The 54,916-nt window shown below is 66.0% G+C and carries 58 protein-coding genes (2 of these 58 cut by a window edge); 24 read left to right on the top strand and 34 right to left on the bottom strand.

The features are described 5' to 3' along the window. Nucleotides 1-520, bottom strand: the start of a protein-coding gene (locus tag ACQP1T_RS23975) for a flavin monoamine oxidase family protein (RefSeq protein WP_433755284.1). 887 nt of this gene lie to the left of the window's left edge; 520 of the gene's 1,407 nt are visible here — the first part of the coding sequence; the start codon lies at nt 518-520; its stop codon lies beyond the left edge, outside the window. 118 nt (nt 521-638) lie between these two features. On the opposite strand from ACQP1T_RS23975, the gene ACQP1T_RS23970 reads away from it, so the two are divergent. Continuing rightward, nucleotides 639-848, top strand: a complete 210-nt coding sequence (locus tag ACQP1T_RS23970; protein WP_433755283.1) for a hypothetical protein — start codon at nt 639-641, stop codon at nt 846-848. After that, nucleotides 845-1,585: a hypothetical protein gene (locus ACQP1T_RS23965; protein ID WP_433755282.1), complete on the top strand. Its 741-nt coding sequence runs from the start codon at nt 845-847 to the stop codon at nt 1,583-1,585. Before ACQP1T_RS23970 ends, ACQP1T_RS23965 begins: the two co-directional genes overlap by 4 nt. Before the next feature lie 13 nt (nt 1,586-1,598). Here ACQP1T_RS23965 and ACQP1T_RS23960 read toward each other — a convergent pair whose 3' ends face one another. Continuing rightward, entirely contained in the window at nt 1,599-3,011 is a 1,413-nt protein-coding gene (locus ACQP1T_RS23960) for an MDR family MFS transporter (RefSeq protein ID WP_433755281.1), read from the bottom strand. 317 nt (nt 3,012-3,328) lie between these two features. Here ACQP1T_RS23960 and ACQP1T_RS23955 point away from each other — a divergent pair, with 317 nt between their 5' ends. After that, the gene (locus ACQP1T_RS23955) at nt 3,329-3,727 is read left to right on the top strand and encodes a hypothetical protein (RefSeq protein ID WP_433755280.1); all 399 of its coding nucleotides are present in this window, start codon (nt 3,329-3,331) and stop codon (nt 3,725-3,727) included. Between the two features lie 138 nt (nt 3,728-3,865). Here ACQP1T_RS23955 and ACQP1T_RS23950 read toward each other — a convergent pair whose 3' ends face one another. Then, entirely contained in the window at nt 3,866-4,621 is a 756-nt protein-coding gene (locus tag ACQP1T_RS23950; protein ID WP_433755279.1) for an LGFP repeat-containing protein, read from the bottom strand. Between the two features lie 107 nt (nt 4,622-4,728). Then, nucleotides 4,729-5,343 carry a TetR/AcrR family transcriptional regulator gene (locus tag ACQP1T_RS23945; protein WP_433755278.1) on the bottom strand — a complete coding sequence of 205 codons (615 nt, stop codon included), beginning with the start codon at nt 5,341-5,343 and terminating at the stop codon, nt 4,729-4,731. 66 nt (nt 5,344-5,409) lie between these two features. Here ACQP1T_RS23945 and ACQP1T_RS23940 point away from each other — a divergent pair, with 66 nt between their 5' ends. Together ACQP1T_RS23940 and ACQP1T_RS23935 are read left to right on the top strand one after the other, a co-directional pair. Next, the gene (locus ACQP1T_RS23940) at nt 5,410-6,183 is read left to right on the top strand and encodes an SDR family oxidoreductase (RefSeq protein WP_433755277.1); all 774 of its coding nucleotides are present in this window, start codon (nt 5,410-5,412) and stop codon (nt 6,181-6,183) included. 32 nt (nt 6,184-6,215) lie between these two features. Next, complete coding sequence (locus tag ACQP1T_RS23935) at nt 6,216-7,232, top strand: NADP-dependent oxidoreductase (protein ID WP_433755276.1); 1,017 nt, start codon at nt 6,216-6,218, stop codon at nt 7,230-7,232. Nucleotides 7,233-7,247: 15 nt separating this feature from the next. Here ACQP1T_RS23935 and ACQP1T_RS23930 read toward each other — a convergent pair whose 3' ends face one another. The 5 genes from ACQP1T_RS23930 to ACQP1T_RS23910 all read right to left on the bottom strand — a co-directional run bounded on the left by ACQP1T_RS23930 (nt 7,248) and on the right by ACQP1T_RS23910 (nt 10,468). Then, nucleotides 7,248-8,234, bottom strand: a complete 987-nt coding sequence (locus ACQP1T_RS23930; RefSeq protein ID WP_433755274.1) for a zinc-binding dehydrogenase — start codon at nt 8,232-8,234, stop codon at nt 7,248-7,250. A gap of 15 nt (nt 8,235-8,249) precedes the next feature. Next, complete coding sequence (locus ACQP1T_RS23925; protein WP_062985395.1) at nt 8,250-8,672, bottom strand: organic hydroperoxide resistance protein; 423 nt, start codon at nt 8,670-8,672, stop codon at nt 8,250-8,252. Further along, nucleotides 8,669-9,124, bottom strand: coding sequence for a MarR family winged helix-turn-helix transcriptional regulator (locus tag ACQP1T_RS23920; protein ID WP_433755273.1), 456 nt, complete (start codon nt 9,122-9,124; stop codon nt 8,669-8,671). The genes ACQP1T_RS23925 and ACQP1T_RS23920 overlap by 4 nt, the downstream gene beginning before the upstream one ends. A gap of 81 nt (nt 9,125-9,205) precedes the next feature. After that, nucleotides 9,206-9,565: a hypothetical protein gene (locus ACQP1T_RS23915; RefSeq protein WP_433755272.1), complete on the bottom strand. Its 360-nt coding sequence runs from the start codon at nt 9,563-9,565 to the stop codon at nt 9,206-9,208. 54 nt (nt 9,566-9,619) lie between these two features. Continuing rightward, a complete protein-coding gene (locus ACQP1T_RS23910) occupies nt 9,620-10,468 on the bottom strand; it encodes an SAM-dependent methyltransferase (protein ID WP_433755271.1) in 849 nt (282 codons plus the stop codon). Between the two features lie 301 nt (nt 10,469-10,769). Here ACQP1T_RS23910 and ACQP1T_RS23905 point away from each other — a divergent pair, with 301 nt between their 5' ends. Together ACQP1T_RS23905 and ACQP1T_RS23900 are read left to right on the top strand one after the other, a co-directional pair. After that, nucleotides 10,770-11,045, top strand: coding sequence for a hypothetical protein (locus tag ACQP1T_RS23905; RefSeq protein WP_433762336.1), 276 nt, complete (start codon nt 10,770-10,772; stop codon nt 11,043-11,045). Between the two features lie 82 nt (nt 11,046-11,127). Further along, nucleotides 11,128-12,123, top strand: a complete 996-nt coding sequence (locus ACQP1T_RS23900) for a pyridoxal phosphate-dependent aminotransferase (RefSeq protein ID WP_433755270.1) — start codon at nt 11,128-11,130, stop codon at nt 12,121-12,123. Between the two features lie 21 nt (nt 12,124-12,144). On the opposite strand, the gene ACQP1T_RS23895 is transcribed toward ACQP1T_RS23900, so the two are convergent. After that, nucleotides 12,145-12,735, bottom strand: coding sequence for a dihydrofolate reductase family protein (locus tag ACQP1T_RS23895; protein WP_433755269.1), 591 nt, complete (start codon nt 12,733-12,735; stop codon nt 12,145-12,147). Nucleotides 12,736-12,920: 185 nt separating this feature from the next. On the opposite strand from ACQP1T_RS23895, the gene ACQP1T_RS23890 reads away from it, so the two are divergent. After that, complete coding sequence (locus ACQP1T_RS23890) at nt 12,921-13,868, top strand: prephenate dehydrogenase (protein ID WP_433755268.1); 948 nt, start codon at nt 12,921-12,923, stop codon at nt 13,866-13,868. A gap of 148 nt (nt 13,869-14,016) precedes the next feature. On the opposite strand, the gene fadD11 is transcribed toward ACQP1T_RS23890, so the two are convergent. From fadD11 to ACQP1T_RS23870, 4 genes are read right to left on the bottom strand one after another with little or no spacing between them, the layout of a single operon-like run. Then, nucleotides 14,017-15,837 (bottom strand): fatty acid--CoA ligase FadD11, encoded by a 1,821-nt coding sequence (fadD11, locus tag ACQP1T_RS23885; RefSeq protein ID WP_433755267.1) that lies wholly within the window; start codon nt 15,835-15,837, stop codon nt 14,017-14,019. After that, entirely contained in the window at nt 15,834-17,291 is a 1,458-nt protein-coding gene (locus ACQP1T_RS23880) for a flavin-containing monooxygenase (protein ID WP_433755266.1), read from the bottom strand. Before ACQP1T_RS23880 ends, fadD11 begins: the two co-directional genes overlap by 4 nt. A gap of 13 nt (nt 17,292-17,304) precedes the next feature. Next, nucleotides 17,305-18,345, bottom strand: a complete 1,041-nt coding sequence (locus tag ACQP1T_RS23875; RefSeq protein ID WP_433755265.1) for a PDR/VanB family oxidoreductase — start codon at nt 18,343-18,345, stop codon at nt 17,305-17,307. Next, the gene (locus ACQP1T_RS23870; protein WP_433755264.1) at nt 18,345-19,238 is read right to left on the bottom strand and encodes a metal-dependent hydrolase; all 894 of its coding nucleotides are present in this window, start codon (nt 19,236-19,238) and stop codon (nt 18,345-18,347) included. The genes ACQP1T_RS23875 and ACQP1T_RS23870 overlap by 1 nt, the downstream gene beginning before the upstream one ends. Here ACQP1T_RS23870 and ACQP1T_RS23865 point away from each other — a divergent pair. The 4 genes from ACQP1T_RS23865 to ACQP1T_RS23850 all read left to right on the top strand — a co-directional run bounded on the left by ACQP1T_RS23865 (nt 19,188) and on the right by ACQP1T_RS23850 (nt 21,895). Continuing rightward, the gene (locus ACQP1T_RS23865; RefSeq protein WP_433755263.1) at nt 19,188-19,958 is read left to right on the top strand and encodes a TetR/AcrR family transcriptional regulator; all 771 of its coding nucleotides are present in this window, start codon (nt 19,188-19,190) and stop codon (nt 19,956-19,958) included. The genes ACQP1T_RS23870 and ACQP1T_RS23865 overlap by 51 nt on opposite strands. Before the next feature lie 400 nt (nt 19,959-20,358). Then, a complete protein-coding gene (locus ACQP1T_RS23860) occupies nt 20,359-20,691 on the top strand; it encodes a hypothetical protein (protein WP_433755262.1) in 333 nt (110 codons plus the stop codon). A 120-nt stretch (nt 20,692-20,811) separates the two neighbouring features. Beyond that, on the top strand, nt 20,812-21,291 hold the full coding sequence (locus ACQP1T_RS23855; RefSeq protein WP_433755261.1) for a hypothetical protein: 480 nt from the start codon (nt 20,812-20,814) through the stop codon (nt 21,289-21,291). Between the two features lie 64 nt (nt 21,292-21,355). Next, a complete protein-coding gene (locus ACQP1T_RS23850) occupies nt 21,356-21,895 on the top strand; it encodes a MarR family winged helix-turn-helix transcriptional regulator (RefSeq protein WP_433755260.1) in 540 nt (179 codons plus the stop codon). Between the two features lie 52 nt (nt 21,896-21,947). On the opposite strand, the gene ACQP1T_RS23845 is transcribed toward ACQP1T_RS23850, so the two are convergent. Then, on the bottom strand, nt 21,948-23,399 hold the full coding sequence (locus ACQP1T_RS23845; RefSeq protein ID WP_433755258.1) for an amidase: 1,452 nt from the start codon (nt 23,397-23,399) through the stop codon (nt 21,948-21,950). Between the two features lie 294 nt (nt 23,400-23,693). On the opposite strand from ACQP1T_RS23845, the gene ACQP1T_RS23840 reads away from it, so the two are divergent. Both ACQP1T_RS23840 and ACQP1T_RS23835 read left to right on the top strand, forming a co-directional pair. Beyond that, entirely contained in the window at nt 23,694-24,716 is a 1,023-nt protein-coding gene (locus ACQP1T_RS23840; protein WP_433755257.1) for a DUF5995 family protein, read from the top strand. A 174-nt stretch (nt 24,717-24,890) separates the two neighbouring features. Continuing rightward, complete coding sequence (locus tag ACQP1T_RS23835) at nt 24,891-25,565, top strand: hypothetical protein (RefSeq protein WP_433755256.1); 675 nt, start codon at nt 24,891-24,893, stop codon at nt 25,563-25,565. A 296-nt stretch (nt 25,566-25,861) separates the two neighbouring features. Here ACQP1T_RS23835 and ACQP1T_RS23830 read toward each other — a convergent pair whose 3' ends face one another. The 9 genes from ACQP1T_RS23830 to ACQP1T_RS23790 are packed head-to-tail and all read right to left on the bottom strand — an operon-like array spanning nt 25,862 to nt 33,305. Continuing rightward, nucleotides 25,862-26,689, bottom strand: coding sequence for an IclR family transcriptional regulator (locus ACQP1T_RS23830; RefSeq protein WP_433755255.1), 828 nt, complete (start codon nt 26,687-26,689; stop codon nt 25,862-25,864). A 25-nt stretch (nt 26,690-26,714) separates the two neighbouring features. Further along, nucleotides 26,715-27,101: a 4-carboxymuconolactone decarboxylase gene (gene pcaC, locus ACQP1T_RS23825; RefSeq protein ID WP_433755254.1), complete on the bottom strand. Its 387-nt coding sequence runs from the start codon at nt 27,099-27,101 to the stop codon at nt 26,715-26,717. Continuing rightward, a complete protein-coding gene (gene pcaD, locus ACQP1T_RS23820; RefSeq protein ID WP_433755253.1) occupies nt 27,098-27,871 on the bottom strand; it encodes a 3-oxoadipate enol-lactonase in 774 nt (257 codons plus the stop codon). Before pcaD ends, pcaC begins: the two co-directional genes overlap by 4 nt. Next, a complete protein-coding gene (gene pcaB, locus ACQP1T_RS23815; protein ID WP_433755252.1) occupies nt 27,868-29,220 on the bottom strand; it encodes a 3-carboxy-cis,cis-muconate cycloisomerase in 1,353 nt (450 codons plus the stop codon). The genes pcaD and pcaB overlap by 4 nt, the downstream gene beginning before the upstream one ends. Continuing rightward, nucleotides 29,213-29,767: a protocatechuate 3,4-dioxygenase subunit alpha gene (pcaG, locus tag ACQP1T_RS23810; RefSeq protein ID WP_433755251.1), complete on the bottom strand. Its 555-nt coding sequence runs from the start codon at nt 29,765-29,767 to the stop codon at nt 29,213-29,215. The genes pcaB and pcaG overlap by 8 nt, the downstream gene beginning before the upstream one ends. Further along, nucleotides 29,760-30,500 (bottom strand): protocatechuate 3,4-dioxygenase subunit beta, encoded by a 741-nt coding sequence (gene pcaH, locus ACQP1T_RS23805; RefSeq protein ID WP_433755250.1) that lies wholly within the window; start codon nt 30,498-30,500, stop codon nt 29,760-29,762. Before pcaH ends, pcaG begins: the two co-directional genes overlap by 8 nt. Further along, nucleotides 30,497-31,678 carry a thiolase family protein gene (locus ACQP1T_RS23800; RefSeq protein ID WP_433755249.1) on the bottom strand — a complete coding sequence of 394 codons (1,182 nt, stop codon included), beginning with the start codon at nt 31,676-31,678 and terminating at the stop codon, nt 30,497-30,499. Before ACQP1T_RS23800 ends, pcaH begins: the two co-directional genes overlap by 4 nt. Further along, nucleotides 31,675-32,457: a CoA-transferase subunit beta gene (locus ACQP1T_RS23795; protein ID WP_433755248.1), complete on the bottom strand. Its 783-nt coding sequence runs from the start codon at nt 32,455-32,457 to the stop codon at nt 31,675-31,677. The genes ACQP1T_RS23800 and ACQP1T_RS23795 overlap by 4 nt, the downstream gene beginning before the upstream one ends. Next, entirely contained in the window at nt 32,454-33,305 is an 852-nt protein-coding gene (locus tag ACQP1T_RS23790; RefSeq protein ID WP_433755247.1) for a CoA transferase subunit A, read from the bottom strand. The genes ACQP1T_RS23795 and ACQP1T_RS23790 overlap by 4 nt, the downstream gene beginning before the upstream one ends. A 302-nt stretch (nt 33,306-33,607) precedes the next feature. Here ACQP1T_RS23790 and shiA point away from each other — a divergent pair, with 302 nt between their 5' ends. The 3 genes from shiA to ACQP1T_RS23775 are packed head-to-tail and all read left to right on the top strand — an operon-like array spanning nt 33,608 to nt 36,020. Then, nucleotides 33,608-34,969 (top strand): shikimate transporter, encoded by a 1,362-nt coding sequence (gene shiA, locus ACQP1T_RS23785; RefSeq protein WP_433762334.1) that lies wholly within the window; start codon nt 33,608-33,610, stop codon nt 34,967-34,969. Between the two features lie 24 nt (nt 34,970-34,993). After that, nucleotides 34,994-35,875, top strand: coding sequence for a shikimate dehydrogenase (locus ACQP1T_RS23780; RefSeq protein ID WP_433755246.1), 882 nt, complete (start codon nt 34,994-34,996; stop codon nt 35,873-35,875). Nucleotides 35,876-35,882: 7 nt separating this feature from the next. After that, nucleotides 35,883-36,020: a hypothetical protein gene (locus tag ACQP1T_RS23775; protein WP_433755245.1), complete on the top strand. Its 138-nt coding sequence runs from the start codon at nt 35,883-35,885 to the stop codon at nt 36,018-36,020. A 115-nt stretch (nt 36,021-36,135) separates the two neighbouring features. On the opposite strand, the gene ACQP1T_RS23770 is transcribed toward ACQP1T_RS23775, so the two are convergent. Together ACQP1T_RS23770 and ACQP1T_RS23765 are read right to left on the bottom strand one after the other, a co-directional pair. Further along, nucleotides 36,136-38,085, bottom strand: a complete 1,950-nt coding sequence (locus ACQP1T_RS23770; RefSeq protein ID WP_433755244.1) for a bifunctional sugar phosphate isomerase/epimerase/4-hydroxyphenylpyruvate dioxygenase family protein — start codon at nt 38,083-38,085, stop codon at nt 36,136-36,138. After that, nucleotides 38,082-38,960 (bottom strand): shikimate dehydrogenase, encoded by an 879-nt coding sequence (locus ACQP1T_RS23765; RefSeq protein ID WP_433755243.1) that lies wholly within the window; start codon nt 38,958-38,960, stop codon nt 38,082-38,084. The genes ACQP1T_RS23770 and ACQP1T_RS23765 overlap by 4 nt, the downstream gene beginning before the upstream one ends. A gap of 124 nt (nt 38,961-39,084) precedes the next feature. Between ACQP1T_RS23765 and ACQP1T_RS23760 the strand changes: the two genes are divergently transcribed. Then, nucleotides 39,085-39,747, top strand: a complete 663-nt coding sequence (locus tag ACQP1T_RS23760) for a TetR/AcrR family transcriptional regulator (RefSeq protein ID WP_433755242.1) — start codon at nt 39,085-39,087, stop codon at nt 39,745-39,747. Between the two features lie 190 nt (nt 39,748-39,937). Beyond that, complete coding sequence (locus ACQP1T_RS23755) at nt 39,938-41,266, top strand: MFS transporter (RefSeq protein ID WP_433755241.1); 1,329 nt, start codon at nt 39,938-39,940, stop codon at nt 41,264-41,266. A gap of 57 nt (nt 41,267-41,323) precedes the next feature. Here ACQP1T_RS23755 and ACQP1T_RS23750 read toward each other — a convergent pair whose 3' ends face one another. Next, complete coding sequence (locus tag ACQP1T_RS23750) at nt 41,324-41,818, bottom strand: phosphoribosyltransferase (RefSeq protein ID WP_433520919.1); 495 nt, start codon at nt 41,816-41,818, stop codon at nt 41,324-41,326. A gap of 84 nt (nt 41,819-41,902) precedes the next feature. Here ACQP1T_RS23750 and ACQP1T_RS23745 point away from each other — a divergent pair, with 84 nt between their 5' ends. Beyond that, the gene (locus ACQP1T_RS23745; protein WP_433755240.1) at nt 41,903-42,487 is read left to right on the top strand and encodes an NAD-dependent epimerase/dehydratase family protein; all 585 of its coding nucleotides are present in this window, start codon (nt 41,903-41,905) and stop codon (nt 42,485-42,487) included. Here ACQP1T_RS23745 and ACQP1T_RS23740 read toward each other — a convergent pair. From ACQP1T_RS23740 to ACQP1T_RS23715, 6 genes are read right to left on the bottom strand one after another with little or no spacing between them, the layout of a single operon-like run. Further along, nucleotides 42,394-45,198, bottom strand: a complete 2,805-nt coding sequence (locus ACQP1T_RS23740; protein WP_433755239.1) for a fumarate reductase/succinate dehydrogenase flavoprotein subunit — start codon at nt 45,196-45,198, stop codon at nt 42,394-42,396. The genes ACQP1T_RS23745 and ACQP1T_RS23740 overlap by 94 nt on opposite strands. Next, nucleotides 45,195-45,941 (bottom strand): ABC transporter ATP-binding protein, encoded by a 747-nt coding sequence (locus ACQP1T_RS23735; protein ID WP_433755238.1) that lies wholly within the window; start codon nt 45,939-45,941, stop codon nt 45,195-45,197. Before ACQP1T_RS23735 ends, ACQP1T_RS23740 begins: the two co-directional genes overlap by 4 nt. Further along, nucleotides 45,938-46,810, bottom strand: coding sequence for an ABC transporter permease (locus tag ACQP1T_RS23730; RefSeq protein ID WP_433755236.1), 873 nt, complete (start codon nt 46,808-46,810; stop codon nt 45,938-45,940). The genes ACQP1T_RS23735 and ACQP1T_RS23730 overlap by 4 nt, the downstream gene beginning before the upstream one ends. Beyond that, entirely contained in the window at nt 46,807-48,234 is a 1,428-nt protein-coding gene (locus ACQP1T_RS23725) for an ABC transporter substrate-binding protein (RefSeq protein WP_433755234.1), read from the bottom strand. Before ACQP1T_RS23725 ends, ACQP1T_RS23730 begins: the two co-directional genes overlap by 4 nt. A 16-nt stretch (nt 48,235-48,250) precedes the next feature. Next, nucleotides 48,251-48,478 (bottom strand): 4Fe-4S dicluster domain-containing protein, encoded by a 228-nt coding sequence (locus tag ACQP1T_RS23720; RefSeq protein WP_040689749.1) that lies wholly within the window; start codon nt 48,476-48,478, stop codon nt 48,251-48,253. Continuing rightward, entirely contained in the window at nt 48,478-49,263 is a 786-nt protein-coding gene (locus ACQP1T_RS23715; protein WP_433755233.1) for a GntR family transcriptional regulator, read from the bottom strand. The genes ACQP1T_RS23720 and ACQP1T_RS23715 overlap by 1 nt, the downstream gene beginning before the upstream one ends. A 473-nt stretch (nt 49,264-49,736) precedes the next feature. Between ACQP1T_RS23715 and ACQP1T_RS23710 the strand changes: the two genes are divergently transcribed. Genes ACQP1T_RS23710 through ACQP1T_RS23695 form a run of 4 tightly spaced genes read left to right on the top strand, consistent with a single transcriptional unit; the run spans nt 49,737 to nt 53,458 of the window. Continuing rightward, nucleotides 49,737-51,329 carry a hypothetical protein gene (locus tag ACQP1T_RS23710; protein ID WP_433755232.1) on the top strand — a complete coding sequence of 531 codons (1,593 nt, stop codon included), beginning with the start codon at nt 49,737-49,739 and terminating at the stop codon, nt 51,327-51,329. Then, complete coding sequence (locus tag ACQP1T_RS23705; protein ID WP_433755231.1) at nt 51,326-51,763, top strand: FixH family protein; 438 nt, start codon at nt 51,326-51,328, stop codon at nt 51,761-51,763. Before ACQP1T_RS23710 ends, ACQP1T_RS23705 begins: the two co-directional genes overlap by 4 nt. Nucleotides 51,764-51,794: 31 nt before the next feature. After that, nucleotides 51,795-52,913 (top strand): hypothetical protein, encoded by a 1,119-nt coding sequence (locus tag ACQP1T_RS23700; RefSeq protein WP_433755230.1) that lies wholly within the window; start codon nt 51,795-51,797, stop codon nt 52,911-52,913. Beyond that, nucleotides 52,913-53,458 (top strand): hypothetical protein, encoded by a 546-nt coding sequence (locus tag ACQP1T_RS23695; RefSeq protein ID WP_433755229.1) that lies wholly within the window; start codon nt 52,913-52,915, stop codon nt 53,456-53,458. The genes ACQP1T_RS23700 and ACQP1T_RS23695 overlap by 1 nt, the downstream gene beginning before the upstream one ends. A 4-nt stretch (nt 53,459-53,462) precedes the next feature. Here ACQP1T_RS23695 and ACQP1T_RS23690 read toward each other — a convergent pair whose 3' ends face one another. Continuing rightward, on the bottom strand, nt 53,463-54,916 hold the 3' portion of the coding sequence (locus tag ACQP1T_RS23690; RefSeq protein WP_433755228.1) for an acyl-CoA dehydrogenase. It continues 343 nt past the right edge of the window; 1,454 of the gene's 1,797 nt are visible here — the last part of the coding sequence; its start codon lies beyond the right edge, outside the window; its stop codon occupies nt 53,463-53,465.

Raw genomic sequence — 54,916 nt, 5'->3', positions numbered from 1 at the left:
TGATGGACCGGCGCGCGATCTCCGAATGCAGATTGCGCCGCATCCACGATTCGACAGTCTCGGCATCCCATTGCCTCGACCGTTCGGCCGACCACGGTGCCGCTGCCGGGACCGTGCGCGACATCCGGTCCAACCGCTGCAGACCGACATAGGCATCCAGCAGGGCGGCGGAGGCGATCAACGGAATCCGACCACGATAGCGCCGCAGCTTCCCGCGATGTTCGAACAGATGCCGCCCCGCGGTGTAGGTGGGAAACGTCTCCAGAGCCAATTCCTCGATCAACGCCAGCACCCGATCCTGGCCGGGACCGACCCACTGCCCGCCGACCTCGACGATCTTGCCGCCCCCGATCGGGTGGTTCAGCGTGCGCCCACCGACCCGATCCCGCGCCTCGACGACCACCGCATCGAATCCGTCGCGGCGTAACCGGCGAGCCGCCGCCAATCCGGCCAGCCCGCCGCCGATCACCGCGATATCCACCGTGTGCTCGACACCCATGGCGACCACCGATCCACCCATTGACCGCTCGGTTGACGACTCGGTCGTATGCTCCGACGTTAGGACCGGTACACGACCGGCGTCAATGACCCCGAACCGCACTGTGATCATGAACCCGATGTGCCCGACGGAGGCAACCATGACAGAGCACACGCTGGCGGAACTGATATCCGATGACCTACCCCCGGGCATTGCCGCGTTGAGTCCGGAGCACCAAGCCGAGCTCGCCCAGGCGGTCGTCGATGCCCGATGGCGGGAGGCCGACGAGCTCAAGGCCGCCGCCTTCGGCATGCTGGACTTCCTGCCGCGTTTCCTGCGCGGCCCGGTCAAGAAGGCGGCCGGACTGTGACGGCACAATTGCTGAAACTCGCACGGACACTGGGAGTTCCGGTCGAGCAGCTCGAATATCTCGGCGACGTGTCCGATGCGGATCTGCGCGAATTCCGCCGTCAGGTCACCGATCTGTTCGTGGCCGGACAGGAGGCCGGATTGCGTCGGGTTGCCCAGGCGTCCAAGGTGATCCCGACGCCGATCACCGCGAAAATGGTGGCGCGCAGCCGCGGTGCGCTACTCGCGGCTCGGATGTCGGGGGTGCTCGACCCGTCGCACGCGGTGGAGGTCGCCAAGCGCCTGCCGGTCGACTTCCTCGCCGATATCGCCGCGCAACTCGATCCGCGCCATTGCGCGGCAATTATCGGTGGCCTACCCGAGCCGACGATTGTCGCGGTCGGCAAAGAGCTTGCGGCGCGCGAAGATTGGATCACCCTCGGTGATCTGGTCGTCTCGATCTCCGACACCGCGGCCCGCGCCACCGAAACCGCACTCGATGGCATCGCACTCGTCCGCTCGGCCTACCTCGTCGACGACGCCGCGCAGTTGGAGCGCTTCGTCAACCTGGCTTCGCCGGACAAGCTCACCGAAATGCTGCGTGCCACAGCCGAAAACGATCTCTGGTCGGAATACCGCGGCACACTGAACGCGCTCTCCGAATCCGCGGTCGAAGCCGTCCGCGCCGCCGCCGAACACCTACCCGCCGAGCAGCGTGACCGTGCCCTGGCCGAAATCGCCGAGCGGAGTGCCTCATAACTTTCGGGGTGCGCTAGGCGACGTTCGCACCACGGCGCGGCATCATCGCGGAGGCGGTCACCATGACCAAGGCCATCGCGGCGACCGCGAGGAAGACCAGATGTACCGCCGAGGACAGCAGCGCCGGAGCCGGATGGTCGGTGTCGCCGACGCGCGAGTTCACGATGGCGCCGAATATCGCGACACCGACCGCACTGCCCAATGACCGGGCGAACATATTCGCCGAGGTAACCACGCCGCGCTCCGACCATTCCGCCGTTGTCTGCGCCGCGATCAGGGTGGGTGTGGCGACCAGGCCCATGCCGGTACCGATCACGAAACACGATGCGGCGACCTGGATCAGCGTGGAATTCTCATCGATCAGCAGAGTGGTCGCGGCACCCATCGTGGCCAGCGTGCTGCCGATCAGTGCGGTGGCGCGAAAACCGATGCGCAGGTAGACTTTTCCGGCCTGGGAGGCGGCCAGCGGCCAGCCAAGGGTGAGCGCGCCGACGGTGAGACCGGCGATCAGTGCCCCGGTGCCGAGCACGCCCTGGGTGAAAGTCGGCACATACGAGGTCATCCCGAGCAGAATCGCGCCGACCAGTACCGAGACCAGACTGCTCGCGATAATGACCCGTCGCGTGAAAACCCAGAGCGGCAGAATCGGGTTCGCGGCCCGCCGCTCCACGAGAATGAACAGCACCAGCACGAGTGCGCTGCCGACGAAGATGCCGATGCCGGTCGGCGACGACCAAGCCCAGGCCTGACCACCTTCGAGCAATCCGAGAATCAGTGCCCCCGCGCCGAGGGTGAGCAATACCGCACCGAGATAGTCGACGCGCTGTGTGCGCCGTAGTGTGCTCTCCTCGAAGCTGCGCACCAGCATCCACCCGGCGAGTGCGGACAGCGGGATATTGATCAGGAAGATCCAACGCCAGCTGACGTATTCGGCGAACAGTCCGCCCAGCAGCGGCCCGACCACCGCCGAGATCGCCCAGACGCTGGCCAGATAGCCCTGAACCTTGGCGCGCTCGGTCAGTGTGTAGAGATCGCCCGCGATGGTCATCGTCATCGGCATGATGGCGCCCGCGCCGATACCCTGCACCGCGCGGAAGATGATCAGGCCCAACATGCTCGTCGCCACACCGCACAGCAGTGATCCGAGCGCGAAAACCGCAATGCCGAACAGGATTACCGGTTTGCGTCCGAATGTATCGGCAACCTTGCCGTACACCGGGACCGTAACCGCTTGTGTCAGCAGGTAAATCGAGAAGAGCCACGGGAATTGCGAGAATCCGCCGAGGCTGTCGGTGATGGTCAGCACCGCGGTCGCGATAATGGTGGAATCCAGCGCGACCAGGCCCGTGGCGAGCATCAGCGAAGCAAGGATCGCACCTCGATCGGATCGCAGACCGACGGACGACTCCACTGCCTCGGTTGCCACCGACCGGCCCCTCTCCTTCGCTTCACTAACCACCCCGAAGCAACGTATCGCGGCCGCAGCTATTCCCGCACGGAATTATTCGGCACCGGATCGGCCGGCATCTCCTGTGCCGTCACTGCACAGCGACTCCTGGCCGGGTAGCCGCACCCAGGGTGCCGCTCGGGTGCCGGTTCCTCGGGCGTCAGCGAATCTACTGAATGGTTACGTGCGTGTCATCACAGTTGCGCTGAAAGTCCCTGTTAGACATGGTGTCGAATTTTCTCAGATTCTTCATCTACTACTGCTCTCAGTAGTTAGAGCACCGAGGCAAAGGGGCCATGATGCGTCGAACAACAACCACGACCAAGCGCGGTGGCGCACAAGGCAGAGCCCTCGTCCTGCTCGTCGGCGCGATCACCCTGGGTACGGCGATCGGCGCGGGCGAGGCTTCCGCGATTTCGGACGCGCGCTCTGACCACTCGAACAATCGCGGCAGTACCAGCGGTCGCGATACCGCTGGCTGGCATCACATCGATCCGTTCGGTTACCACCACACCCCGCAGAATTCGTTGCGGCGCAACGAACAGCAGAACAATCTGCGTGAATACCGCAGCCAGAACGAGTCCGGCACGGATACTTCCGGCAACCGCACCAGCGGCACGACGACATGGACCCGGGTGCCGCGCCCCGACGGCGACGGCTGGACCGTATGCCGCGCTGCGGCGAGGACGTGCTGATGTAGCGCGTTTTCATTGTGAGCCATAAACTTTCGTGACCCAGATCGCTGGATGCCGTCGCCGGTATCCCCGGAAATCCGCGCACCTCCGGTGCCCTTGGGTGAAGCCGACCTGGCTGAACAGGACGACATCGGTTTCCTAGGGCTGCCAGGTGATTCGACCGCCCTGGAAGTCCTGCGCTTTGCCGCCCTCGTAGTCGTATTCCTCGCCCGTCGGGAATCCGTACCGTCCGGATTCCTGGCCGTTGGACACCCACAGATCGCGGATCGCACCCCAGACGACATGCGCACCCGAACGCGGGGACCAATAGATCGCGCCACCCGGGAACAGGTTGTAGCGCCCGTTGTCCGTGCGCGCGGCCGCCTCGTCGTTGAGCGGGAACCCGAGTGCGCCGCTTTCCCAGCCGTAGGCCCCCCATTTATCGCGAATCGCCCCGCCGATCTGGTGCGCGGCGGTGCCGAGGGACCAATAGATGGACCCGCCCTGGAAAACGTTGTAGGCGCCGGATCCCGACGGCGTGGACAGCTGACGGGTGACGGGGTAGCGCAGCACACCGGTCTCCCAGCCGAGGTCGCGCCACTTGTCGCGGATCGCGCCGCTGATCTCATTCGCGCCGGTATCCGGATGCCAGTAGATCGAGGCATTGCGCTCGAACGTCTGATACCGGCCGCCGTTGGCGGCATCGAGTTCGGGTCCGGTCGGGTCGCCGAGCACGCCGGGGCCGCCCACCTGGTCGTATTCGACCTCGATGGCTCCGCCGACGTCGAACGGACCGACCGGGCGTGCCGTTGCGGTGCCGAGGCCGACGCTCAGCAGCAACGCCAGTGCGGCGGTAGTCGATGTGAGTGCCGTCCGCGCTTGCGATCGGGACGGGGTGCGAATCAGCCGTGCCAATTGGACTCCTGAACAGGTCGTAGTCGAACACGAACAGGTGTGAATTCTCGGACTGTCAGCTGGCCGTCGACAGCCCCATGGATGGCATACCGGTGACGTTAGCGTGCCTAGCTTTTTCGGGACGTGCGATCGGTCACGACCGGCTGGGGCACAAGCAGTTCCACCAGGTCCCTGGCCCGTGCGGCGGGGCCGTTCGCGCCGAACGCCTGGACAGTAGCGTAGACCCCTTCCATCACGAGCATCAGCTGGTCGGCGAGTATCGCCGGATCGGCGAGCGGGACCGTTTTGCCCAACTCGTCCACCAGATCGGCGAACCGGCCCCGCACCCACCCCTTCATGGCCACCGCACGCTTATGACTGGCGAGATCTCGATCGGGCAGTTCGCCGAGTGCGATGAGGAACGGGCAACCGCGACACACATCGGGGCGGACCTGCTCCGCGAGCGCATCGAAGACCGCGAGAATGCGATCTCGCGGCTCGAGGCCGGGGTCGGCGGCGGCGCTGAACCACTCCCGATAGTGCTGGTCCTCGCGGTCCAGGTACGCCGCGACGAGATCGTCCTTGGACGCGAACAGTCGATACAGAGTGGTCGGTGCCACGCCCGCCTCGGCCGCCACTTTGTCGACGCCGGTTGCGCGAATGCCGTTCTCATAGAAGAGATCACGCGCGACCTGCAGCACATGGGCGCGAGTTTCGGCGGCGGCGCGACGTTTTCCTTCCACTGGAATAGCCTAACGCCGACGCTGGTTGTTAGGGATCGTTCCCTAACAAGTTCGAAGGAGCTGGACATGGCCGATCTGACAGATAAGACCGCACTGGTCACGGGTGCTTCGCGCGGCATCGGACGTGCCATCGCCGAGCGGCTGGCCGCCGACGGTGCGCTGGTCGCGGTGCATTACGCGAATAACGATGCGGCGGCGAAGGATACGGTGGCGGCGATCGAACGGGCGGGCGGATCCGCGTTCGCGGTGCGCGCGGAGCTGGCCGCCGCGACGGGTGTCGACGACCTGTTCGCCGGTCTCGCGGACGGTCTGGGTGGACGGCCGCTGGACATCCTGGTGAACAATGCCGCGATCATCACCTACGAGTCCACCATCGACCAGACCACGCCCGAGCAGTTCGAACGCCAGTTCGCGATCAATGTGCGCGCGCCGTTCTTCATCATTCAGCGGGCGCTGTCGCTGATCCCCGACGGCGGCCGGATCATCAACATCTCCTCCGGTGTCACCTGGTTCGCGACGCCGCAGATCGTCTACTCGATGACCAAGGGCGCGCTCAATGTGCTCGGCCGGTCCCTGGCCAACACGCTCGGCTCCCGCGGCATCACGGTCAATACCGTGTCGCCGGGCGTCACCGACACCGATATGAATTCCTGGCTGCACGAGACCGATGACGCCATCCCGAGCATTACGGCGATGACCGCGCTGGATCGGGTCGGTCAGGGCGCTGATATCGCCGACGCGGTGGCGTTCTTCGCCGCCGATGACGGACGCTGGGTCACCGGGCAGACCCTGGAAGTGAACGGCGGACTCTATCTCGGGCCCAAGGCGCAAGCCTGGTGAATCGACGCCCCGGCCGGGCTAGGGTAAGGCACATGGTGGAGTCGACGAGGATTGTGCTGGCATCCCGGCCGGAGGGCGCACCGACCCCGGCGAATTTCCGGATCGAAACCGCGGCGCTACCCGAGCCCGGCGAGGGCGAGGTGCTGCTGCGCACCCTGTATTTATCCCTCGATCCGTATATGCGTGGGCGGATGAGTGCCGCCAAGTCGTATGCGGCGCCGGTGGCGATCGGCGATGTGATGGTCGGCGGGACCGTCGCCGAGGTGCTCGAATCCCGGGCTCCGTCGATCGCGAAAGGTGATGTGGTGCAGGCCTATTCGGGCTGGCAGACACATCAGGTCGCAGCCGCGTCGGGCCTGCGCAAGCTGGATCCGGACAAAGCGCCGATATCGACCGCGCTGGGTGTGCTCGGCATGCCGGGGTTCACGGCGTATTCCGGGCTGTTGCAGATCGGGCAGCCGAAGGCGGGAGAGACCCTGGTGGTCGCGGCTGCCAGTGGCCCGGTCGGTTCCGCCGTCGGCCAGATCGCCCGCATCAAGGGTGTGCGGGCGGTCGGTATCGCGGGTGGTCCTGAGAAATGCGCCTATGTGCGTGAGGAATTGGGCTTCGATGCCGCAATCGACCATCGCGCACCGGATTTCGCCGATCAACTGCGCGCCGCCGTACCCGATGGCATCGATATCTATTTCGAAAATGTCGGCGGAGCGGTGGCGGACGCGGTGTATCCGTTGCTGAATACCTATGCGCGCGTACCCGTTTGCGGGCTCATCGCTAATTACAACGCGACCGGCTCACCCGAAGGGCCGGATCGCCTGCCCGGCTTCTACGGTCGCATTCTGACCAAGAGTCTCACGGTGCGCGGATTCATCCAGTCCGAATTCGTCCGGGAGATGTACAAAGATTTCCTGCGTGAGATGTCCGGCTGGATCGCCGAGGACCGGGTCCGCTACCGCGAGGACGTTGTCGAAGGCCTCGAGCATGCACCGGAGGCGTTCATCGGCATGCTCGAGGGCCGTAACTTCGGCAAACTCGTGGTGCGGGTCGGGTAGCGGACCCGGATCGGATTACACCGGCTGCGGCGACAGCGCGATCTTGGCCGACCGTCCCGGTGTTTCGCTCGCTGCGGCGGCATCGGCGGCGGACTCCAGCGGATAGACGGCCTCGACGTCGAGGCGCAGTGCACCTGTCGCCGCCATCCCCACGAGTTCGCCGATGAGGCGGCGCATATCCTCGCCGCTGGTCTGCTCGGCCCGCTTGGAACCCCAAAAACCCTTGACCACAGCCTGTTTGAAGATCAGCGGACCCGGATTCACGGACAGCGGCTGACCGGACAGCGCACCGAACGAGATCAGCTCACCGTCCTGGCCGAGCAGCGAAAGCAGCGCATCGGCCGCCCGCCCACCGACCTGGTCGACGGCTCGCACGATCGGCGCACCCGCCGTCGCGGCGACGGCCCGGTCGAGCCAGCCATCGGATTCGGTATCGAAGACCGGTTCGAAACCCAACTCCTGCAACGCTTTGACCGAAGCCGGGCCGCGAACCAGATTGAGCACGTTGACACCGCGTTGCCGCGCAAGCACATTCACGAGGCGACCGACCGCGCCATTGGCGGCATTGATCGCGATCCAGTCGCCCGGTGCGACCCGCAGATCCTCCAGCAGCATCAGGGAGCTGAGCGGCATGGCCAGCAACTGTGCCGCCGTCTCATCGGAAATGCTCTCGGGCAGCGGAACCACCTGCGTCGCCTTGGCCAGGAAATATTCTGCCCACACATTGTGGATGCCGGAAACGCTCACGCGCTGACCGACTTGCAGTCCGGTCACATCCGATCCCAGTGCATCGATGCGGCCGACGGCCTCGGTGCCCGGGACGGCGGGCAGCGATGGCTTGTAGCCGTAGACCCCGCGAATGGTCGCCAGATCGTGATTGTGAATGGGCGCGAGGATCAGCTCGATCCGCACCTGTCCCGGCCCGGGTTCGGGCGTCGGCTGTTGTGCGGTGGTGAGCACATCCTTCGGCTCGCCGAAACTTTCTATGACAACGGCACGCATGGTGGATTCCTTTCGTCAGTCGTCGGCGAGGATGACCTGGACGTCGATATTGCCGCGGGTGGCGTTCGAGTACGGGCACACCTGGTGGGCCTTGTCGGCGATGGTCTGCGCCTCGGCGGGGGACAGATGCGGCAGCGAGATCTCGAGGGTGACGTTCAGTTCGAAGCCGCCCGCGTCGTTCGGGCCGATGCCGACCTTCGCGCCGACCGCGGAATCGTCGACATTCGCGCCTTCGCGCTTACCGACCAGGCGCAGCGCACTGTGGAAGCAGGCCGCGTAGCCCGCCGCGAAGAGCTGCTCCGGGTTGGTGCCCACGCCGCTGCCACCCATTTCCTTGGGGGTGTTCAACGCGACGTCGATCTTGCCGTCGGAGGTGCGGGCGTGGCCGTTGCGTCCGTCGCCGGTCGCGAGGGCTTCGGCGGTGTACAGGGCGGTCATGGCTGACTCTCTTTCGATCGAGGGTGGGACATCAGCGCATCGGCAAGTCGCCGAAGGGTTTCGCGCAGGGTGACGAATTCATCGGGGGACAGGCCGCTGGCCTCGCCCATTTCCGTTGGCAGACAACGGGCTTCGGACCGCAGTTCGCGGCCACGTTCGGTGAGTTGGATATCGACGCGACGTTCGTCGGCCGCTGCCCGGCGCCGTTCGACCAGGCCCGCCGCCTCCAGCCGCTTCAGCAGCGGTGACAGCGTTCCGGAGTCGAGCAGCAGTGCCTCGCAGAGGTCGCCGACGCTGCGTCCGTCGCGTTCCCACAGTGCCAGCATCACCAGGTACTGCGGGTAGGTGAGCCCCAGGCGTTCGAGCCTCGGGCGATAGACCGCCGTCATCGCCCGCGACGCGGCATAGAGCCGGAAGCACAGCTGCTCGTCGAGGGTGAGGTGATCGGTCATGTGCACTACGGTAGTGGGCAATTAAATTGTGCACAACTAAATTGGCTATGCACCACGTCACACCGGATCGGCACCCTGTGCTCAGCCTGCGACGCTGCCGCCGCCGATGCCGAGGTAGACGATCATCATGGTGAACAGGAACCAGCCAGCGCCCTGCCAGATCGGCCAACTCCGGCCGCGCCGCCACACGCGATAAGTCTGCACGAATGCGCAGATGCCGCCGAACATCAGCACCACGGTCGGTCCGGTCAGGATCGCGGTTTTCGCGGCGGTGTCACACAGCATCGTCTCCGCGGCCGCGCACGCGCTGCGCTGGGCCGCCCATATCGCGGTGACCACGAAGACGAGCGCGGCCACCACCAGCACCGCCGCCACATAGATCGCCACCCGGCGAAAGGTCCGCTCGTCCGCCGTCCACCGCTTCTCCAGATCGTTGACCATGATCGATCACCTCATGCGTGGAGTTGCCGTCCGACGCCGACCCAAACGTCGGGGTCAGGGCTTGCGGCCGACGCCCGCCCAATACCACGCGGATTCCGGATCGGCCTGGATGGCTTGCGCTCGACCCGATAGTTCGCCGATCAACTCCGGATGCCAGGTGACGACGGGAACGACGCCCGGTTCGACGATTTCGGTTCCCGCGAACAGGGTTTCGGTTTCGGCCCTGCTGCGCGGATTGAAGTTGATCCCGGCGGATTCGGCCGAGGCCACCACCCTGGCCATCGCTCGGGCGTCGAAATCGGCGGTGGGATGGGTGATCACGAGAAAGCTGCCGGAGGGGACCGATTCGAGCAGGTTCTCGATAATGGCCTGCGGATCGTCGCTGTCGCGGAAATACATCATGATCGCGACCAGCATGATGGCGACCGGACGGTTGAGGTCCAGGGTCGCGGTCAGGGATGGATCGCGCAGTATCGAGGCCGGATCGTGCAGATCCGCATGGATGAAGGCCGTTTTGCCCTCACGGGTGCTGGACATGAGCGCCCGCGCGTGCGCGAGCACGATGGGATCGTTGTCCACATAGACCACGCGCGCGTCCGAGGCGACGGTCTGGGCGATTTCGTGGGTATTGCCCGCGGTGGGGATGCCGGTGCCGATATCGAGGAACTGGGTGACGCCCGCATCGACGACGTAACGCACGGCGCGGCCGAGGAAGGCCCGATTGGCGCGGGCCATACTGCGGATTGCCGGAATATGGGTGGCTATCGCATCGCCGAGTGCCCGGTCGGCCGGGTAATTATCCTTTCCACCGAGCCAATAATCGTAAACACGAGCTTCATGAGCCACACTCGTGTCGATTTTGGTCGGCAACCCAGTGGCGGTTTCGGCCCAGTTATCCGGCATGACGTTTCCCTCCTGCGGCGGGCGGGCCGTCGGGTGCCCGCAACCGCCCGGGCCGCCCACGGTCGGCGGCCCTCTTCGGCGAATTTTCCTCGCTCAGGATAGGTGCGGCATCGGTCCGGCAAGCCGGGATTCGGACGGCATTAGGGGATCGATTCCGGTGTGTCGGCCCGGCCACTTGATCTTGATGCGGTTGAATCTATGAGGTCAAGGCGCTGTAGCGGTCCATTGCGAAGTCTCTTCTTTTCTGCGAGGTCTCTTCTTCTCCCAGCACCGGCATGCGACAAGGAGCATGAAAGTGAGCATGATTCTCGCCGCGTTACACGACACCGTGCTAGCCGAGGTCGGTAATCCGACACCGGAGGCGCCGCCGCTGGCGGACAAACTGATGCAAATGGGCCGGTATTTCACCTGGCTGATTCAGTTGTCCGGGGTCACCGCCATTACCTACGGCGGTGGTCGGTTCGCCTGGGAGAAATGGTCAGGGGGCGGGTTGCAGTCGCCGAAGATGATCGCCAGCGCGATGGCCGGTGGTGCGGTCGCCACCAGTGCGGGCACGATCATGAATGCCGTGATCTAGCGACCGCATACCGTCCGTTCGAATCGAGCGCCCGCACGAAAAGTCGTGCGGGCGTTCATCGACGCTGAGCGAGGGATTCGATATGTCGCCGACCCCGGAATTGGAGCATAGGCTCGCGCTGGACGAAAATCCTTATGGCCCTTTGCCATCCGTGCATGCCGCATTACGTGGCGCACGGATAGTGCCGAACCGGTATCCGGAATACCTGCCGCGCAGGCTGCCCGGGATGATCGCCGAACGGCTGGGCGTACCTTCCGCGCAGGTGGTGGTCGGCGCGGGTGCCACCGGAGTCATCACGTATATCCTGCGAGAGTTCGTCGCGCCCGGCGACGGCGTGGTGATGGCGACGCCGACCTTCGACGGATATCCGCTGCTGACCGAGACCGTCGGCGGTCGGGCGGTGCAAATTCCGCTCACCGCGGACGGCCATCAGGATCTCGACGCCATGCGCGATGCCATCGATGCGCGCACGCGGGTGGTTGTGCTGTGCAGTCCGCACAATCCGACCGGCACCTGCATCGGACAGGTCGAACTGGCCGGTTTCCTCGATCGGATCGATCCGTCGGTGACGGTCCTGCTCGACGAGGCGTATATCGACTTCGTCGCGGTGGCGGATCGGGTGGCCACCACCGATTTGGTGGTGCGGTATCCGAATCTGGTTGTGACGCGGACCTTCTCGAAGGCGTACGGGTTGGCAGCGCTGCGAGTCGGGTTCGGGCTCGGCGCGGTTCCGGTGATCGCGCGAATTCGACGGTGGCAGTTGCCGTTCCGGGTGACCGCGCTGGCCGAGACCGGTGTGCGGGCATGCTACGACGCCGAGGCGGAATTGGCGGTGCGCACCGCGGCGATCACCCACGAATGCGGTCGGCTCACCGAAGGGTTGCGCGAGCTGGGGTTCGCGGTGCCGAGGAGCGCGGCGAATTTCGTGTACCTGGATTCCGGCCGTCCCGCCGAAATCGACCGGCTCCGTGCGGCTTTCGTGCGCGACGGAATCCAGGTCAAGCATTGCGGCACGGGCATCAGGATTACCGTCGGCAATGCCGCGGCGACGAATCGGGTGCTTGCCGCGGCACGCTGAACTCCGGTCGGGGCGCGGCCGTCAGTTGGTGCGGTCGTAGACCAGCGCGATCTCGCCGAGTTCCCCGGTTTCCTGGTGTGCGAGAGTCCATTTCGAAGTGGGCAGGCCGTCGTCGAACAGTCGTTGTCCACCTCCGGCGATCTCGGGGCAGATGATGAGATAGAGCCGGTCGAGCAGGTCTGCCGCCAGGAGCTGTTTGATGATGCTCGCGCTGCTGTTCACGAGGATGTCGCCTGCGCCGGTGGTCTTCAGTTCGGTGACGATATCGGCGGCGGGGGCGTTCACGATCCGGGTGTGTTCCCAAGGCGCCTCGGTCAAGGTGGTCGAGAAGACCACCTTTTCGGCGTCGACCAGCCATTTCGCGTATCCGCGGTCGCGTGGATCGGCATTCTCGTCCTGGGCGACCGTCGGCCAGAACCCGAGGAAGCCTTCGGCGTTGAGTCGGCCGAGCAAGGCCGTCGTGGCATTCTCCCAGATGCGGTTCATGTGGTTTCGTGCGACTTCGGTGGTCGCGTAGGGGATGATCGCGCCCATGTCGGCAGGCCCGCCGGGGCCGTGGTAGCGCCCGTCGAGGGTGAGGCTGATGTTCGCGGTCACCTTGCGTCTGGTCATGCTGTGCTTTCCTGCTCGATTCGAGGGATCGGTCTGGAGATCATCTCGTCATAGGTAGCCGCGGCGCATCGGTATTGCCGGCGCGAAATCCTCGACGACAGCTGTCTACCCGAGCTACCGATGTCATCGGTACACCTATACGGCGATGCTTGTGCTGATGTCCGAGCGGTGGGTGAGGAGTAGTCGTGCGTGATCACGGGGTGAATACGCCGGCGGACGAGTCGGTGCATGAGGTTGCCGTAATCGGCACCGGAATGATCGGGACATCCATCGCGCTGGCGTTGCGCGCCAAGGGAATTCTGACGTATCTGTGCGATCGGGATCCGAATGCGGCGGCCATGGCGGCGGCGCGGCGAGCGGGAGTCGTCGGCCTCCCTGCGGCGCCGGTCGATATCGCGGTGCTGGCGGTGCCGCCGAGCGATATCGCGGCGGTGCTCGCCGAATGTCAGGCCAAATCGCTCGCACATTTCTATACCGATGTGGGGAGTGTCAAAGTGGCGCCTACGGCCGAGGCCGAGGTGATCGGCTGCGACCTGACGAACTATGTCGGTGGACATCCCATGGTCGGTAGTGAGCGCTCGGGTCCGCTGGCCGCGTCGGCCGATCTGTTCCGAGCTCGGGCGTGGGCTCTCACCCCGCTGCCGAACGCGAGTCCGGCGGCGATCGACGCGGTTGTCGAGTTGGTCGGCCTGACCGGCGCACACGCGGTAATGATGACGCCATCCGAGCATGATCGGGCCATCGCCCGGATTTCGCATGTGCCGTATCTGGTCGCATGCGCATTGGCGGCGAGCGTCCAAGGCGCCGATGATGCGGTGTCGCGGTTGCGCGGAGCCGGGATCCGGGAAGCCGCCCGTGTCGCCGCCGGTGACACTGCGCTGTGGAGGGATATCTTGCGAGCCAATGCGACCGAGGTATCGAAAGTGCTGTCCGAAATTGCTACCGAATTGACCACGGTGGCCGCATCTATGTGCTCGGATTCGGCGGAATTGATCGAGCTGCTGAACCGCGGAAACGCGGGCCGGGCATTCTTGACCGCGGAACCATCGGACGCGATAGCGCGTCGACAGCTGGGCCGCTCCGCCGGGAAGTCCTCGGCCGCCCGGGGGATGCCCGCGGATTCCCGGCAGTGATCGCGACTCGAATCTCATCCCCCGCAATTCTGTTGCGATCGTCTACCTGCTCGAGAAACAGGCTCGCTGTGCCCGCCTCGCCCTCGAACACAGCGGCCGTACCGGCGCCTGGCTCGATGTCCGCGGCGGCGAGTGCGGTTCCAGCGGGTTATCGGGAGACTGTTGCCTTGGTGGCGGGGCTGTGCACGCCTGCGGGCTGCGGGTCGGCATAGAGCAGGTCGATGTCGGCGGCGTACGTGTCGGTGATGGGTTTGCGCCGAAGTTTCATGGTGAGGGTGAGTTCGATGCCGCCGGGTTCCCAGAAGGTCGGTAGCAGGCGGAAGCGTTTGATCTGTTCGACGCGCGACAGGGCCTGGTTCGCGGAATCGATAGCGGCAGAGACTCGTTCGATGATGTCCGGATGTTCGACGAGAGCGGCGGCGGTGAAGGGGATCTCATGCTCGGCGGCGAAACTCGCGGCGATGTCCGGATCCAGTGTCACCAGGGCGGTGACATAGGGGCGGCCGTCGCCGATGGCGACGACGGTGCCGATCAGACCAGCGGCCGCGCGTACCGCGTTCTCGATATTGGCGGGAGACATGTTCTTTCCCGACGCATTGATGATGAGTTCTTTCTTGCGGTCGACGACGCGCAGACAGCCGTTGTCGTCGCGGGTCATCACATCGCCGGTGGCGAGCCAGCCGTCGGTGTCGATGGCCTCGGCCGTCTTTTCCGGTTCGCCGCGGTAGCCCTTCATGACCAGCGGGCCGCGTACGAACAGCTCACCGTCGTGTGCGAGCCGCATATCCATTCCCGGCACCGGTCGGCCGACCGTCCCGAGTTCGGTTGGTGCGTAAGGGGATACGGTTGCGATGCAGGTGAGTTCGGACATGCCCCAGATCTCGGAGATAGGGAGTCCGAGTGCGGCGAAGAAGGCGAGGGTGTCGGCCGGGATCGGGGCTGCGCCGGAGATGGCCCACTTCAGTTCGGCGAAGCCGAGTTTCGTGCGTAGCGCCGATAGTACGGCGGCATCGGCTTTCTCGAATTCGGCAGCCAGGTCGGCCGGAACGGGCTCTCCGGCACGCAGCAGGTCCATGCGTTTGCGTGCGGTGTCGAGGGCCCAGCGCAGGCCAGCGGCGCGCGCGGCATCGGGCTCGTCGGCGACGCCGAGTTCTATTGCGGCCTTCAGCTTCTCCCACACCCGCGGTACCGCACCCCAGATGGTTGGACGGCAATCCGGCAGCGCCGCCGCGATCAGCGCCGGTTCGGACACCACCGTCACCTGGATGCCGAACACTATCTGCAGGTAGAGCGCGGTCAACCGGTCGGCGATATGGGCCGAGGGCATGAACGAAGTGATCCGATCGCCGAATTCGATCGGCAGCACCTGGGCCAGCGCATGGGCCTCGAACAGCAGATTGGCGTGCGTGGTTTCGACGCCCTTGGGGTTGCCGGTGGTGCCTGAGGTATAGATGAGGGTGGCGACGTCGTCGGGCTTCGTAGCTTTCCAGGACTTCGCGAAATCGAAGTGGCTGGCGCCGAGCGTCTGCAGCTGATGCAGGGTCAGCGTGCCTTCGATCGAGTCGCCGTCCAATACGACGATGTGTGCGGGGGCCGCGCCGGAGCGTCGGATGCGGTCGAGGTATTGCGCCTCACATACCACCACTGATGCCCCCGCATTGCTCAGCACATGCGCGATCCCCTCGGGCGGCAGTGTGTTGTAGATGGAGAAGGACGTGGCTCCGGCGTGCAGTGCGCCGACGTCGATCGGATAGAACTCCACCCGGTTGCCCATCATCAGTGCCACGGTGTCACCGCGGCCGATGCCGAGCGCGGCGAAACCGGCGGCGATACGGCGTACCTGCGCGGCGTATTCACGCCAAGTGAGCTCCTCGGCACCGCCCACCGTGCGCACCGCGACGGCGTCGGGATCGATGGTCGCGTTGTGCTGGAAGGCGGCGCAGAGAGTGTCGAAACGGGGAGCGCTCATGTGGTCACCTCGTAAGCGTCGGCGTCGAAAGCGCGTGTGCGACGGCGGTATTCGAAACTCCAGTTCGGATACAGTCCGGCATTGAGCCCGTCGGGTGTGGTGTAGTAGCTCGTGCAGCCGCCGGTGAGCCAGACGCTGGTAGAACTACGTCGCGCCATTTCCGCGAGGAATTCATCCTGTGCTTCCGGCCGCACCTCTAGGCGGCGAACTCCATTGCGGCGCACCGATTTCAGCGCATCGACGATGTAGGTGATCTGCGATTCGATCATATAGATGGCCGACTGGTTTCCGGCCGCGCCGAAGGGGCCCAGCGTGCAGAAGAAGTTGGGAAATCCAGCGACCGCCGCACCGAGGTAGCTCTGCGGCTGCTTGTGGTAGAGCTCGGCGAGTGAGGTCCCGTCGCGGCCGACGAGTCGTTCGTAGGCGGTGGGAATCGGGGTGAACCCGGTGCCGTGGATTATGGTGTCGACTTCGTGTTCGGTGCCGTCGCGCAGCACGATCGAATGCGGCCGCACCTCGGCGATGCCCTGCGTGACGACCTCGACATTGGGCTGGTCCAGCGCAGGCAGATACGCGTCGGAGAAGATGGCGCGCTTGCAGCCGATCACGTAGTCGGGCGTCAAGGTCTTGCGCAACAACGGATTTCGCACCTGACGCAGCAGCTGCCACCGGGCCAGGCCTTCGTAGGGATGTCGGAAGCGCTGGTCCACCAGCGAGATCAGCCCGAACGCCTCGATAGCCGAATACCACAGGCCGCGAACAGCCTTCTGCGCCAACGGGATATTGCGCAGGAGATACCGTTCGGCGGGCAGTGTCCTGCGGTCCATGCGCGGCACGATCCACGGCGCGGACCGTTGAAACAGCAGCAATTTGCCGACCCGGGCCTGGATTTCGGGCACGAACTGCACGGCGGAGGCGCCGGTGCCGATGACCGCGACGCGCTCGCCGGTGAGATCGTGGTCGTGATCCCAGTGCAGTGAATGGAAGCTCTTGCCCGCGAATGTGTCCAGACCTGGCAGGTCGGGATACTTCGCCTCCGCGAAGATGCCCGTCGCCGACACGAGAAAGTCCGCCGTGTGCGAACCCTGTGTGGTCTCGATGCGCCACCGCGATGCGGCCTCGTCCCAGCGGGCGGCCAGCACCTCCGCGCCGAAGCGAATGGAGCGGACCACATCGTGGTCCACGGCCACCGAGCGGAGGTATTCGAGGATCTCGGTCTGCTTGCCGTAGGTGCGTGACCAGTCGGGATTGGGCGCGAAGGAGTAGCTGTACAACTGGGAGGGGACATCGCACGCACAACCGGGATAAGTGTTGGCGCGCCAGGTTCCGCCCAGATCATTCGCGCGTTCCAAGACGACGAAGTCCTCGAATCCGGCCTCCCGCAGTTTCACCGCGAGCCCGATGCCGCCGAATCCCGCGCCGACGACGGCGATATGGGTGTGTTCTACGTTCATGGTGTCCGGCCGTTCAGAGGTCGAGTACGAGTTCGTCGCCAGCGGCGCGCGATACGCACGCCAGCATGTGATCGGCTCGTTCGGAATCGGTGAGCAGACGGTCGCGGTGATCGACGGATCCGGCGGCGACACCGACCTTGCAGGTGCCGCAGAAACCTTGCTGGCAGGAGTAGGCGATATCCGGGAGCCGACGGCGCAGGGCGGCCAGTGCGGTCTCGTCCGCGGCTACCCGAACGGTGCCGCCGGTGCGGGCGAGAGTGATATCGAAGGCGCGGCCATCGGCGACCGGTAGCGCCGAGAAGCGCTCGGTGTGCAACGATCCGGTCGGATTCAGTTCGAACATGCAGCGTTGCGCGGCCGCCAGCATCGGCGGCGGTCCGCAGACATACACGGCCGCACCGGGTTTCGCGCGAGCGATGAGTTCGGCGATATCGGGTACACCGAATTCGTCGTCGGGACGGATATCCGCGCCGGGCAGCTCGTGCAGGAACGGCATGGTCTCGCGCGATCGACCGACATACACCAGCCGACCACGCGAGCCCGCCGCCCGCACCATCGGCAGGATCGGTGTGATGCCGATGCCACCGGCCAGGAACAGATACGACGGGGCGTCGATGAAGGTGAATGCGTTGCGGGGACCGCGAATTCGCAGAACATCGCCGGTGCGCAGCGCTTCGTGCACCTCCCGGGAGCCTCCGCCACCGTCCGGGATGAGTCGCACCGCGATTCGGTAACGGAACCGATCCGACGGATCCCCGCACAGCGAGTACTGCCGCTGCCGTCCGGAGGGCAGAAATACATCCACATGGGAGCCCGGTCGCCATTTCGGCAGCGGGCCACCCCGCGCCGCGCGCAGCGTCAAGCTCACCACATCAGCGGTCTGGCGTTCGACACTCTCGACGCGGACATCCAGCCCGAATCCCGTGCGCCGCACCGGCTTCGGCCGCGAGAGCAGTGGTGCGGCAGCGCCTTTCACGAAGACACTCTTGTAGGCGTCCATGATCCCGCCGAGCACCCGCAGACTCACCGGGGTTTTATCGGTCGGCTCGCCCATCAGTGACCCGCCGCCCGTGCGGCGGGCGAGTGCCCGAGATAACGCAGCGCTGTGTCCATCGGACCCAGCTGTGAGGGGTGGAAGCCCGGCCGCAGGTAGCGGGGGATCTCGGTGAGAAATACCGTCCAACTGGGGATCACGCCGCGCCGGGTGGCGCTGGCGAACTGCCGCAACCAGAATTTGCCGTTATCGGCCTCCGGGTCCTTGCGGTACATGTACGCCGTCGACACGATGAACAGTGGCAGCAGGGTCAGGCTGGCCAGGATCGCGGTCCGTGCCCGGCGTGCGTAACTGCCGTCGACGTACATATAAGCGTCGTAGACCACGCTGCGGTGCTCGACTTCCTCGGCGCCGTGCCAGCGGACCAGGTCCAGCATGGCCGGATGCATGCCCTTTTCCTCCAGAACGTCCGCGTTGAGCAGCCATTCGCCGAGGACAGCGGTGTAGTGCTCCATACCGGCGAACAGGCCGAGGCGTTCCTTGAGCCACTGCTCTTTCGCCCGTCCGGTCAGACCGTGATCGCCGAGAATACGGTCGACCAGCCATGCCACCTTGCGGACGTACGAGTCTACGTCCAGGCCGATCGACTGTAGATGCCTGCGTGCGGCCTCATGGCTGTTGGCGTGCATGGTCTCCTGCCCGACGAACCCGATCACCTCCTCCCGCAGCCGCTCGTCCTGGATATGCGGCAGGGCTTCGGACAAGGCCTGCGCCATGGCCCGCTCGCCCTCGGGCAGGACCAAATGCATGACATTGACGATGTGCGTGGCCAGCACCTCGCCGGGGATGTAGTGCATGGGCACGGAATCGAACTCGAAATGGACGTCGCGCGCGGTGATCGCATGCACGTCGTCGCCGTAGGTGCGCTTCGTCACGCCATCCGGGTCAGCCATACGGCGACCGTACAGTGCTACAAATTACATTGCAATGTTGCAGGCAACATTTTCGCTGGAATTGTTGCACAACGTGGGCTTTCTGCTAGCGTCGAACCGGTGAAGACGGCGTCGAAAGCACCCCTGAGCCGCGATGATGCGGACGATCTCGAGACGCGGATCCTCGACGCCGCCCTCGTGCAGTTCGCCAAGGTCGGGGTCAAGAAGACGACGATCGAGGACGTCGCCCGGCAAGCCGGGGTGGATCGTGTCACCGTCTACCGGCGGGTTGGCTCACGCGACGATCTCGTGCAGGCTGTCATCAGCCGCGAGGTCGCGACGCTGCTCGGCGAACTCGCCGCAATGCCTGAACGGCACAGCAGCATCGACGATCTCGTCGCCGATATATTCGTCACGGTCGTCACGCGCTGGCGCACCCATCCCATGGTCGAACGAATGCTGGCGATCGAACCCGAGCGAGTGATCATGAAACTCACGGTCGACGGCGCCACCACCTTCGCCATGTGCGTCAGCGCAACCGCCACCACACTCGACCGCGCGGTGGAGTGCGGACTCCTCGCCGACTCCGACGATTTGATGATCCGTGCCGAAATCGTCTGCCGCGTAGTCCATTCGCTCATCCTCGCCCCCCATGGTGCGGCCCAGCTGCGGTCCGACGACGAGCTCGGCGAGTTCGCGCGCAGGTATCTGGTGCCGATCGTCACCCCTGCCCACGGCTAACGCAGTCGCAACGGGTCCCGATCCTGTGAGCCGGTCGCTCGTCCAATTCTCGGCTGGATATCGGTTCGGTAACTTCGAAGGTTGCGCGCCTGCTCATCCGCGCTGGAATTTCCCCATCGGGACGGGCTATTTACCGAGTTCAGGCCCCATATCTGTGCTAGGTCACGATTCGGTCTCGGACGAACGCGCGGAATCGTCTGAGCAATTGGTCCTTTTTTCGAGGTTCGATTACCGCCACGCTATAGCTAGCTAATAGTTAGCCTTCATAAACGTCGGGGAGCGGCAGTTGCGCCGCATGACAGGACGGATCGGTCGTCGATCAGGGCGATCGCCCGTGTTACGCCATCTTCCATATCGAATCGCTACCTTGGTCGATCGGAGTGTCGGCCCGGAGAACGCTATGGCTAATCCAGCGTCCATACCCAACCCCTTCGACACAAGCGGTGTCGGTATCCCCGCCGCCTCCCAGCCGAACTCGCGGTCCGCGCCAGATTCGAGCCGGCCCGCCCGTGTTCTCCTCGATGAGCAGCTCGCGCCACTGCGGATCCCGGCACTGGTGCTGGGTGCATTGCTGATCAGCCTCGGTGTGGCGGCGCTGCTGCCATTACGGGGATGGCTGCACGACTACGGCGCCGAACTTGTGATCGCCGCCTACCTGCAATACATGGCGATCGCGACAACCCTTGAAGTATGGGGTCTGCGCCTGACCAGGAGAGGCCCGCGCCGCAGGTGAGACGCGCCACCAGCGCCACATCGGCGGCGAGGTGGTCGCGCTGGCGTCTCCGATGCGAGGCATGGTTGCTGCCGCGCCGGGTATCCGCCGCACAGCCAAGCCGACAGAGGAGGTCTCGTGATGACAACTTCGGTTATGCGTTTCGCCGCATCCGTGGCTATGGCCGGGGCGGCGGTGGTCGCGACGGCCGGGCAGGCAGCGGCCGAGCCCGCCAGCGTATCGATCAACGGCAATATGCAGGTGATGGGCATGAGCGTCCTGCACGTGGAGGCGCAGGGACAGGGCGACGGTCCGGCGACCGGCACCTATGTCGCCACCGGGCGATTGGGGAATATGCAGCTGCCGATCAAGGTCACGGGTCCTGTGACCTGCCTGCGGGTCGACGGCAACACCGTGTCGCTGGTCTATCCCATCACTACCGCCGAACCGGTAATGGTTTTCACGCCTGATGCGATGGCGATCCAGATCACCGTCACCAAGGGGCAGGACGGTGCGCCCAACATGATCGGCTACGGCGTTCCCATGCCGACGAGCTCGTTCCAAGACTGCAAACCGGGCCCGACCCCCATGGTTTTCGACGGGACGATCGAGATCAGCTAGCCGGAGTTGTTCGGTGAGCGAGGGATGGTGCTATTAGGCGCACAAATATGCGTACAGTCAGATCATGTCCGAACAAGCGGCTCCCGCACCAGTGGCGCCTGTCGGAGCGGCTGCGGGGTCCGATGGTGCCACCGCAGCCGTCGGGGGATCCGATGCCGACCTGCTCTCGCTCGCATCACAACTGTGTTTTGCTCTGTATTCCACATCCCGGTCGATGACCGCGGCGTACCGGCCGTTTCTCGAGGGGATGGGAGTGACCTATCCGCAGTATCTGGCACTTCTGGTGTTGTGGGAACGGCCCGCGATGACCATGAAGGAGCTCGGTGAACAACTGCGGCTGGACTACGGCACGGTCTCACCGCTCGTCCAGCGGTTGCAGGCACACGGTCTGGTCGAGAGCGTCCGCAGCACCAACGACCGCCGCGCCGTCGAGTTGCGCGCCACCGAAGCCGGACGTGCTTTGCAGCCGCAGGCCCGGCGGATGATCGAGGCCGTGATGGCCGCGGTCGGTTATCCGATCGAGCACCTCATCCGACTGCGTGATGAGGTCAACGCGCTCGGCGCCCGGCTAGAGACTGCTACGGCCCAGCGTTCCAGCGGGTAACTGCCGCCCGCCTCGAGCGGGCGGCGCAACGTCCTGGGTGGACACCCGGTGGTTACTTCGGTGTCTGGAAGCCACCGATCTTCCGCTCGAGTAGTTCGGCCAGCCGTAATGGGGTGCGGTCCTCGAACATCGGACCGATGAGCTGCACTCCCACCGGCAGCCCCTCGGGGGACCGGCCCGCGGGGATGGCGGTGGCAGGCAGGCCGGGCATGGTGGCCATACCGGCCCAGACGAGCTGGTCGAAGTAGGGGTAATCGACGCCGTCGATGTCGATGTGCCGGTTCTCCAGACTGCCGTTGTGGTCGTGTGGGAAGGCGGGAGTGGGCGTGATGGGGCACACCACGGCATCGAACTCGGCGAAGAGTTGCCGCCAGCCGTGGCGGTGGAGTTCGCGACGGTTGTTCGCCTCGACCCAGTCGCGGTGGCTGAGCACCATGCCGCGCAGCCGCGCCGCATCGAGACTCCGGTCGTCCGCGCTCAGGGCGGCGGCGTGGGTCTGCAGCTGTTCGTACACGTCGACGGAAAGACCTGCGGCGGCGTTCGACAGCATCAGCAGCATGTAGAGCGTCGCCGCTTCGGTCGGATCGGGCAGCAGCGGACTGTGCCGTTCGACGCGGGCGCCCTCGTCGACGAGCGCATCGGCGACCCGGTTCACGCCCGTCCGCACCGCCGATCCGGTCGGAATGAGCGGATGGTCCTCGATGATCAGGACACGGAAGTCCGACAGCCGCTCGTGGCGCGCGGGTGGCAGTGCGACGTCGTAGCCGACGCCGTGGGTCAGCGGGTCCGGTCCGGCCATCACGTCCAGCAGCAGCGCGAGGTCGCGGGCGGTGCGCGCCATCGGGCCGACGACGGCGAGGTCGAGGTCGATCGGCAAGGCGTGCGCGGGCGGCGCGACCATGCCACGGGTCGGCGCCAGCCCGAGTGTCGGCTTGTGTGCGTAGACGCCGCAGAAATGCGCGGGGGTGCGCAGCGAACCGGCGAGGTCGGAGCCGATGGACAGCGCGCCGAATCCGGACGCCAGCGCCGCCGCCGAACCACCGGACGACCCACCCGAGGTGCGGTCGTGATCCCACGGATTGTTGGTGGTGCCGTAGATCTCGTTGAAGCTCTGGATATCTCGCAGCATCAACGGCACATTGGTCTTACCGAGCACCACCGCGCCGGCCGCCTTCAACCGCGACACCTGAACCGCGTCCTCGGACGGCACATGGTTCGCGTGCTGCGCCATGCCCCAGGTCGTGGGCAGCCCGGCGATGTTGTAGGACTCCTTGACCGTCACCGGAATACCGAGCAGCGGGCGATCCTCGCCGCGGGCGCGCACCTGGTCGGCATCGCGCGCGGCGGCCCGCGCACGGTCGAAATCCGGTACACAGATCGCGTTGATCACCTTGTCGTCGCGCTCGATGCGGGCGATCGCCTCGTCGGTGAGTTCCACCGAGGTCACCTCACCGGCACGCAAGGCAGCCGCGAGTTCTTCGGCCGACTGAAAATTCCACTCCATGAATCCGACGTTATTGGCCTGCCGGAGAGGACATAAAATGCCGCTTCGCGCAACGGGAAGGTCGAACGGACCACCTTCACCGGCAATGTCACGCACTCGATCCGTCATCACCGGTGGTCCACCCCATGTCATGGTGTTGGCAGTGGGCTGGTGCCATTGGCACAGGCCATGAAAGGCCATTTCGCACAACGGGATAGATATCTCAGTGGGACGTAGCGTTTCGGGGATTTGTACGCTGTTGCCGGTGAATTCGACGTGTCGGAGACGGCTGGCGCTCCCGCCTGAGATGATCTGATGGTGCGTATCGCTCGGCTGGTGTGGACGGCGGTGTTGGCTCTGGCGGTAGTCGTATCTGTGGGTGGCCCGGTATCGGCGGATCCCGCGGCGCCGGCCCAGCACGACGATTCGCCTGGATCACGGTTGCTGCTCGCGGTCGCGGGCTTGCCGCCGGTGCAGGCTCTTTTGCAGATCACCCGGCAGTTGTTCGGGCCCGACGGGACGTATCTGCCGTGGGCGTATCAGCTTGCGCCGCTACCGATTCCGCACACGCCGACGGTGCACGAATGCCCTTCCGGGCAGGTGTCGTGTGTCGATGAGGTTATCGCCGAGCTCGAGCGCCGCGCCGCGGTCATGCGAGCGACGTGTGACGACAATGCGCCGTTTCTACTGACCTACCTGGACATCACGAAGGCCGAGCGGCACACGGCCGATACCGTCGGCGGATTCGCCGACCCGGCGTACCTGAACAACGAGGATGTCCACTTCGCGGATTATTACTTCCACGCGATCGACAACTACTACCACGGCGACCGAAACAGGGTTCCCGACGCCTGGCAGTACAACTTCCGGACCGCCGATGCCCATTCGGTGACCGTGCTCGGCAGCGCGGTGCTCGCATACAACGCGCACATCACACGCGACCTGCCCTATACGATCGCAGATTTGGGCGTCACCGCTCCCGACGGCACCAGCCGCAAGCCCGATTCCGAGCGGGTCAGCGCCATGCTGACCGCCGCCGAGCCGCAGGTCCTCGCGGAACTGACCGCACTCTACGGCGATTCCGACCCCACCCTGACCGCCGGTCTGGGCATGGAGCCGATGGTGTTCATGTCCGTCGGTCAGATGATGCAGATCTGGCGCGAATACGCTTGGCGCGCAGCAGAACAACTCCTGCTCGCCCCCACACCCCAACAGAGGGACCTGATCTCCGCACAGATCGAAGGGGTATCGAACCTGCTCGCCGAAGTCGCCGCCAGACTGTTCGCACGCGACGATCCGCAACCGCATCTCGGGAACTGCCCACGCGCACCTGGATAACGCAGCCGACCAGACGCCGGATCGGGCATTATGGTGTGTTCGCCAGGCGGCCGTCTCGGCGCGGCGAATTCGGTTGTATTACACACGAATTAGACAGGATCGCGCGGTGGCCGCCCTTCACCGGCGGCGACGCACCGACACTCATGATCCAAGGCTGGAGTCTAGGCTCCCGGGATGAGCATGGCCCAGACCGAGAAAAGCCGACCGGGGAACCGACGATTGCGGTCACGGCTTCGCAGGTATTTTCTGCTCGTCTGCACCGTCGTGGCCTGCCTTGCGATACTCGTCTCGGCGAGCAAGCCGGCCAGCGCCGAGCTGATGTCGTTGTCGCCGTTGTTGATCCTCGGGGGGACATTCTTGGTGGTTGTGGTGTGGTGCGTGGTCATCGTCTACCCGGTCCTGGCAGTCCGATCCCGGCGACTTCGCGTACCTGAGCTCGGGCCCCTGGCTGCTCCCGCACTGATCGTCGCGCTCACGGCCACTTTATGGAGCGCAGACCTGCCAATGGCTGTGCGCTGGCACTTCTCGGCGCAGGCATTCGACGATGCGGCACAGCAGGTGGGTGCCGGTGTCGATCCGCGGACGTTCGAAGGTGACCGGCTCGGCCTTTATCGCATTCGCGGTGTGGAACCCAGCGGCGATCGCGGTGTGGAACGCCGCAACGACGGCATCTACTTCAGGACTGGCCCGATGGCGGCCCATTGCTCGATGGGAAGTGGCTTTGCCAGTCTTTCTGGCCACCGGCCCGCGACAGGAGCATTCCATCACCTCAGCGGCGACTGGTATTGGTTCTGTTTCAACAGCGCGAGGGTTGTAGTGCCCGATCATCCCATCGGAGGAGAGTACTAGCCGGTGACCGCTAGCCTGAACGAGTAACGAACTACCGCTAATTCGGTCGCAGAGGCGGCGGCTCGAGAGTCAGCTGGTGTTGGGGATGATGCGCTGGTGGACGCGGTACGAAGCACGGGCCCGCGCTGGGCCGCTACGTGTTGGGTTGCGGGCGGACCGTCCCGAAAGTGATGGTCGGACAGCGCGATCTGGGCCGCGTCCGGGCGAAAGCCGCTCGCACTTCCGCCCGGAAATCGCTGGTCGTCGCGATGATCGCGGCGCCCTCTCCCGCCGAGTGGACAGCTTGCGGAGGGTGTTCAGCCGCGCCGCGTGACGGGAGTCGCGAGCGCGAGGTCACGCTCGATCCGGTCGGCGGTGGCGAGCAGATGCGGAAGAAGTTCCGTGCGTACGGAATCCATGGAGCGGCGGGTGGCGTGGGAGGAGATGTTGACAGCGGCGACGACGGCGCCGGACTGGTCGCGCACCGGCGCGGCGACGGACCGCAGGCCCTCCTCGAGTTCCTGGTCGACGATGGAATAGCCCTGGGTGCGCACGGTCGACAGCTCCGCGCGCAGGGTGTCGGCGTCGGTGATGGTGTGCGAGGTGTGTCGCGTCAGTGTCGTCGCGGAGAGGTAGTCATCGAGTTGGTTGGTGGGCAGGCCCGCGAGCAGGACGTGGCCCATCGAGGTGGCGTAGGCGGGGAAACGGGTGCCGATATTGATACTGACGGTCATGATGCGGGAGGCGGCGACACGGGCGATGTACACGACGTCCGAGCCGTCGAGCACGGACACCGAGCTGGATTCGTGCACATCCGCGGAGAGTCTTTCGAGATGGGGCTGGGCCACCTCGGGCAGCGTCATGCTGGACAGATAGGAGTAGCCCAGCTCCAGGACCCTCGCCGTGAGTGAGAAGTGCTTGCCGTCGGTGCGGACATAACCGAGATCGGCCAGGGTGAGCAGGAACCGCCGCGCGGCGGCGCGGGTCAAACCGGTCGAGCGCGCGACGTCGGACAGCGTCAATTGTGGATGCTGTGCGTCGAACGCCTTGATGACGGCGAGACCCCGCTCGAGCGACTGCACATGGTGCGCACCGCGGGTGGCGCCGTCATCGCCCATCGAGCCGTCCAGCTCGCCGGTGGTCATCGTCGTCCCTCCTCCACTCCCCGCGCTACCGCGCGGCTTCGTCACCGAGTTCGGCCAGCACCTGCTGGCCGATGGCGAACGCTGCATTCGCCGCTGGCACACCTGCGTAGACGCTGGTGTGCAACAGCACCTCGGCGATCTCGGCGGCGGTGAGACCGTTGGTGATCGCGGCGCGCACATGCATCGCGATCTCCTCGTGCCGCCCGAGGGCGGTGAGCACCGCAAGGGTAACGCAACTGCGGGTGCGGCGGTCCAAGCCGTCGCGGGTCCAGATCGCGCCCCACGCGGCCTCGGTGATGTATTCCTGGAAGGGGCGGGTGAATTCGGTGGTGTTGGCGATGGCCCGGTCGACGTGCGCGTCGCCGAGCACCTCGCGTCGTACCCTCATGCCTTCGGTCGCGCGCTCGTTCACGAGTTGTCCTTCAGGTGCTGGAGAATCAGATCGTTGATCGCATCGGGCTGTTCCGCACTGGCCAAATGTGCTCCCGGGGAGACGGTTTCGAATCGTGCCCCGGTAATGGCGGCGGCGATGCGGGCCCCGTGAGGTGGTGGCGTGGCGGGGTCCTCCTGCCCCGAGATGACCATCGTGGGGGTGGTGACGCTGGACAGTCCGGAGGCGATGTCCATGTGCTCGATCGCGGTGCAGCAGGAGGCGTAGCCTTCGGCCGGAGTTGCCGCGACCATGTTTTCGAAGCGGTGAATTCGCTCCGGATTGGCGTCGCGCCAGTGCGGGGTGAACCATCGTTGCACGACTGCCTCCGAAACTGCCTGTGTTCCTTCGGCTCTGACGAGCTCGGCGCGCTCGGCCCAACCGCTCGGCGGGCCGAGCTCTGCCGAAGTGCAGCACAGCGTCAAGGTGAGCAACCGCTGTGGCGCGTGCTCGCCGAGCCACATGCCGACCATTCCGCCGAGGGACAGCCCGACGAAATGCACTCGGGGCAAACCCACGTGGTCGAGTAGCGCGAGTACATCGCCACCGAGATCGGCGAGCGTGTATGGACCCGGTGGCACCGGTGATCCACCGTGTCCGCGGTGGTCGTAGCGCACCACCAGGTAGCCTGCCTCGGCCAGCGCGGCGACCTGCGGTTCCCACATCCGGACATCGCTGCCCAGCGATCCGCTCAGGACGATGGGCGCTCCGGCCCGCGGTCCATCGAGGACGTAGTGCATGCGCTCGCTCATGACGTGCCGTTCCATTCGTTCAGTGCCCGACGGACGAACTCGTCGGTCGCGCCCAGATAGTCCGCGGGGTCGAGCAGGTCGCTGATCTGCTTGTGCTGCAGGTACTTTCCGACGACGGCGTCGGCGGCCAGCACATCGGCGAGGTCTCCCGCGCCCGCGAGCGCTGACTCGCAGCATGCTGCGACGGCGTCGCTTGCCGCCTGTCGCCCCACCGTGCCCCCGGACGCGGACATCAATCCGATCGCGACGTTCTCGGCGAGCAGCAGTCCGCCGGTGATGTCCAGATTGGCGCGCATCCGCCGCGGGTCGACATGCAGCCTTTCCAGGCTGGTGCGCAGCCAGTGCACCGCGGATCCGGTGGTGCGCAGCAGTTCGGTCAGCGGCCGCCATTCGGCATGCCAGGAACCCGCCGCCCGCTGGTGTTCGTGCGCGGCCGCGCCGAGCAGCGTGGCGGCCAGGCCGGGAGCGGCCTCGGCCGAGCCGACGGCCAGGACGGCGGCGACCGGATTGCGCTTGTGCGGCATGGTGGACGAACCGCCGGTTCCGGCAGGTCCCTGCTCGTGCAGCTCGGCCACCTCGGTCTGGGCGAGCAGGGTGATGTCGCGGGCGACTTTCGCGACCGCGCCGCAGGTTTGTCCCAACAGCGCCGCCACTTCGGCGATTCGGCTGCGTTCGGTGTGCCACGGCGTGCTGGGTTCGGCCAGTTCGAGCCGCCGGGCGATGCCGCCGAGAACCGGAATCCCCTTGTCGCCCAGGGCTGCCAGGGTGCCGACCGCGCCGCCGAACTGGACCGCAAGGCGGTGACGGCGAATATCGTCGAGCCGGTTCACCGCGGCGGTGATCCCGCCGAGCCAACCGGCCGCGGTGAGTCCGAAGGTCACCGGCGGCCCCTGCTGCAGCAGACTGCGTCCGGCCATGACGGTGCTGCTGTGCTCCTCGGCGAGGCGCGCGAGCTGCCGCCCACAGGCGTCCAGCTCACCGCGCAGCACGTCGAGCGCACGCGCGGTCACCAGCATCGCGGCGGTGTCGCTCACATCTTGACTGGTGGCGCCGAGATGCACATAGGCGGCCGCCTCCGGCGCGACGCGTGCGGTGAGAGCGCGAACGAGCGGACCGGCGGGGTTGCCGATGCCGACGGCCCGCGCGCCGATCTCGGCGATGTCGTAGGCGTCGGCACGACAGCAGTTCGCGATCTGCGCGGCGGCCGTCGCCGGGATCACGCCGGCTTCGGCCGAGGCCAGTGCCAGCGCGCCCTCGAAGTCGAGCATGGCCTGCACCCAAGCCGTACCCGCTACCTGCCCGGCAACCGGACCGGCCGCGAGCACGGCGTCGAACACGCTGTCAGACATCGAAGAAGATCGTCTCGGATTCGCCCTGCAGGTGCACATCGAAGACATAACCATCGCTGCCGCGTTCGGCGATCAACGTGCCACGGCGTTGCGCGGGAACGGTCGCCAATACCGGGTCGGTCGAATGCTGGTCGGCATGGTCGGGGAAGTAGACGCGGGTGACAACCCGGTGCATCAGTCCGCGGGCGAAGACCGACATATCGATGTGCGGGGCCTGTCTACCACCATCGGCGCCGGATACTGCGCCGGGAATGACCGTGTAGCAAGCGAATTGGCCGTCGCGGGTGTCGCTGCGCGCGAAACCGCGGAAATTCGGGCGGACGTCGCGAGGGTCGTCCGGGTGCGCGAAATGGCCGTCCTCGTCCGCCTGCCAGATTTCGACCAGGGCGTCATCGATCGCCACACCGGCGCCGTCGAAGACGCGGCCCCGAATCCAGAGCGCCCCCGGTGTGCCGAGCGGCACCGCATACGGTCCGTCATCCCAGGTCAAACCGATGTGCAGATAGGGGCCGACGGTTTGAGACGGGGTGGTCCGCAGTTCAGTCATCGTCCTCGTCCTCCTCGGTTTCGAAGGGGGTGGCCGCGCGGCCGCGCAGCACGATGTCGAATTCGAACGCCAGCGCCCGTTCCGGCTGGCTGCGCTCGTAGTCGAAGCGGCTGATCAGCAGGTGGCGGGCCGATTCGGGAACCGCGTTGAAGATGGGGTCCTGGAAGAACAGCGGATCGTCCGGGAAGTACATCTGGGTCACCAGCCGCTGGGTGAACGCGTGCCCGAACAGCGAGAAGTGGATATGGGAGGGACGCCAGGCGTTGTGATGGTTCTTCCACGGGTAGGCGCCGGGTTTGATGGTGGTGAATTCGTAGCGGCCCTCGCTGTCGGTGAGGGTGCGCCCGACGCCATCGAAGTTCGGATCCAGCGGCGAGTCCCAGCGGTCGCGGTCGTGTCGGTAGCGGCCTCCGGCGTTGGCCTGCCAGATCTCGACCAGGGAGTTGCGGATCGGCTTGCCGTCGCCGTCGAGGAGACGGCCGTGCACGATGATGCGCTGGCCGACCGGCTCGCCGCGATGCTGGGCGGTCAGATCGTTGTCCTTGGTGCCGATTCGACCCGCGCCGAGCACCGGTCCGGTGACCTCGGTGAGCCGTTGTGGCAACAACACCAATGGCTGAACGGGATGCCGCAGCGCGCTGGATTTGTAGTCGGGGGAGTCCAGCGGCGGATGGGTGTCCGCGGGGTCGCGGCGGAAACCGGAGAGCTGCGGGGGATGCGGTCGGGTTTTCATGAGGTTGCCTCCAGGACGACGGCGAGGCCTTGGCCGACGCCGATGCAGATCGCGGCCAGCCCCCATCGGCTGCCGCTACGCCGCATTTCGCGGGCGAGCTGGTTGATGACGCGTCCTCCGGATGCGCCGAGCGGGTGTCCGATGGCGATCGCGCCGCCGTTGACGTTCACGATCCGCGGATCGAGCTCCGGCCAATCGGCCAGGCAGGCCAGCGATTGCGCGGCGAACGCCTCGTTGAGTTCGACCACCCCCAGATCTGCCCAGCCGATGCCGGCGCGTCGCAGCGCGAGGTGCGCCGCACGCACGGGTCCGATGCCGAAGACGTCGGGGTCCACGCCCGCGGCGCCCCGCCCCGCGATACGCGCCAGCGGAGGCGAACCCAGTCGGTCGGCCAGCGATTCGTCACCGAGCAGCAGGGCCGACGCGCCGTCGTTGAGGGGGGAGGCATTGCCCGCCGTCACGGTTCCATCCTTGCGGAACGATGTCTTCAGCCGAGCGAGGGTCTCGATGCTGGTGTCCGGGCGCAGTGACTCGTCCCGGGTCAGGCCGGTTTCGGGCACCGTGACCACGTGATCGTCGTAGAAGCCGTTGTCCCATGCCTTGGCGGTGAGCTGGTGGCTGCGGGCGGCGAACTCGTCCTGCTCGGCGCGACCGATGCCGTATCGCGCGGCTAGGATTTCGGTGCTTTCCCCCAGCGAGACGGTCCACTGTGCGGGCATGGCGGGGTTGACCAGCCGCCAGCCGAGCGTGGTCGAATGCAGGGTCTCGTTTCCGGAGGGAAAACCCTTGGCGGGCTTGGCCATGACGAAGGGGGCGCGGCTCATCGATTCGATGCCGCCCACCACCACGGTGGCCGCGTCACCGGTTTCGATCATTCGCGAAGCCTGCATGGCCGCGTCCATGCTCGAGCCGCACAACCGGTTCACGGTGGTGCCGGGTATCGAGGTGGGCCAGCCCGCGAGCAGCGCGGCCATCCGTGCCACATTGCGATTGTCCTCGCCCGCCTGGTTGGCGGCCCCGAAGATGACCTCGTCCACGGTGGCGGGGTCCAGCTCAGTGCGTTCGGCGAGGGTCCGCACGACGTGGGCGGCGAGGTCGTCGGCACGGATTCCGCTCAGCGCGCCACCGTAGCGTCCGAAGGGGGTGCGGACGCCGTCATAGAGGAACGCGCCGCTCATGACGCCGCCTTCAGCGCCCGCAGGGTCGCCAGTTCGGCGGCCGTCGGTGGTTCGGTCACGGCTAGATCCGAGGCGAACCGCAGTGTCCATCCGGTCGCCGCACGCACCTGCTCGACGGTGACGCCGGGATGCAGCGCGACCAGGACGAGCTCCCCGGTCTCGTCCGGGCGCATGACACCGAGATCGGTGATGACCAGGGTCGGGCCCGCTCCGCGCAGGCCGAGCGCGGCGCGCTCACCGGTTCCGCGTCCATGGCCGAAGGAGGTGACGAAATCGACCTGCTCGACGAAGGACCGCTGGGACTGGCGGACAACGACGAAGACCTCGCCGCAGGACGCGGCGATCTCCGGTGCCCCGCCAGCGCCCGGCAGCCGAACCTTCGGGTCGGCGTAATCACCGCCGATGACGGTGGTGTTGATATTGCCGTATTTGTCCAGCTGGGCCGCGCCGAGGAAGCCGACGTCGATGCGGCCGGGCTGGAGCCAGTAGTTGAACACCTCGGGCACGCTGATCACCGCGTCGGCGGTCTCGGCGAGGATGCCGTCACCGATCGAGGCGGGCAGCCGGTCGGGCTTCGAACCGAGCGTCCCGGACTCGTAGATGAGGACGAGACCGGGAGCGTGCGTGGTACGGGCCAGATTCGCCGCCGTGGACGGCAGCCCGATGCCGACGAAGCACTTCTTGCCGTCGCGCAGCGCGCGCGCCGCCGCGACCGTCATCATCTCGTCGGATGTGTATTCCGATTCCGTTGTGCTGGTGCGTGTTTCGATGGTGGTCATGCTGTCTCCACGGGGATGCTCATCAGACTCGCGCGATCAGTCGTTGGGGTGAACACGGTGTCGTCGAGCCACCGCGTAAAGGTCTCCCGGTCGCGGCTGATGGCGTCCCAGGCCGCGTAGTAGGCGTTGTCGCGCTCGGAATAGCCTTGCGCGTAGGAGGGATGGGCACCGCCGGGTACCGCGGCCACCGCGGTGACGGCCCAGCTCGGCAGCACGATCGCACCGGGCATCGGGGTCAGCTCGTCGACGATCTCCTCGACGGTGACCAGGCTGCGTTTCGCCGCGAGCACCGCCTCCTTCTGAACCCCGAGCAGTCCCCACAGCTGGACGTTCCCCGTGCGGTCCGCGCGTTGGGCGTGGATGACCGTGACGTCGGGGTTGAGCGCGGGCACGGCGGTGAGCTGTTCGCCGGTGAACGGGCACACGATCGGCTTGATCGTGTCGGTCACCGCGGGGAGATCGGTGCCGATGTAGCCGCGCAGCACCGCGAACGGCAGTCCCGACGCACCCGCGACGTAGCGGTTGGCCATGCCCGCATGACTGTGCTCCTCGATCGCCAGGGGCGCCGGCCAGGATCGCTGGACCGCATCGCGGAACCGGTGCAGGGATCCCACACCCGGATTTCCGCCCCAGGAGAAGATCAGCTTGCGCGCGCACCCGGCGCCGATCAGCTGGTCGTAGACGATATCCGGCGTCATCCGCACCAAGGTCAGATCGCGCTTGCGCTGCCGGATGATCTCCTGCCCGGCGGCCACGGGGATGAGGTGCGTGAACCCCTCGAGAGCGACGGTGTCGCCGTCGCGGATGAGCTCGGCGACCGCATCCGCCAAGGACGAAATCTTCGCCACAACCACTCCTAGATCGCTTGCGATGTTCGCATAGTGAACGTGTGTGCTAATTATGAACATCGAGTGTGAGCCGAGTCAACCGCGAGGCGACGATCCTCGGGTGATTGACAGTGACCCGCATCACCTCTTACCCTGCGTGTGTACATTGCGAACAACTGTTCGCTATGCGCACATCGGCAAGTCGAGGAACCCGGCATGAACCATTCCGCTGCGACGCGCTGTCAGCGGGTTCACCGGCTCCGGTTTCCATGGCCGCGGACCGTGCCCACATTTTTCGAACACCGAGGATGAATCCAGTGACAATCGCCCGCCCCTTCACCGACGCAGATGACAGGCAGGCCCGCCGTGCCGCGCTAGGCAGTTTCGTCGGAGCCGTACTCGATTGGTATGACTTCCTGCTGTACGGCTTGGTCGCCGCACTCGTCTTCAACTCCGAATTCTTTCCGAAAGTCAGTCCCGCCATCGGCACCCTGGCCGCCTTCGCGACCTTCGGCGTCGGCTTCCTGTTCCGCCCGCTCGGCGGAATCGTGTTCGGGCACTTCGGCGATCGCATCGGACGCAAACGGATGCTGGTGCTGACCATCCTGATCATGGGCACCGCCACCGCCTGCATCGGGCTGCTGCCGTCGTTCGCGACCATCGGCTGGTGGGCGCCCATTCTGCTGGTCACGCTGCGCGCCGTGCAGGGTTTTGCGGTCGGCGGCGAATGGGGCGGGGCCGCGCTCATGGCTGTGGAGAGCGCACCGCCGAAGAAGAAGGCGCTCTACAGCAGTGGTGTGCAAGTGGGGTATTCGGTCGGGTTGATCCTCGCCACCGGGTTCGTCGCGCTCATGAACAACGTCACCACCGACACGGCTTTCAAGCAGTGGGGCTGGCGTATTCCGTTCCTGGCCAGCCTGATTCTGGTGGTCATCGGACTGTGGGTGCGCCGCAATGTCGCCGAAAGCCGTGAATTCACCGCTGCCGTCGAGTCGCGGGGCGTCGAGCCGGACGCGGTCCAGCACAGGCGGATCCCCCTGCTCGAGGCATTGACCAAGCACCCGAGGGCATTTCTGCAGATCATCGGCCTGCGGCTGGTCGAGCTGTTCTCGATGTACATCGTGACGACCTTCGCGCTGAGCTACTCCACGAAGGAACTCGGGATGCCCCGCAGCTTCATGCTGACCGTCGGACTGATCGTCGGCGCAGTCGGGATGGTCACCATCCCGTTGTTCGCATGGTTGTCCGACCGATATGGCCGTCGGCGCATCTATCTCGGTGGCTCGCTGTTGGGGGCGGTGTGTGCGGTCCCCTTCTTCACCGCGCTCGAGAACGGATCGACGGTGGGCACCATCATCTTCGCGATCCTGCTGGTGAACATCGCCCACGACATGGTCGTCAGCGTGCAGCAGCCGCTGTTCACCGAGATGTTCGGCGCCGAATACCGCTACAGCGGCGCCGGTGTCGGCTATCAGGTGGCCAGCGCGATCGGTGGCGGCTTCACTCCATTCATCGCCGCCGCGCTGGTGAGCGCTTCCGGCGGCTCCTGGCATCTGGTTGCGGGCTATCTCGCCGCGGGATGCGTGATCTCCGGGTTGGTCGCGTGGGGGCTGGGCCGTGACCACAACGACCATCGGCCGCAACCGGTTTCAGCGGTGGGCACCGTCACCGCCACGGCTCTCTGAGCCGCGAACGATAGGAAAGACACGATGACACACCGGCGCTCAGTGCTCTGCGGACTGGTGGGCGACGCGATCGAGGGCTCGTTCTCGCCGCCCCTGCACGAAACCGAGGGGCGGGCACAGGGATTGAATCTCGTGTACCGGCTGCTGGACGTCGAAACACTCGGCGGCGCGGTGGGCTCGCTCGGCGGGGTCATCGATGCCGCTCGCCAGTTCGGTTTCGACGGCGTCAATATCACCCACCCCTATAAGCAGCTGGTCATCGACCTGCTCGACGAGCTGTCACCGGACGCCGCGCGCCTCGATGCTGTCAATACGGTGGTGTTCACCGAGCGCGGTGCTGTCGGTCACAACACCGATTGGTCGGGTTTCGGGCGCAGCTTCGAGCAGGCCATGACGGACGCCGATCTGCACCACGTCGTACTGGTCGGCGCGGGTGGAGCTGGTGCGGCCGCGGCTTACTCGATCTTGACCACGGGCGCCCAGGCATTGACCGTGATCGACAGCGATCCCGGGCGGGCCCAGAACCTCTGCGCCGGTATGACCCGGTTGTTCCCCGACCGCCCCATCGAACCGGCGAGTACCGCCGCGGTCACCTCTGTGCTCGGGTCCGCGTCGGGGCTCATCAACGCGACACCCATTGGCATGGTGGGTTTTCCGGGCATGCCCGTGCCCCCGCACAGCCTCCGTCCCGACCTCTGGGTTTCCGACATCGTCTACCGCCCGGTGGAGACGGAGCTGGTGCGCCGGGCCCGCGCGATCGGCGCGCCCGCTTTCGGCGGCGCGGGCATGAATGTCTACCAGGCCGCGGACGCGTTCGCGTTGTTCACCGGTGTCGCACCGGATATCGAGCGCATGTACAGCCACATGCTGTCCCTGGCGGCCGCGACCACCCACCGCGCGGCCTGAGCAGCTGGTGCGCACCCTGGCCGCCGGGGGTCTGGTGATGTCGTCGAAGGCGGCCGCGACACTGCTGCACGCGGACAACGCGCTGGGTGCGTGGACCGCCACCAACGCCGAGGTGGCGCGCATCGACACGCGATCATGGCCGTGATCGCCTGTGCCGCACTGATATTCCGGCGACGACGATGGTGGCTTCCGCGTCGAGCTGTGGCTGTCCGCTCCTGAAGCTTCGAGACCGCCTCAGGCGTCGACCGCCGCGCGCCGGATCACGCGATTACGGCGCTCTTCCTCCGCTGCGAGTGCATCTGGGCGGCGAGGCGGACGGCGGCATTGGCCTCGCCGTATCCTCGGTAGTCGCCTACTCGCTGGACGATTTCGAAGAACAGGTCTGCGCCCACGGTCTGCGTGAACAGGTGGAAGAACTCGCCCCTGTCGTCTGCGTCGTACAGGATGCCCTCAGCGCGCATGCGATCCAGCAGGGCGCTGTCGAGATCGAAACGGGCGCAGAGGTCTTCGTAGTAATTGCCGGAAATCGGCAGCGGGACATGTCCATTGGCGCGCATGGCGGCGGCGGTGGCGAAGATGTCGGCGCACGCGAACGCGATATGCCCGACGCCGCCGCGGCGGGGCGCGGGCAGGTCCGCGGTGCCGGACACGCTGCCCGGCACCATGTTCAGCAGAATGCGCACCGTGGGGTCGGCCGCGTCGGGGTCACCGGTCAGCGTCAGTGCCTGCGAATGGATCAGGCCCACCGCGTCGGCGACATCCAGGCCTTCATGGGGCTGCATGCCGAAGACCGAGCGCAGCAACAGCATTACTCCGTCCCAGCTGTCGGCGGGCACGGCCAGGGCGATGTGGTCGACGCCGGTGAGCAGCGGCCGCGTGCCGAGCCATCGCGTCTCGGGTAGTGGATAGATCTCGAAGGCCGACAGCCACGCCACCGCGCTCGCCGGTCCACGCAGATCCAGCGAGGTCGCGTCGGTCACCTTGAGCCGCACCACATCCGAGCCCGGTCCGTGCTCGGCGCCGGGCAGGTCGACCTCGCGTGCGGGCACCTCCAGCGCCCGCGCACGGCGCGCCCACGCCTCCGGATCGCCGGAACGGATGCCGATCTGGGTGAGGGCGGGCAGATCGGCGGGAATGCCGGGGGCCGTCCACACTGTGCCGGGCGTGGCGTCCACCGCGATGGTGAGCGCACCATGCCGCCATAGCTGTAGGTCGTGGTCGCGATGCCGACCTACCAGCTGAAAGCCGATGTGCGCCAGCGTCGTATGCAGTTCGGCGGTGCCTCCCGGTCCTGCCGCGAGCCGCAATGACACCACCCCGTCGATCGGCGCCCGCGGCGGCGGGGCGAACAGCGCGAGCCCGCGCGATTCCGATCCCGTGGCCCGCCGACCCACCTCCTCCTGCAGGTGCAGCAGCGAGCGGTGGGCATCGATCGCGGTGCGCCCAGCGGCCGCTTGCCGGAATACGTCGTTGAACACCTCCAGTGACCACGGGCCGGTGTATCCGGCGGCCTGCACGTGCGCGCCGAAGGCGGCGAGGTCGAAGTTGCCCTGCCCGGGGAAGTTACGGTGGTGGCGGCTCCAGGACAGGACATCCATCGACAGCCGCGGCGCGTCGGCGAGCTGCAGGAAGAAGATCTTCTCGCCCGGGATATCACGAATGCCGCTGGGATCGTCACCGCGGGAAAGGATATGGAAGCTGTCCAGGCAGGTGCCCAGCGCCGGATGATCGGCGTCTGCGACGATGCGCCAGGCGTGTCGATATGTATTGACGTGGGCGCCCCAGGCCAGCGCCTCGTAGGCGATGCGCAGCCCGCGCCGGTGCGCCCGCTCGGCCAGCTCGTGCAGCTGTTCGGCCAGCAGCGCGTCGTCGCAGACCGCGGTGGGCAGCGGGGAGGAGCAGACCAGCATGGTCTCGCAGCCCAACTGTTGCATCAGGTCGAACTTGCGTTCCGCGCGTTCGAGATTGCGCAGGAACTGCTGGTGATCCACCGAATCCAGATCGCGGAACGGCTGATACAGGTCGATGCTCAAGCCTAGATCGGTTGCCCGCGACCGTAATTCGGACGGGGCGAGGGCCGAACTCACGAAATCCGGCTCGAACACCTCGAACCCGTCGAAGCCCGCCTCGGCGATGGCGGTGACCTTGTCCTCGAGCGAACCGCTCAACGACACCGTCGCCACCGAGGTGCGTACCCGCGCCGCGGTCATCGGACCACCTCCAGTTCCTCGCGCCGCACCAGCTCGGTCAGGTGCGCGTACATCCGGTCGGCATCGGGTTCGATACCGGTGAAGATCCGAAAGGCGTCCACCGCCTGATAGACCGCCATGCCGCCGCCGCCGAGGGTGCGGGCGCCCACCGCGCGGGCGGCGCGCAGCAACTCCGTGTCCAGGGGGCGATAGACCACTTCGGCCACCCACAGGTCGGGCCGCAGCAGTGCCGTCGGTACGGCGGAGCCGGGATGTTCGGCCATGCCCATCGGCGTCGCGTGCACCAGGCCGTCCGCGTCCGCGAGTGTCACGGCCAGCTCGGCGAGGTCGGCCACCTCGAGGCGAGTCGCTGGGAACGGCGCTGCCAGGGATTCGGCCAGCCGCTCCGCACGTCTGCGATCGTGGTCCACCAGTACCAGATTCCGGGTCTCGCGGGTGAGCATCGCGTAGGCGACCGCCGCGCCCGCGCCGCCCGCGCCGAGCTGGACCACCCGCTCGATGCGAGCGCCGGGCAGTCCGCGATCGAAGTTGCGGCCGAATCCGGTCCAGTCGGTGTTGTGGCCGATGGACCGCCCTTCGTCGAAGAGCACGGTGTTCACCGCGCCCAGCCGGGCCGCGTCCGGTGTGAGCTCATCGAGGCATTCGATGACCGCCTGTTTACCAGGATGCGTGATGTTCAGGCCCCGAAACCCGAGATCACGCGCACCCCGCACGAGCCTGGGCAGGTCGGCCACGGTCAGCCCGTGCTCGTCGAGATCGATGACCTGGTAGCTGTAGGCCAGCCCCTGCCTGGTGCCCTCGGCCTCGTGCATCGGCGGGGTCAGGGAGGGGCCGATACCGGTCCCGATCAGGCCGCAAACCACGGAATCGGTCACGCGAATCTCCTGGGTGAAGAGGATGCTCGTTAATGTACGAACTAGTGAGTTAATTAACTCCCAGGATGGCGCGAGGGTCAAGTCACGCAATAGTCGGCTCGCCCCGGCTGGCTAGAGTTGACCCATGCCTGCGAACAACGCCAGCCTCGATAAACCCACCAAACGCAGGCGCAACAGCGATCGCACGAAGGAGGACATCCTCGAGGTGGCGACCTCGGAGTTCGCGGACAATGGCTACGCCGGTGCGCGCGTGGACCTGATCGCCGAGCGCACGCACACCACCAAGCGGATGATCTACTACTACTTCACCGACAAAGAGGGGCTCTACCAGGCCGTTCTCGAGCGTTCCTACGGTGCGATCCGGGCTCTGGAACGTGGGCTCGACCTCTCCGGACTCGGCCCGATCGAGGCGATCCGCGCCCTCGCCGAGCTCACCTTCGATCACCACGAGCAGCATCCGGAGTTCATCCGGCTGGTGGCCAACGAGAACATGTTGCGCGGTGAGCACATTCGCCGTTCCGAGGCGCTCATGCGACTCGGCGCGCCCGCCGTCGACCTGCTGTCCGACATCCTCGCCGAGGGGCAGGCCGCCGGGCTGTTCCGCACCGATGTCGACGCCCTCGATGTGCACATGATCATCAGTAGTTTCTGTGTGTTCCGTGTCGCCAACCGGCACACCTGGCAGGCGCTTTTCGGTCGCGACATGATCGCCCCCGAACTGCGCGAGCATCAGCGCCGCATCCTCGGGGGCATGGTCGTCGCGTTTCTCGGGCAGCCCGGCGACTGACGCGACCGTCCGTCGAGACCCCCGTACATCATCAGTTGCTCGCCTGCGAGCAGCCGCTTGTGGCTCTAATGAACTATTTGGTTAATACTGTTGCTTCCGGCACGTGATGCGGGTTACATTCATGCCGCCGCAATACGTACAGCCGTTCGCTATCCGAACATTTGCGGTGGCAGAAAAATCAGGAGACCACATGACCGCCAGCACGTTGGACGCGCCAAGCGCCGGTCCGGCCGACACGACCAAGGTCAAGCGGGCCGCCATCGCGAGCTTCCTCGGCAGCATGCTCGAGTACTACGACTTCTACATCTACGCGTCGGCCTCGGCCCTGGTGTTCGGCAAGGTGTTCTTCTCCAAGGCCGACCCCGCGATGGGCACCCTGCTCGCGCTGGCCACCTTCGGCGTCGCCTACATCGCCCGGCCGGTCGGCGCGGTGCTGCTCGGCCACGTCGGCGACCGCGTGGGCCGTAAACGCGTCATGCTGCTGACGCTTGTGCTGATGGGCATGTCCACCTTCCTGATCGGCTGCTTGCCCACCTATGCCGCGGTCGGCGTCTTCGCCCCTGCCCTGCTGGTGGTTTTGCGTGTGCTGCAAGGCATCTCCGCGGCAGGCGAACAGAGCGGAGCCAATACGCTGACCCTCGAACATGCCCCCTTCGGACGCCGGGCGTTCTTCACCAGCTGGACCCTGACCGGCACCCAGGCCGGGTTCATCCTCGCGACCGTCGTCTTCCTCGCCGTGGCCGGACTGCCCGACCAGACCTTGCTGTCCTGGGGCTGGCGCGTGCCGTTCTGGTGCAGCCTGATCGTGGTGGCCCTCGCCTACATCGTGCGGCGGCGGATCGACGAGCCCGAGGTCTTCCAGGCTGAACAGCAGACTCGGCAGGTCGCGAAATTGCCTGTGGTCGAACTGTTCCGTACCCATGCCGCCGACGTGTCGCGCGTGCTGCTGTGCGCGTTCATCGCGGTGTGCAGCACCGTGTTCTCGGTCTTCGGGCTGGCCTTCGCCACCAGCCACGAGGTCGGCCTGAGCAAGACGACCATGCTGCTGGTGGCGGTCTCGGCGAACGTACTTGCCCTGGTCACGCAGCCGACGCTGGCAGTGCTGGCGGACCGGATCGGCCGCAGGCCGGTGTTCATCACCGGCGTACTCGGTTGCGCCGTCATGATTTTCGTGTACTTCAAGGCCATCATGTCCGGCAATGTGCCGTTGATCTTCCTGGCCGCACTGGTTCTCATCGGCTTCTGCTACAGCGCGCCCAACGCCGTCTGGCCATCCTTCTACGCCGAGATGTTCGATACCAGGGTGCGTTTCTCCGGCATCGCCATCGGCACCCAGATCGGCTTCGCCGCAGCGGGTTTCGCGCCAACCATCGCCTGGACCCTGATCGGAAACAGCCGTACGAACTGGCTGCCGGTAGCCGCCATGGTGGCAGTGTGCTGCGCGATCTCCGCTCTGTCCGCCGCGACCGCCCGCGAAACCTACCGGGTCCCGCTGACCGAACTCGGCAAGCGCCACTGATATCGCGCTGCCACCGACGTAGTCGGACGCCGCCATCCGTCCGCGGCTTGGTGCGGTTCAGGCGTCCAGTACTCGGGTCTGCCGGTCGACGACCGGCGGTTCGGTGGACCAGGGGAAGTTGATCCAGCGGTCGGTGCGCCGCCAGACGTATTCGCAATCGACCTCGGAATGCGGTTTCTGGTAGACGACCGCGCAGCGCACCTCGGCGACATGGTCGATGCAGAAGTCGCGTACGAGTTTGAGGGTGGCGCCGGTATCGGCCACATCGTCGGCGATCAGAACCGTCGCGCCGGCCAGATCGACGGCCTGCGGGACCGGCGGCAGCATGACGGGGAGATCGAGGCGCTGATCGATACCGGTATAGAACTCGACATTCATCACGTGCAGGTTCTTGACGTCCAGTGCGTAACCTAGCGCCCCCGCGACGAATAGTCCGCCGCGTGCGATCGAGAGGATCAGATCCGGCTCGAACCCGTCCTTGGCGATTTCGGTGGCGAGTTCGCGACTCGCCGTCCCGAATAGTTCCCAGGTCAGCACTTCCCGATCCGCCATGGATCCTCCATCTCTCTCGATACCGCTGGGCCTAGAGCATACGACCAGCTACGCGGTACTGATGTGGGGAATTAGGGTGGGGAGGTGCGGATCTATTTGGCCGGCGCGACCGGCGTCATCGGAACAAGATTGTTGCCCTTGCTGATCGAGGCCGGACATGAGGTCGCGGGGATGACCCGGTCCGCGGCCAAGGCCGACCAGGTCAGCGCCGCCGGTGCGGAAGCGGTGGTCTGCGATGTGTACGACCTCGACGCGCTCATCGCGGCGGTCGTCGCCTTCCGGCCGGATCTGGTGATGCATCAGCTCACCGATTTGCCCGACGATGCCGCACGGCTCCCGGAACTCGCCGGTGCGAATGCGCGCATCCGTTCCGAGGGCACCAGCAATCTGATCGCCGCCGCGCAGTCCGCGGGCGCGAAACGCTTTCTCGCCCAGAGCATTGCGTGGGAGCCGCCCGCCGGTCGCGGTGCGGGCATTCAGGAATTCGAGGCGGCGGTACTCGATATCGGGGGTGTGGTCGTGAAGTACGGCCAATTCTATGGTCCGGGTACCTATTACGAATCCGAGCTGCCCGATCACCCGCGTGTGCACGTGGATGATGCTGCCGCGCGGACGGTTCCGCTCGTCGATGCGCCCCGTGGCGTGGTGGTTATCGCGGACCCCGCCTGATCCTTGGCGCGACAGGCTGCCTCGGGTCTTGGCGGGTTTGCGTTGTCCAACGCACGGCGCGCATAGGCGCGCACATCCGCATCGGTGTCATCGATCGCCAGCTTCAGTGCGTCATGCGCCGACCCGCTGTGCGGCCAGGTGGCCAGTGACAATACCGCTGCCTTGCGCACATCGAGGTGTGGATCGTGCAATGCGTCGGAAAGTGGGGTGACACCGATGTCGGGGTCCACGCCCGCGAGACCTCGTGCGGCACCCACCCGAACCTGCCAGGCGGAGTGGGTGAGAGCATCGACCAGCAGGGTCGTATCATCATGTGCGACACCGAGATTCGCGAAGGCGGCCAAGGCGGCCGCACGCACCAGCGGATCCGGATCCCCGGCCAGAGCGCGCGCGGTTTCGCTGCCCTGCCCGCCGATCGCCGACAACCCGTGCGCGACGGCGATGCGCACCTCGCGGTTCTCATCGGTCGCCGCGGTCGAGACGGCGTGCCAGTCGTCGAGCGATACCAGAGCGCGGACGGCCTCGATGCGCACCCGATGATCCGAATCGGTCAGCGCCGCAACGAATTGCGTCGCCGATCCGGCTCGCAGCGCGCGCAGCAGATCCACGACGGTCGCCCGGACGACCGGGTCGGGGGAGTCGAGTCGATCGGCGAGGCCGGTCGAGTCGGGAAGCACCTCCACGAGTTCACGCAGACTCGCCGCGGCCGCCGCGCGAACGGATGCCGCGTCATCGTCGAGTGCGCCGATCAATACCGAGGTGAACCCCTCGGGCGTGTTCTCGGTCAGTACCGATAGTGCCGCGACCCGAACACCGGCGTCGTCGTCGGACAGGTAGCTCGAAAGGTCCTGCACCGTCGGCGAATCCAGGCCCAGCAGGCTGACCAGCCGCGGTGACGGCGGTGTGGTCGAGCTGCGGACGGTGTGCGGTGCCTCGGCCGGTGCGCGGCCACCGATGAGTTCCGGCTGCGCGACCGGAACCACCACGGTGTCGGTCGACGGTAGGTCATCGAGACCGGGCACCGGTACCAGATACGGCGCCACCGGCCGCTTCAGGAATTCCATCGCGCCATCGGAGCTCTTGCGCAGATTCAGGTGATAGCGCCACTCGTTATCGTCGCGCTGTGGCAGATCGGCACGTTCGTGATACAGCCCCCATCGTGACTCGGTGCGGGTGAGAGAACTGCGCGCCGCCATTTCGGCGCAGTCGCGAATGAAGGAGACCTCGACCGCGCGCATGAGCTCATGCGGTGTGCGGGCGCCGATTTCGGCGATCTCACCATGCATCCGCACGAAGGTCTCGACCGCGATCGACAGCTTCGCCGCCGTCTTCGGTGGTGCGACATAGTCGTTCACGAATCGGCGCAGCTTGTATTCGACCTGGGGCTGTGGCGGCCCGTCCGGCTGCCGCAGCGGCCGGTAGATCAGCTCGTGTGCGGCGGCGAGTTGGTCTTCCGGAAGGTGAACGGGCGCAGTGACTTCGGGCAACGTGGATGCCGCATGGCCACCGGCGAGGTCGCCGAAGACGAAAGCGCCGATCATGTAGTTGTGCGGCACGCACGCCAGATCACCTGCCGCGTAGAGCCCGGGCACCGTGGTGCGGGCATGTTCGTCCACCCACACGCCGGAGGCGGAATGTCCACCGCACAATCCGATTTCGGAGATGTGCATCTCGATATCGTGGGTGCGGTAGTCGTGGCCTCGGTTGGCGTGGAAGGTGCCACGGGTCGGGCGTTCGGTGGTGTGCAGAATGCCTTCGAGCGTCGTGAGCGTCTCGTCGGGCAGATGTGACACCTTGAGGTAGATCGGCCCGCGCGCGGATTCGATCTCGCGTTTGACCTCCGACATCATCTGTCCGGACCAGTAATCGGAGTCGACGAAGCGTTCGCCCTTCGCGTTCACTTGGTACCCGCCGAACGGATTGGCCACGTAGGCGCAGGCCGGACCGTTGTAATCCTTGATGAGCGGATTGATCTGGAAGCATTCGATACCGCTTAGCTCCGCACCGGCGTGATAGGCCATCGAGTACCCATCACCCGCATTGGTCGGATTCTCGTAGGTGCCATAGAGATAACCGGATGCGGGCAACCCGAGTCGGCCGGACGGACCGGTCGCAAGGATCACCGCTTTGGCACCCACGGCCACGAATTCGCCGGTGCGCGTATGCAATGCCGCAGCACCGACCGCGCGCCCCGCATCGGTGAGCACCCGCACCGGCATGAGTCGGTTCTCGATCCGGATCTTCTCGCGCATCTTGCGCTGACGCAGTACGCGATACAGCGCCTTCTTCACGTCCTTGCCTTCGGGCATCGGCAGCACATACGACCCGGACCGGTGCACCCGGCGCACCGCGTACTCGCCGTACTCGTCCTTCTCGAACTTCACGCCGTAGCGTTCGAGTCGCTGCACCATGGCGAAGCCGCGGGTGGCGGTCTGATACACGGTGCGCTGGTTGACGATTCCGTCATTGGCCCTGGTGATTTCGGCGACGTAGTCCTCGGGCTCGGCCTTGCCGGGAATCACCGCATTGTTGACCCCGTCCATGCCCATGGCCAAGGCGCCGGAGTGCCGCACATGCGCCTTCTCCAGCAGCAGTACATCGGCCCCTGCCTCGGCGGCGGTGAGCGCGGCCATGGTCCCCGCGGTGCCGCCACCGATCACGAGCACGTCGCAGTCGAGCCGGATCCGATCGGATAGCTCGGGAATATTCACAACTTCTCCAGGATTTCGGCCTTCACCGACCGGCGATCCGCCGGTGTGCGTGGTTCGGGCACATCGACCACGGTGTGCAGTACGCCGCCGCCGAGTACCGCGATGCGGTCGCCGAGCAGCAGCGCCTCGTCCAGGTCATGGGTGACGAATACGACGGTGGTTGGGTGCGCGCGCCAGGTATCGATCAGCAAGCGCTGCATGGTTGTTCGGGTCTGGGTGTCGAGTGCGCCGAACGGTTCGTCCATCAGCACCGCACGCGGCGATCCGGCGAGGCTGCGCGCCAACTGAACTCGCTGCCGCATGCCGCCGGACAGATCGCGCGGAAGATAGTCGCCGTAGCCGGTGAGTCCGACCTCGTCCACCCAATGCCGTGCGCTCGTCTTGCGTTCGGTGCGCGGTACCTTGCGCAATTGCAGTGCGAGCTCGATGTTCTGGCGCGCGGTGCGCCACGGCAGCAGCGCATCGTCCTGGAAGACCAGCGCGCGATCGGCGGACGGGCCGGTTACCGGAATACCGTCGGCGCGGATCACACCCTGGTCCGGTTTGCGCAGTCCGGCGATCGCGCGCAGCAGCGTCGACTTGCCGCAGCCGGATTTGCCGACCACGACCAGGATTTCGCCGGGCGTAATGTCCAGCTCGAGGTTGTCCAGCACGGTTCTGCCGCCGTAGGCGATGCGAATTCCATCCAGGCTCAGCCGCATTCCGGTGGCGGTGCGGGTGGCGGGTGCGGTTGTCGCGGTCATTCAGCGACCTCTCTCGGCAGCCAGCGGGTGATCCGACGTCCGGCCAATTCCACGATTCCGGAGGTGCCGAAGCCGAGGATGCCGATGGTGATCATGCCGACGAATACCGCCGGATAATCGACGATGGTGTAGGCCTGCCAGGTCCGGTAGCCGATGCCGAGCCGCCCGGAGATCATCTCCGCCGAGATGAGGCAGATCCATGCCACGCCCATGCCCACCGACAGACCGCTGAATACTCCCGGCAGGATGCCCGGAAATACCACTCGGACAAGGACATCGGTGCGTGAGGCGCCCAGCGTGCGCAGTGCGTCCTCCCAGATGGTCGGCAGCGCGCGCACCGCGTGCCTGGTGCTGACCAGCACCGGGAACAGCGATGCCATGAAGGTGATGAAGACGATGCCCGATTCGTCGCTGGGGAACAGCAGGATCGCCACCGGTACCAGTGCGATGGCCGGAATCGGCCGGGCCAATTCGGTGAGCGGTCCGAGCACCGCGGCGAAGAGTCCGGAGCGGCCGAGAACGATGCCCGCGAGCACCCCGACCACGGCCGCGAGCCCGAATCCGGTGAGAATACGGATCAGCGATTGCCCGACATCGACATAGAACTGGTCCGATTGCAGCTGCTTGCCGAATTCGCGGATGATCTCGGTGACGGTCGGCAGTGTGTCGAAGCGCAGCCACCATCGCACATTGTTCGCGGTGAGCAGCTGCCACAGTCCGATCGCGGCCGCGACCGACGCCACCTGGAGCGCACGGGTACGCCATGTGGAACTTCCACGCGTCCCGGTGGTTTCGTCGTCGGCCACGGCGGGGGCAACCAGGGCGGCCGTGCCCGCGCCCCTCAACGTAACGCTGCGCGATGCTGTCATGGTCGAACTTCCGTCACGGCCTGGTCGTAGGAGATCGCCGTCGCGGCCGGATGCGCCTGCCGATAGCGTTGCGCGGCAGCCGATGTCGTGAACGGCAGGAAGCTGTCGCCGTCGCGCAACCACACCGCCTTATCGGCGAACCAGCGCGTGCCGAGTTCGGCATCGGGCACATACGCGGCGCGGATCACCTTGCCCTGCGCCTTGGCCGCCTGGACCGCACGCAACAGGCAGGTCGGATCGGCGGCGGGCTGCGGTCGATCAGTGCCGTCGAGCCACAGTTCACCGGCCTGCGCGGCATTGCTCACCGGGCGAGCGCAGACCGGATCGGTCCCCGTGACGCGGCTGGGGTTGACCGTGGCGGCCAGAGTCTGGTCGTAGTCGCCGACGCCGTTGTCGGCGAAGGCCTTGCGCAGTGGTGCGGGATCGACGAACTTATCGATATCGAGTTCGGCGAAGTCGCCGATCGACTTCAGGTACTGCACATCGGCTTTGAACGCGTCGATCAGAGTGGGCTTGAGCGTGGTATCGAAAGACGTTCCGCCGGGCCCGTTGTAGAGGTACACGACCTCCTGCGGCAATCCGGAACCGTCGGCGACGATCTTTGCGGCTTCGAACGGCTTCTCGTTCAGGAACTTCGTGGCATCGAGCTGGGCGGCGAGGAAGGCCTGCAGCACCTCGGGATGATCGGACGTATAGGAGCGCCGCGCGACCACGCCGTGGAAGGTGGGCACACCCAATTCCGCACCGTCGTAGAGCAATTTCGCCTTGTTCTGGAAGACCAGCAGGCCGGGCCAGGCCACGAACTGCGCGAGCGCGCCGACCTGATGTGATTCCAATGCGGTCGCGCCGATTTGCGGCTGCTGGTTGAGCACCTCGACGCCCTTGGCCGGATCGACGCCCGCTCGCGAGAGCGCCTGCACCAGGGTGCCGTGTCCGGCCGAGCCGACGCTGGCCGAAATCTTCTGCCCGGCCAGGTCGCCGATCGCGGTTGCCGTCGAATCCTGCGGCACCACAACCATATTGAGCGCACCCCTGGGGTTGTAGCCGGTGACCGACACCAACGCCGTCTTCGCGCGCTCATTGGACTGGGTGCGAGATCCGTTGATCAGCAACGGATAATCGCCCATCGACCCGATATCGATCTTCTCGGCCAGCATCTGCGCGGTAATCGGCGCGCCGGTGTCGTAGTCCTGCCATTCCACCTGATACTTGGCGCCGCCGCTGTCGGTGATCTTCTGCAGCCGCTGTTCCAGATAGCCCTGGGCGCGCAGCAGGGTGCCCGCGGTGACGGTATTGATGGTCTTGGACTGGTAGCCGACGACGACCTTGACGGTTCCGGCGGGGGTGCTGTCGGAACTCTGCAGTGAGCAACCCGCCGCGGCGAGTGCGAGGGCGAGGAGCAGGGGAGCGAGGCGTTTCTTCATGGGACTTCCGGATCGTTCAGCGCAACAGATAGGGCATATTGACGGTGACGGCTCCCGTGGGACACCGGGCGGCGCAGGGGCCGCAATACCAGCACTCGTCCACGTGCATGAAGGCCTTGCCGTTTTCCGGATTGATGGCCAGCGAGTCGAGCGGGCAGATCTCCACGCACAGCGTGCAGCCCTGGATGCATAGCGATTCGTCGATGGTCACCGGAATATCGGTTCGTTGGTTCGCCAGTGCCATCAGATGACCTTCCATTCGGATGTGCTGCGGATCAGGCTGCCGCGCATGGTGATTCGGTCTCCGCGCATCCGGATGTACTCCAGATCCACCGGTCTGCCGTCGTCGAGCCGGGTCAGCCGTTCGAGCATCAGTAGTGCGGCGCCCTCGGGCGCTTCCAAGGTGGCGGCGGTGTGCGCGTCCGCGGTAATCGCTTCCAGCGCGAGGTCGGCCGAGCCGAGCGGCCCGCCGCTGATCTGTTCGATGAGTACGAAGATGTCGTTGGTCTCGAGATCGTGGCCGAGGACCTCGGTGCCGATATCGGGTGCGAGATAGGTCAGATCCAGGCTCAGCGGTAGGTCGGCGAGATAGCGCAGACGTTCGATATAGACCACGCGCTCACCGGGATTCAGCCCGAGCTTGCGCGCGACGGCGGGCGGTGCGGTGATATGCATTGCCGCGCGCACCTCGTTGCGCACCGTGCCGTGGCCCTTGAGGGTTTCCTGCAGCCCGAGCAGCGCGTCCAGCCCGTGATCGTATTTGCGCCGCGCGACCCGGGTGCCCACCTTCGGCACCCGATCGATCAGTCCTTCGTCCTTGAGCAGCGCGAGCGCGTCGCGCACGGTATTGCGCGACGCGTCGTATTCCGCGACCAACTCCTGCTCACTCGGCAGCACGTCGTGGAACGCCCCCGCGTGTATCTGATGACGCAGCACGTCGGCAATCCGGCGCGCCTGGTCGGCCCGCAACCGTCGCACGGGCGTCGCCTCGGCTCCCACCTCCGCCACCTTTCTCTCGCTGACCTGCATGGACAGCGACGATAGTTGGCGCTGGGACGCCCATATGCCAGCATTCGAGCTGCCCAAATCAGCGGATGTTATTGCGCCGCCCCCTACCTGCTCTGACCTGGGCGGATACGTCTCGGAGTGGCCATTGCGCCACCCTTTTCGCGGCCGATGAGTTTCGATCACACAGATTCGAATGCCGGGCGGGACGGGGATGGAGCAGCGCGCTCAGCTGGCCCGCAACACCAGGTCCGCGGCGCGGTCCGGCCACTGCCGTCGCGCTGACCGTGCGAGCCCGCGCCGCTGTCGCAGCCGATCAGGTCGGCGACCCATTCGCCGAACGTCGACTGGCGAAGCGGGTGACCAAGCGGTGGTTTCGGCGGTGAGCTGGGGGATTATCCGGATTCCTGTCCGAGGCAGCATCACTCCGGTGGGGGAGGCGAAATCCCCACTGGGGGTGATGTTTCTGGCAGGCACGCATCCCTACCATGGCGGGCGTGGCTGTTGTCGCCGGTGTCGGTCGCGCTCTGCTGGTCGCGGCGGTGTGTGCGTTGTTGGCGTCGATCGGAGCGGGTTCCGTATCGGCGGATTCGGCGTCCTCGGGTGCGGATATTTCGGTCGCGCAGTCGCTCGGCGATCGGGAGCTCACGATCATCCTGCGTCGGGTGACCAGCGTGCCGGGGCCGTTGCGGGTGGATGTGGTCACCCATACCGGTACCGCGCCCGGGCAACTCACGCTCGCGGCGACACCGACGGGGGTCTCGACGCAATCGATGCAGCCCGCGCCGGGAGCGCCCGCGGCTGAGGCGATTGTCGAACTCGGCGGCACGCCCGGGATGTACTCGGCGACAGTCCGAATGGACCGAGCCGGGCCATGGGAATTGGCCGTCGGCGATGGCACTCGGGTGGCGCGGATTCCGTTCATTGTGCCCGCACAGGTGACCTCGCCGCCCGAGCGCCTGGTCTACGGTGGGTTTCTGGTGGCGGGCGTACTGTTGCCCGTCGCCGTGGTGATCGCGATTCGTGCTCGGCGCAGCGTCTGGGCGCTGGTTCCGGCCGCCGGAATGGTGGCAGGGGTGGCGGTTTCGGTGACGGCCGCACTGCTTTCGGTATCGCTGCCGCTGCCACCGCAACCCGGCGGTCAGCTCGATCCCACGCGCGACAATGTCACCGATCCCTATGCCGTGAATCAGCCGTTGATTTCGGACTTTTCGCGGCCGCCGGTACTGCTCACGGTCGCCGGTGTGCCCGTGACCGCCGGACAGCCGGGCGATCTCGACCTCGTTCTGAATGATGCCGCCACCGGTGCGCTCGTCGACGATCTGGTCGTGCACGACAGTGCCCTCGTACATCTGCTGCTGGTCGGCCCGACCGGCCGCCTGTCGCATCTGCACCCGATCCGGATCGGACCCGGTCGGTATCAGGTTCATCTGGCAGCGCCCGAGGCCGGGCGATATGCGCTGTCCGCAGAGTTGGCGCGACGTGGTGGCGGTGTGCAAATGGTGCGTGCGGCAAGCGGATTCACGGTCCCGCCAGGTGCTACACCGGAATCGGCCAGTGCCACAGTGCATCTCGGTGGTGCGGACAAGGCGGCGTCAGCTGTGGTCGAAGGCAACCAGGTCACTGTCGTGACGACCACACCGGTCGCGGGGGTACCGACCACCATCACCGCCGAATTCGGCGCCGGCGCCGATCTGCAGCCGTGGCTCGGCATGGTCGGCCATCTGATCATGGCCGGGCCGCTGCCCGACGATCCGAATATTGCGGCGGCCGTGCAGGCTTCACCGATCTGGGGGCACGGCCACTCGATGGGCGCGACGTCGATGCAGGGTATGTCCGGGATGTCGGGGATGGATATGCCGGGGATGGATATGACCGAGCCCGCCGCGAGCCGCGGCGCCATGCTCATGCCACCCGCCAATGGTGAAAGTGCTCCCGACGAGACGGTCGCCGCATACGGTCCCGAAGTCCCGTTCACCTACACCTTTCCCCTCCCGGGCCGCTATCGCCTCTGGATCCAGGTCGAACGGCGCTACACCGTGCTCACCGTCCCCGTCGTACTCGATGTCGCGGCGGGAGCGCGGCCATGAGCGAGCAAGCGGAGAACACTGCCGTACCCCGGAAAGGTGTTCTCGCCGGGGGAGCGGTGGTCGTCATCGTGCTGGCCGCCATCGCCTGGTTCGTCTGGCCGCGCCCATCCGGTCCGCTCGTATTGAAAACCGGTTCCGCGCAACATCTCGTCACCATCTCCATCGAGAGCGTCCGAATCGGTAGCACCGCAATCGATGTCACCGTCAGCGACCGAAGTGGCGCGACGAAAGACCATGCCGCAGTGAGTATTCAGGCGAACCAGCCGCTCATGGGCCACGCCGGACAGCCGGTCGCCGCGATGTCCACCGGTCCGGGACATTTCCGCGCCGCGTCGGTGCCACTCATGATGACCGGCCCGTGGGAGCTTCGCCTGTCGATCGACGAACACGACAGCGTTGACGAACTCGCGGTGCCGATCTGGGTCGGCGGCTGAAAACATGCACAGTTCAGGAGGAATGAGCACCATGAGCACATCAGCGCCGGTCGAAGTCGCCGCCGGACCGAACATCTCCGATGACAGCACCGCGGCTCGCATCGGTGCTTGGGGCGTACTACTGGGCACCGCGGTCACATTGATCGGTCTCAGCTGGGATATCCAGTGGCACAACGAAGTCGGCCCCGATACCTTCTTCACCCTGCCGCATCTGTTCCTGTACTCCGGCAGCGCGATATCCGGATTCGTCAGCCTGGCCATGGTCCTCATCGCGACCTCCGCCCAACGGGCAGGTCGGCCCGTGCCCAGGCTCGGTGGTACTCCCATCCGAGTCTTCGGCAGCAACCTGACCGCACCGCTCGGCTATATGATCGCCGGAGCCGGTGCGGCACTATTCCTGCTCTACGGCCTGCTGGATCTGGAGTGGCATTCGATCTACGGCTTCGACGCGGTGCTCAATACCCCCTCGCATGTGGCGCTGTTCTTGTCCAACGCGCTCACCATGATCGGCAGCATCATCGTTTTCGCCGCCCACCGTGATCACCGCTGGGGCCGCAACGGCATCGTCGTCGCGATTCCGATCCTGATCACCTTCGCCCCGATTCCCACCAATGCGTTGAACAACCTGCATCTGCCCGTGGATCCGACCATCCTGGGCATCGTGCTGTTCGGGCCGATGCTGCTCATTCTCGGCGCGGCACTATTGGCTCGTGCGGGCGCGGCGATTGCCATCGCGGTTTCGCTCGGTGCGATGCAGGCATTCCTCTGGTGGTTCTCGCCCTGGGCCGCGGAAATCTACGCGTCGGCGATCGGGCTGCCATTGCGTGACGGTCTCACCGGACGGCCGCCGGATCTGCCCGCCATCATGCCGATGTTCCTGATCGTCGCGGCCGTCGCCGTCGAGGCACTGTTCTGGCTGGCCCGTGAGCGTGGTTTCGATGCGCGGAAGATCGTGCTGGTCGCCGGTGCTGTGACCGGCGTCGTCATCGGCGTGACATTCCCGCTGCAGTTGAACCTCGTGCGCGCCAGCTCGCACATCGCCCTCGGCGACATCGTGGCGACCACGCTGCTCGGCATTCCGTTCGGCCTGCTCGCCGGATTCCTCGGCGGCCGGTTCACCACCATGCTGCCCGCAATGAAGGACGCGTGATGACCGTACTGCGCAGGCTCGCCGTCACCGTACTGGCCGTGATCACCCTGTCGTTGATCGCCGTCGCCCCCGCCTCCGCCTATGCGCCGGTCGAAATCGTGCACACCGAGCGCGTCCAGGTCGGCCCGTACGGCGTGACCGTCGGGTTCTCCACCTGGCCCATCCGGGCGATGAAGTCGCTGGACTTCACCTTCATGCCCGATGGCGGCATTGCCGACAAATCCGGGACGCTGCGCTTGACCGGGCCAGCCATCAGGCCCGGTCGCCGCGCTATGCCCCTTGTCCGTCATCCCCGCAAACGCGACTCCTGGGGTCTGGACGTCAAGGCGTTCGACGCGCCCGGCACCTATACCTTCACCTTCGCGATCGACGGCCCACTCGGACACGGTGAAGGGACCCTCGGCAATGTCACCGTGCTCGACCAGCCCGGACCGCCGCTGCCGCTGAGCTGGACGATCGGCACCCTGCCGCTGGTCGGCTTGCTGGTCTTCCTCGCGGTGGCCTGGCGTCATACCCGCCCGGGGCGGCAGCCGCTGGTGGTCTGACGGGTCAGAACCAGGCGTCGCGCATTTCCAGCGTGGTGCGGTCCATCAGCTCCAGCAGATCCAATTGCGGTGTGGTCTTGGGCAATTCGTAGCGGAAGAAGTAGCGGGCCGCCGCGCGTTTGCCATCGTAGAAGTCGCCGTCCTTGCCGTGCGCGGCGAGGGCCTGCTCCAGCCAGATCCACGCGACCACGACGTGTCCGAAGGCCTCCAGATAGATGCTGGAATTGGCCATGGCGGCGGCGATATCGCCGGAGGCGAACATCCAGCCGGTGACGGTGAGCAGCCGCTGCCAGACCGCGTCGAGCTGTCCGCCGAATTCGGTCCACTCGCCGCCCGCCTCGGTGGCCGCGAGGACGGTCCGCTCGATTTGTGCGGCCAGCAACCGCAGGCTCGCCCCGTCGTGCTGGATCACCTTGCGGCCCAACAGATCCAGACCCTGGATGCCGTGCGTGCCTTCGTGGATGGGGTTGAGGCGGTTATCCCGGTAGTGCTGTTCGACGTCGTATTCGCGGGTGTAGCCGTAGCCGCCGTGCACCTGGATGGCGAGGTTATTGGCCTCCAGACACCATTGCGACGGCCAGCTCTTCGCGACACCGGTGAGAATTTCCAGCAGCAGGGTGTGCTCGCGTTCGACCGCCGGATCCGTCGCGGTGCGTTCCAGATCGACGAGGCGATTGCAGTAGAGCAGCAGGGCGAGCGCGCCCTCGACATAAGCCTTCTGCGCCAACAGCATTCGCCGCACATCGGCATGTTCGATGATCGGCGTCTGCGGTGTGGACGGATCCTTGGCGGTGATCGCGCGGCCCTGACGGCGTTCCCGGGCGTATTCGAGTGATTTCAGATACCCGGTGTAGCCCAATGCCGTCGCGCCCAGACCGACGCCGAGGCGTGCCTCGTTCATCATGTGGAACATGTAGGACAGGCCGCGATGCGGTTCGCCGACGAGGTAACCCACCGCACCGGGCGCGCCATCCGGATTGTGCTTGCCCTCACCGAAATTCAGCACCGTATTGGTGGTGCCGCGATATCCCATCTTGTGGTTCAACCCGGCCAGCACCACATCGTTGCGCGCGCCGAGCGAACCGTCCTCGGCCACCAGGAATTTCGGCACGACGAACAGCGAGATGCCCTTGGTTCCGGCTGGTCCGCCCGGAATCTTGGCCAGCACGAGGTGCACGATATTTTCGGTGAGCTCGTGATCGCCGCCGGATATCCACATCTTCGAGCCGAAGAGGCGGTAGGTGCCATCGGCCTGGGGTTCGGCACGGGTGACGATATCGGCCAGCGACGAACCCGCCTGCGGTTCGGACAGACACATCGTTCCGGTGAACCGGCCCTCGACCATGGGCTTGACGAAGCGGTCGATCTGTTCCGGAGTGCCGTGTGCGGCAAGGAGATTGGCATTGCCAACGGTCAGGAACAGATATCCGGTGGTGCCGACATTGGCGGCCTGGAACC

This window comes from Nocardia sp. CA-135398, assembly GCF_050955845.1.
GTDB lineage: Bacteria > Actinomycetota > Actinomycetes > Mycobacteriales > Mycobacteriaceae > Nocardia.
The sequence above is the reverse complement of the archived record's forward strand: the minus strand, read 5'-3'. Positions and strand labels throughout refer to the sequence as shown.

Bases quoted from the DNA above. Each gene is read 5' to 3' on its own strand.
- ACQP1T_RS23970 (WP_433755283.1), top strand. From the start codon at position 639: ATGACAGAGCACACGCTGGCGGAACTGATATCCGATGACCTACCCCCG.
- ACQP1T_RS23955 (WP_433755280.1), top strand. From the start codon at position 3,329: ATGATGCGTCGAACAACAACCACGACCAAGCGCGGTGGCGCACAAGGC.
- ACQP1T_RS23940 (WP_433755277.1), top strand. From the start codon at position 5,410: ATGGCCGATCTGACAGATAAGACCGCACTGGTCACGGGTGCTTCGCGC.
- ACQP1T_RS23935 (WP_433755276.1), top strand. From the start codon at position 6,216: ATGGTGGAGTCGACGAGGATTGTGCTGGCATCCCGGCCGGAGGGCGCA.
- ACQP1T_RS23930 (WP_433755274.1), bottom strand. From the start codon at position 8,234: ATGCGTGCCGTTGTCATAGAAAGTTTCGGCGAGCCGAAGGATGTGCTC.
- ACQP1T_RS23925 (WP_062985395.1), bottom strand. From the start codon at position 8,672: ATGACCGCCCTGTACACCGCCGAAGCCCTCGCGACCGGCGACGGACGC.
- ACQP1T_RS23920 (WP_433755273.1), bottom strand. From the start codon at position 9,124: ATGACCGATCACCTCACCCTCGACGAGCAGCTGTGCTTCCGGCTCTAT.
- ACQP1T_RS23915 (WP_433755272.1), bottom strand. From the start codon at position 9,565: ATGGTCAACGATCTGGAGAAGCGGTGGACGGCGGACGAGCGGACCTTT.
- ACQP1T_RS23910 (WP_433755271.1), bottom strand. From the start codon at position 10,468: ATGCCGGATAACTGGGCCGAAACCGCCACTGGGTTGCCGACCAAAATC.
- ACQP1T_RS23905 (WP_433762336.1), top strand. From the start codon at position 10,770: ATGATTCTCGCCGCGTTACACGACACCGTGCTAGCCGAGGTCGGTAAT.
- ACQP1T_RS23900 (WP_433755270.1), top strand. From the start codon at position 11,128: ATGTCGCCGACCCCGGAATTGGAGCATAGGCTCGCGCTGGACGAAAAT.
- ACQP1T_RS23895 (WP_433755269.1), bottom strand. From the start codon at position 12,735: ATGACCAGACGCAAGGTGACCGCGAACATCAGCCTCACCCTCGACGGG.
- fadD11 (WP_433755267.1), bottom strand. From the start codon at position 15,837: ATGAGCGCTCCCCGTTTCGACACTCTCTGCGCCGCCTTCCAGCACAAC.
- ACQP1T_RS23880 (WP_433755266.1), bottom strand. From the start codon at position 17,291: ATGAACGTAGAACACACCCATATCGCCGTCGTCGGCGCGGGATTCGGC.
- ACQP1T_RS23875 (WP_433755265.1), bottom strand. From the start codon at position 18,345: ATGGGCGAGCCGACCGATAAAACCCCGGTGAGTCTGCGGGTGCTCGGC.
- ACQP1T_RS23865 (WP_433755263.1), top strand. From the start codon at position 19,188: ATGCACGTCGTCGCCGTAGGTGCGCTTCGTCACGCCATCCGGGTCAGC.
- ACQP1T_RS23870 (WP_433755264.1), bottom strand. From the start codon at position 19,238: ATGGCTGACCCGGATGGCGTGACGAAGCGCACCTACGGCGACGACGTG.
- ACQP1T_RS23860 (WP_433755262.1), top strand. From the start codon at position 20,359: ATGGCTAATCCAGCGTCCATACCCAACCCCTTCGACACAAGCGGTGTC.
- ACQP1T_RS23855 (WP_433755261.1), top strand. From the start codon at position 20,812: ATGACAACTTCGGTTATGCGTTTCGCCGCATCCGTGGCTATGGCCGGG.
- ACQP1T_RS23850 (WP_433755260.1), top strand. From the start codon at position 21,356: ATGTCCGAACAAGCGGCTCCCGCACCAGTGGCGCCTGTCGGAGCGGCT.
- ACQP1T_RS23845 (WP_433755258.1), bottom strand. From the start codon at position 23,399: ATGGAGTGGAATTTTCAGTCGGCCGAAGAACTCGCGGCTGCCTTGCGT.
- ACQP1T_RS23840 (WP_433755257.1), top strand. From the start codon at position 23,694: ATGGTGCGTATCGCTCGGCTGGTGTGGACGGCGGTGTTGGCTCTGGCG.
- ACQP1T_RS23835 (WP_433755256.1), top strand. From the start codon at position 24,891: ATGAGCATGGCCCAGACCGAGAAAAGCCGACCGGGGAACCGACGATTG.
- ACQP1T_RS23830 (WP_433755255.1), bottom strand. From the start codon at position 26,689: ATGACCACCGGCGAGCTGGACGGCTCGATGGGCGATGACGGCGCCACC.
- pcaD (WP_433755253.1), bottom strand. From the start codon at position 27,871: ATGAGCGAGCGCATGCACTACGTCCTCGATGGACCGCGGGCCGGAGCG.
- pcaB (WP_433755252.1), bottom strand. From the start codon at position 29,220: ATGTCTGACAGCGTGTTCGACGCCGTGCTCGCGGCCGGTCCGGTTGCC.
- pcaG (WP_433755251.1), bottom strand. From the start codon at position 29,767: ATGACTGAACTGCGGACCACCCCGTCTCAAACCGTCGGCCCCTATCTG.
- pcaH (WP_433755250.1), bottom strand. From the start codon at position 30,500: ATGAAAACCCGACCGCATCCCCCGCAGCTCTCCGGTTTCCGCCGCGAC.
- ACQP1T_RS23800 (WP_433755249.1), bottom strand. From the start codon at position 31,678: ATGAGCGGCGCGTTCCTCTATGACGGCGTCCGCACCCCCTTCGGACGC.
- ACQP1T_RS23795 (WP_433755248.1), bottom strand. From the start codon at position 32,457: ATGACCACCATCGAAACACGCACCAGCACAACGGAATCGGAATACACA.
- ACQP1T_RS23780 (WP_433755246.1), top strand. From the start codon at position 34,994: ATGACACACCGGCGCTCAGTGCTCTGCGGACTGGTGGGCGACGCGATC.
- ACQP1T_RS23770 (WP_433755244.1), bottom strand. From the start codon at position 38,085: ATGACCGCGGCGCGGGTACGCACCTCGGTGGCGACGGTGTCGTTGAGC.
- ACQP1T_RS23760 (WP_433755242.1), top strand. From the start codon at position 39,085: ATGCCTGCGAACAACGCCAGCCTCGATAAACCCACCAAACGCAGGCGC.
- ACQP1T_RS23755 (WP_433755241.1), top strand. From the start codon at position 39,938: ATGACCGCCAGCACGTTGGACGCGCCAAGCGCCGGTCCGGCCGACACG.
- ACQP1T_RS23750 (WP_433520919.1), bottom strand. From the start codon at position 41,818: ATGGCGGATCGGGAAGTGCTGACCTGGGAACTATTCGGGACGGCGAGT.
- ACQP1T_RS23735 (WP_433755238.1), bottom strand. From the start codon at position 45,941: ATGACCGCGACAACCGCACCCGCCACCCGCACCGCCACCGGAATGCGG.
- ACQP1T_RS23730 (WP_433755236.1), bottom strand. From the start codon at position 46,810: ATGACAGCATCGCGCAGCGTTACGTTGAGGGGCGCGGGCACGGCCGCC.
- ACQP1T_RS23725 (WP_433755234.1), bottom strand. From the start codon at position 48,234: ATGAAGAAACGCCTCGCTCCCCTGCTCCTCGCCCTCGCACTCGCCGCG.
- ACQP1T_RS23720 (WP_040689749.1), bottom strand. From the start codon at position 48,478: ATGGCACTGGCGAACCAACGAACCGATATTCCGGTGACCATCGACGAA.
- ACQP1T_RS23715 (WP_433755233.1), bottom strand. From the start codon at position 49,263: ATGCAGGTCAGCGAGAGAAAGGTGGCGGAGGTGGGAGCCGAGGCGACG.
- ACQP1T_RS23705 (WP_433755231.1), top strand. From the start codon at position 51,326: ATGAGCGAGCAAGCGGAGAACACTGCCGTACCCCGGAAAGGTGTTCTC.
- ACQP1T_RS23700 (WP_433755230.1), top strand. From the start codon at position 51,795: ATGAGCACATCAGCGCCGGTCGAAGTCGCCGCCGGACCGAACATCTCC.
- ACQP1T_RS23695 (WP_433755229.1), top strand. From the start codon at position 52,913: ATGACCGTACTGCGCAGGCTCGCCGTCACCGTACTGGCCGTGATCACC.